The organism is Sediminitomix flava, from assembly GCF_003149185.1.
GTDB lineage: Bacteria > Bacteroidota > Bacteroidia > Cytophagales > Flammeovirgaceae > Sediminitomix > Sediminitomix flava.
Genome location: NZ_QGDO01000001.1, coordinates 576,714 through 634,384 on the forward strand (window position 1 = coordinate 576,714; position 57,671 = coordinate 634,384).

Below are 57,671 nucleotides of genomic sequence, written 5' to 3' on the forward strand. Positions count from 1 at the left end.
AGTCCATCTTATTGCGGTTTGGATAAATCTCCCAAAGATACAAAACGATTTTTTTTCATAAAGTATCACAATGTTTTTTATACAAAAAAAACCTCTTAGTCGAAACTAAGAGGTTAATATCTTTAGGTATGCTTTTTCCTAAATTAAGAACTTTGTGACAATGCTTCTGCACCACTAACGATCTCGAGAATTTCAGTAGTAATAGCAGCCTGTCTACTTTGGTTATAAAGAAGTGTAAGTTCTTTAATCAATTCCCCAGCATTATCTGTGGCTTTGTCCATCGCAGACATACGAGAACCTTGCTCAGAGGCATTAGAATCAAGAATCTTAGTGTAGAATTCGATCTTCATTGATTTAGGGATCAACTCAGAAATGATTTCTTCTTTCGAAGGTTCGAAAATGAAATCTAATTCTTTACCTGACTCTTTAGTCTCATCCTCTTTTTTTACTGCTGGCAAGAATAGGTCTGTTCTAGTTTCTTGAGTTACCACATTGATAAACTCATTATAAACTACCTCAACAGCATCGTACTTACCATCAAGGAAACCACTCATTGCATATTCAGCGACTTCCTTCGCTTTTTCGAAGCTAAGGTCCTGTAACAAGTCTCTATAAGTACTGTTTACATTTGCATTCAAACGTCTGAAAACATCATCACCTTTTGAACCAATAGTTAAAAGTTCTAAGTTTCCAGCTTCGTTTTGTGCTGAATATTTCTCAGTCATCAAGGATTTTGTAGCCTTGATCACGTTAGAATTGAAAGCTCCACAAAGACCTTTATCAGAGGTAATTAGCACAACCAACACATTCTCAACCTCTCTTTCTACAGAATAAGGGTTCCCGATAGTTACATCTGGCCCCAAAGTAGAAGAAACATTATCGATGATAGATGTCAATTTCTGCGAGTAAGGACGCATCTGCGTGATTTTCTCTTGTGCTCTACGCAATTTAGCTGCCGCTACCATTTTCATGGCCTTGGTAATCTGCTGCGTAGAGGTTACAGATCCGATCCTTTCTTTTACTTCTTTAAGACTTGCCATTAGCTCTCAAATTTAATTCTTAAGGGTTGAGTGAAAACCCAACCCTTAATGGCTATTATATAGAATAATTTTTAGCTACTTCTGTACCAACAGATTTCAAAGTTGCTTGTGCCTCATCTGTCCACTTACCTGAAGCGATTTCCTTCATTGTATCTTCAGATTTTTTCCAAAGAACATCAACGAATTCAGCAGAGAAAGCTTGCACTTTATCAACTGGAACTGGATCAAGAACACCTTTTGTAGAAGCGAAGATTACAGCTACCTGCTCTTCAACTCTCATTGGTGAGTACTGACCTTGTTTCAGCATCTCTTGGTTTTTCTGACCTCTTTCGATAGTCAATTTAGTTACAGGGTCCAAATCAGAACCAAACTTAGCAAATGCTTCCAATTCACGGAACTGAGCCAAGTCAAGTTTCAATGTACCTGCTACTTTCTTCATAGGTTTGATCTGAGCAGAACCTCCTACACGAGATACTGAGATACCTACGTTAATTGCTGGACGGATACCTGAGTCAAACAAGTTTTTCTCCAAGAAGATCTGTCCATCAGTAATCGAAATTACGTTTGTTGGGATATATGCAGAAACGTCACCCGATTGTGTTTCGATAATTGGAAGTGCAGTCAATGAACCACCACCTTTCACCATGCCTTTGATAGAGTCTGGAAGGTCATTCATGTTCTGTGCGATATCATCGTTATCGTTGATTTTCGCAGCTCTTTCCAATAGACGAGAGTGAACGTAGAAAATATCACCTGGATATGCCTCACGTCCTGGAGGACGTCTTAGAAGCAATGATACCTCACGATAAGCAACTGCTTGCTTAGAAAGGTCATCATAAATAATCAATGCATGGCCTCCCGTATCACGGATAAACTCACCAATAGCTGCACCTGCGAAAGGAGCATAATACTGCATTGGAGCTGGATCAGAAGCGTTAGCTGTTACAATAGTAGTATATGCCATTGCACCTGCTTTTTCCAAAGTAGATACAAGACCTGCTACTGTAGAAGCTTTCTGACCTACGGCTACATAGATACAGTGTACTGGCTCACCTTTATCGTAGAATTCTTTCTGGTTGATGATAGCATCAACTGCTACTGCAGTTTTACCAGTTTGACGGTCACCAATGATCAACTCACGCTGACCACGTCCGATTGGTACCATAGAGTCAATAGACTTGATACCTGTTTGAAGTGGTTGTTCTACAGGCTGACGGAACAATACACCAGGAGCTTTACGCTCCAAAGGCATTTCGTAAGTATCACCTTCAATTGGACCTTTACCATCAATTGGGTTACCAAGTGCATCCAATACACGACCAAATACGCCCTTACCTACTTGTAAAGAAGCAATACGGCCAGATCTTTTTACAGATGATCCTTCTGATACTTTAGAAGATTCACCAAAAAGTACCGCACCAACATTGTCCTCTTCAAGGTTAAGAACTAGTCCGATTAATCCACTTTCGAACTCCAAAAGTTCACCTGCTTCCGCATTTGTGAGTCCATAAATACGCGCAACACCGTCACCTACTTGAAGAACGGTTCCAACTTCTTCTAGTTCTGACTCAAACTTGAAATTGGAAAGTTGCTCTCTTAGAATCGCAGACACTTCGTCTGGTCTTACCTGAGCCATGCTAATTTATGTTTTAAGATTATTTTCAAAAATTTCTTTATACCAGTTGAGCTTTCAATTGGTTTAATTTTGATTTCACAGAGCGATCGATTTTCAAATCATCTCCGATATTCAAAACAAATCCTCCAATTAGCTCTTTATCTACTTCAGTATCCAAAAGGACCTTCTCTTTGCCAGAATACTTTGTTACCATTTGTACAAATGATGACTTCAGTGATTCATTAAGCTCAAAAGGAGTAGAAACTTTAGCAACCTGAATTTCATGCAAAGCATTGTATTCATTGATTACTGCTTCTGAGATTGACAGAAGAATAGCTTCTCTACCTTTAAAACTAACTAGCTTAAGAAAGTCAGCAGAAATTGGATCTAATGTAGCCTTAAAGAGACCTTCTAAAATCTCATTTTTCTTTTCAGAAGAAATGATAGGGTTAGACAGGACTACTCTAAGTTCACGACTTGCTAGCAAGGTATCTTTGACCTCAGTGAAATCTTGTTTTACAACTTCCAATTTCCCTTGGTCTTTCGCCATCGTAATAAGCGACTTTGCATACCTTTGAGCAGCTCTTGTATTAGCACTCATATTCCTAATGACTTAAAAGTTAAACCAAAGAATTTATAGTATGCCTTATCTTACGGCACTTACCTCTTCTACTAGCTCAGCAACAAGTTTTTCCTGAGCAGCATCTGTAGATAACTTCTCATTCAAAATCTTTTCAGCAATAGAAATTGACATTTCTGCCAATTGAGCTTTCACCTCATTCATTGCTGCTTGTCTTTCTGCTACAATTGAAGCATTAGCATTGTCTAAGATCAACTTAGCTTCAGTTTGAGCTTGCTCTTTCGCTTCTTGAACAATTTTATTAGCGTTAGCTTTTGCATCGTTCAAAATCTCTTCACGCTCAGCTCTCGCTTCCTTCTTCATATCCTCAATTGTAGACTTCAAGTCTGTAACTGAAGTACGAGCTTCCTCTGCATCTTTAAGCGCTTTATCGATCGAATCTTCACGATCTCTCAATGCAGCTGAGATTTGAGGAAAAACTTTAAGACCTAAGATGAGAAATACAATCAGGAAAGCTACCGCAGTCCAAAATATCAGACCTACTCCAGGAGTTACGATACTCATTTCTTCTCTATATATGTTTATAAAAAAAACAATTCAAGCTTTAAAGAGAACCTGAGCCTCGGCTACCCCTACAACTCAGGTTCTTGGTACGTCAATCTTTCTCTATTAAAGAGCGATCAACAAACATACTACTACTGCAAAAAGAGTAGCACCCTCAATCAAGGCTGCTGAGATAATCATTGCAGTTTGGATGTTACCTGCGATTTCTGGCTGACGAGCGATAGCTTCAACAGCGTTACCACCGATTTTACCGATACCCATACCAGCACCGATGATTGCAAGACCTGCACCGATAGCAGCACCAAATTGACCTACATTACCAGCCACTTCCATCAAAATAGATAACAACATGTGGATTAAACTTTAAAAGTTGAAAATTAATTAAAATATATAAATATGATCTTTATTCAGATTAATGATGATCTTGTACTGCATCACCTATAAATAATGCTGTTAGCAGCGTGAAAATGTAAGCTTGAAGTGCTGCTACAAAAAGTTCTAGGAAGAACAATGGAACAACGATCAAACCAACAGGAGCTGCAATAGCTGCATTTTGGAAGATGAAAATCATACATATGAATGACAAGATGATGATGTGACCTGCTGTAATGTTTGCAAATAGACGAACCATCAAGGCGAAAGGCTTAGAAAGCACACCAATAAGTTCTACTGCAGGCATCAAAGGAAGAGGAAACTTCAACCACCATGGCACACCAGGAGTATTGAAGATATGTCCCCAGTAATGCTTATTACCACTAAGGTTTACAATCAACATAGTAATAACTGCCATTGTCATTGTAAAGGCAATATTACCAGAAGTATTGGCTGCACCTGGTAGAAGTCCTAACAAGTTGTTTATCCAAATAAAGAAGAATAAACACAACAAATAAGGGAAGTACTTCATGTACTTTTTCTTACCCAAGTTAGGAATAGCAATTTCATCTCTTACGAAAATGATAATTGGCTCAACCAAAGATTGGATTCCTTTTGGAGCTTGTCCTGGACGCTTCTTGTAACCGTTTGCAACAGCACTGAAAACAATCAACATAATAATTACCGAAAGCAACATTGAAGCTGCGTTTTTAGTAATTGACAGATCGATTGGATGTGCTCCACTCAATTCTGTGATGTGTCCATGATCTAATTTATACTCACGATCATCTTTTTTGACAGTGTGTCCATGATCAAAAGCACTAGACATAAAAACATCTAAATTACCATCGGTATAAAGGATAACAGGAAGAGGTATCGACAAGTGATGTTCGTGCCCTTCTTCGTCTTCCCAGTCGGCAAAGTGCCAACTATAATCGTCAATAACGTGGTGGATAATCAGTTCACCCACATTCAATTCTTCCCCTCCGTTATCTTCTCCTGTAGCAGCAGCTTGAGCCGAGTTTAGGCCAAACCAACCGCATAAGGCGATACTAAGGATCCAAATTCTCACCGCAGAAATGTTCAAGTTCTTCATTGGAATCTTTAATCTCTATCAGATTTTTGGCGCAATTTAGAGAATAAGTTAATAATTTCAAACACAGTGAACGAGAAATAGAAAATGAAAAATGCAATCGTAAACTGCAATTTCAAATCTGGAAATTTAAAGAAGTATAAAACGATCACAATCAATGAAAAAAACATTCGAAAGATCATTACTCCCATAAAATAATTTCCCAGCTCAAAGATACCTTGCTTACCTCCAGACATTGTCACAAAGTAAGATATCAACACCAAAAACACGTTAAATCCTAACGATGTAATCACCAAATGTAAGGGCATCTCCGCTATCTCCCACTCTCCGACTAAAAAACTTCCAACCGAAAAAAGTATTGTTAAGACGAATGTCCCAATTAGAAACACTTTGTTTTGTCCTAGCATTATCTCCACCTTTTAAACTTACTACTGCTTTTATTTTTCAGTACAAACTTAAGGCTTTCTTCTTAAGGCATAAAGTAATTCGAGCGTAATTTTCACATTTTTAGTTTAGGAAATGAAATTTTTTGGACTTTTTTTATGCTAAAGAATTGAAAAAAATTCACAAGAATTTAATATTATTTGCTAATGCAGCTTAAAATCAGCTTAATATGAGCTTTTTATCTTTCTTCTATTTTTTGCGTCTTTTCCCCCAATTTTTAAGGTCTTTCACAATTTTCTTCAAATTTTCCTTCTTACCTGGATGATAAAAAATATGTTCATCAAAGGCCGGAAGTAATTTTGCATTGGTTTCATGACCGAAAATAACTTGAAAGAAAAAATGACCTTTATCACGTCGATCTCTAATTTCTAAAGACAGTTTTGGATCAAGCTGTGGCATATCTCCATCCGTCAACAATAAAACATCAGCAGATTTGTACGGTTTCTCAGCTAAAAGGTCTAAGCTTTTACGGATTGCTTTTGAAGTATCTGTTCCTCCTGCAAACGACATTTTTAAAAACTCAATCAATTCTTGTAAGGAATGCTGGAATTGGGTTAACTCTAAAGTTTGAATCTCTTTTGAGAATGAAATCAAAAAACACTTTCTATTCTCCCTCAGTGCAACTTTCAACAAGCCAAAACATAAAACTTTAGCTGTTTTTTCAGCTACACCCCACATAGAAGCACTTGTATCAACACAAATAATTATTGGACCTTTTCTATTTTCATCTCCTTCACCACTTTTTTTCTTCTTTTCGTCTTCTGTCTTTAGCTTATCTTTCCCTGTTAATTGAAAAGTTTGAAGTTTCTTTTCTGCATATTTTTGAAAAAAGATAGTCGAAGTTTTCTCCTCGCTCAACAGTGATAGTTCAATAGGAAGTACATATGACAGTTCATTACTTTCATGCACTCCAACTACTTCTTCTTTTCTTGAATAACTTATTTGGATTTTTTCTTTAACAACACCCTCCAGATCTTTATCCATCAACTCTTGTTCAGCCTTACGATACCTACCCAGAAGATCTGCTAATTCTTGTAATTCACCTTCATTTTCTAATAATTCATCGTAATGCTCCAACACTTTAAAACCAGTATCTCGCCATACACCTTTTGTCTTCCCTACAAGCTTACTGTAAGAATTTGTGAATGGATCTAGCATTTTTTCAAGCTTTAGATATTTCTCAACTTTCTTATTGAGACGCTTCATACGTTCTCTCTTCCCACCCTTATTGCTGTTTTTTTGTTTACCGAAAGTCAATTTTTTCGATAATGAAGACAGCATTCTTGAAACCTTATTTTTCTTTTGATTAGAGTTTTGAGACTTGGAAGATGACGAGCTAAAAGAAGCAGACTTTTTAATTTTAATCTGCTCCTCTAAAAACTTTATAAGGTCTAAAACCACCTCTTTCCTTAAAGCATCATGTTTTTTGAGTTGATCTTGAAGTCCTGGAGTATCCAATACTTCATGAACAATATCATAAAGCCAACTAAAATCTGAGGAATTCGATGTCTGTCGGTGAGTAATATTTTTTCCTTTAGCAACCCGTTCAAGATAAGCACATAAATTCTTTCGTTGTTTCCGACTACCCAAAGTGCCGAAAAGACGAAACATTTCGAGCTTTTCTTCTAAACGTTGGTCTATATCTTGGTCTTTACTTTCAAGCACATTATTTCAATTATCATAAAACAGAATACATAAAAACAATTACGAGCGATATGATGACTTCACCTTCTCGATCTTCAGCTTTCTTTCTAGAACAACTCTTAAAGTCTCATTCAGTGAATCGTGAAATAAATTTTGCGTCTGTTCATTCAAGAATAGACTGCCTACTACTTTCTCACTTGCTCGATAATCTGCAATTTGTTCAGCTACCTCATTTAGATAATTGAGTATTTGATTTGCCTCTTGATCGAATTCGGCCACCTTTTCTTGTGATATTTTTCGAATAACAAATCCTGTACGTTGCTGTTGTGAAGACTTCAGCTTAAACCTTCTATATGTATTATTGATACTCACCTCCACCTCATCGGCTGCGAGCTTACTGATAGAATATTTTTGAGATTGGGAAGATGCATTATAAAGGGACATGGTCGTAATTGCCCCTGATAAAATCTCAAAATCTTCTTTTAAAATGCGGTCAAAAGAACTATCGAAATTGCTAATTCGGTAATATCTCTCATCAAACAGTTCGGGTAAATACGCATTTAGCGTCTTTGCTTCTTTCGTTTCTTCCTCTACTTCTTCTTGAAACTCATCAATTTTATTTTTCAACGCATCAAGACTGAATTTTGTACTAAATCCATATTTTTGAATTGCTTCACCAACCCATCTTGCCACCAAATCCATTTGTACTGGGTTATTCCAAATACAATGCATCATCACAAAACAATCCATCAGATCAACTTCTTTCCGTCCATTTAAGAAAGCAGATGTTCGTATCAGACGAATGATTTTTCGCCATCTCCTATCAGAAACATAGATTATATCGTCATGATTAGCTTTTTGCTGAGACTCGGTATTATATGATTTGATGTACTTTCGGATGACTGAAATGACTTTACGAACTTCTTTGGGAACTTCTATTTCATCAATTAAAGCATCCCAATGTGCCAATTCTTCAACTGAAATTTGAAGATTTTGGTCTAGTTCTATATCCTCAGGAATAGTGGAAGTAATCATATCAAAGAAATGATCATCTTCTTGAATCCCATAAACATAATATCTCAATAAGAAACGATCCCACAACGCTTCGAGTCCTTCACCCCGCGCTGGAAGCTCATTGGACGCAGCAAGAAGACCTTGAAGTTTTACTTTAACTTCTTGTTCTCCATTTCTATAAAGTTTTTCATTGATGACTGTCAATAATGCATTTTGGATAGATGGCCCTGCTTTCCAGATTTCATCTAAAAATACAACAGAAGCTCCAGGCAAGTAATGATCGGTTAGTCTTTCAAACTTATCTTCCTTACTTAACTTGTGAATAGAAACAGGTCCAAATATTTCATCGGGAGTACTGAATCTATTCATTAAGTATTCAAAAGACTTTCCATCTTTGAAAGCATGCTTTAATCTCCTTGCTACCATACTTTTTGCTACACCCGGAGGGCCTAACATAAAAATACTTTCACCCGCAATTGCACTTAAAAAAGCTAACGCAATTACTTCTTCTCTTTCATAAAGACCTACACTCATTTCATTTAAGAGCTGTGAAGTCCTTACTTTTATAGAATTAAATTCGTTTGTAATCATTGTATCAATGCCAACACTTGGTCGTGTCGGGTACTTGGTTAGTAGTCTTTACGGTTACGCTGTTCTTACAGGGAAGAACTACCTTATAACAGATAGTGAGTTAGAGATGTTTAATATGAGTTATGGCATAAGCCGAATATTCCTTCTTTATTCTCCCCTACTACATATCAATATGATACAATTTTTTGATTTTTCAAAACAATTAATCGGTGGTGATTTTCCTCGAGTTCGACAAGAAATTTTGAGATAATTGAATCAAATACTGAAACTGATTCTCCACTAACATCACATCCGTCAAAAGATATTTTGTCTCTGTTTCTATTTGTCCTTCCTGAATTTCTTCAATTCGTTTATTAATCAACTCAGAATTTCTAGTAGATAATTTCTCAAGTTCTTCTATTTGAAAAGAGGTTTCATTTTCTCTAGAATGTGTTGAAATCAGATTCTTTTCTGCTTGGGTTAGAATTTTACTAATCTCTTTTCTCAAGTCTTTAAATTCTGGAAAAAGAAACTGTTGAGGTATCGTTTTACGATAGACAGCCAAAGTAGCTGTGTGTGCTGCAAATTCTTGACTGTAAATCACGAAGGAGTGAATATGTGTTTTATCTTTCTGATATCTTTTAGGCTCTGCCAACATACTTTGAAAAGAATCTACAAGGTTTGCATTTTCTATATATGCTTGCTTTCTCGCTAACTTAAAGTTGTTCTCATTATAGTCTTCACCCGTATAAATCTTCATCACCTCCATCAAATAGCTATGATTGGCTTTCAGAACGGCTTGAAGTTTCGTTTTAGAATTTTTGTATTCCCAATTTGGGAAAATCAAATAATTCGCGATCCATGCTAAAGAAGCCCCAACAAGGTTATCTACAATCCTAATCCATGCAATATCCATATCTCCTCCTTTCGAAAAAGAAAATAGAAGAATGGCATAAGGCGTAATAAACAGCACTCCAAGTCCATAATTAAAACTCAGAAGAGAAAACGTAGCTAGCGTGAAAGCAAACAGTAGTGTAAATGAAATAAATGAATTCGAGATAAATGGAAAAATCAGAAAACTGATTCCACCTCCAAAAATCGTCCCTAATGCTCTTTCAAAAACTCGTTGTTTGGTTGCGCTAAAACTTGGCTTTAGAATTACGACAATAGCCAATAAAGCCCAATACCCTTCTTGAACTCCTAAAAATCGGACAACAACAAAAGCCAAACTCACTGTTGCAGACATTCTGATTGCATGCCTGAAGTATGCAGATTCTAAACTAAGGTTATTCAGTAGTTTCTGTATAGAATAACTTGTAGGTGCGGTAAATGCTGAAAGCGTTAACTCTTTTGGCTGATCAATCTTCAGATCAACTGAAGGGTTACTGTATTTCCCTGTTCTTAGTAGTTTTCGATTAAGCCTAGAGAAGTTTCTAAGAATATTCTTAAGTGCCACTAAATGTCTGAATGGGTAATCTTCTACATGTAACTTAATGAGTTCATCTACTTCAGCTACCAATTCTTGTATTACTTCCTCCTGATCATTCGTACTTTTCCAACGCTCTCCTCTCTGAATATGATAGCCCATTTCTATCATTTGTTCTCCAATGGCATTGAAAACACCTCCAACTTTGCTCATCAAGCTTGAGGGCATTGAGTTATTCAATTCTTCATAGTCATAATGAATCACATTAGCCATCTCATACAGATCGACCACTCGCTTGAGTAGAATGACCATTGATCGACCTAAACGAGTTGTCCCCTGTAAAGCTGACCTTCTATTTAATAATAACTCTCTGACTTTATTCTGTTGCACCGAGACATTTAACTGCTGCTTAATCAGACTATCGGATAAAGAATCCGTAGCACCTACATGCCCGTAAAGTTTTGATTTCAGTTGAATATACTTTCCTGTTTCAAGATATGTAGCAGACAATTCGTTTTGAATCATCTGATAAGGTTTTACGCCCCAAAAAAGTAACGAAATAAAAGAATATCCTATTCCTCCTGCAAGTGTCCAAGAAGCAAAAAGAAAAGCCTCTAATGGTGTCCTTTCTACAGAAAATGAAAATGTAAGTGCAATCATAGTTGCTGTTCCTATCATTGCAGCTCTATTTCCATAGACTGAAATAATAGATAAGAAAAAGCATGCACAGACAATAAACAATAAAAGGGATATAAAATAGGGAGCTAAAAAGCTTCCAATGAAGGTTATCGCAAATACAAAAATATTCGCTACTAGAAGACCATTAAACTTTTCCTTGAAAGTTCCTGGAGAATCGGAAAGACCAAGACACATCGCTCCAACACCTGCTATCACCCCCGTACTGATATCTCCCAAAATAGCACCCAATATGATAGGTACAACTATCGCTATTGTCATTCTTAAACCCGACAATAGATAAGTCTTTCTCAAATATGATTTTAGATTTTTCACTTTCTCCTAATTCCTCTAGGTTATTTATGCTGTAAAACTAGTATATAAACAGTTATTATGGGAAAAATTAAAACAACAGTTCCTTATAATAAATAGAAATAAAAAAGGAAGGTTTTAAAATAACCTTCCTTTCTTTAAAAATAAAGTATGTTTTCTAAACTCTAGAATACTTCTCCAAAGTCAGCATATAAATTTCCTCCATTAGGTCCAAATCCATAATCAACACGAATGTTGGCAGGATCTTTCTTATTGATATTAAAACGAAGTCCTACACCAAAACTTGTTTCAAATCTTGAAGCAGAAATATCACCTAGTGTTTCAGCTACTTGCCCAACTCCAGCAAAAGCTACAGCACCCCATCTACCATAGATGTGTTGTCTCCACTCTGTTTGGAAAGCGATCATGTGATTATCTCTGAACTGACCGTAGTATGTTCCTCTCATCATTAGCTTTCCTCCCATCATCCCTACTTCTCTGAAAGGAGCATCTCCTGTCGTAAACTGCATAAGCGTATGCAATCCTAATACACTTTCACCATTAAAGAATGAGAAATACTTACGTCCATCAATTTTATACTGTCCATAAGTTTGAGTACTTCCGAAGTTTTCACTGTGCCAGTAAGATGATAATTCCAGATAAAAACCTTTAGATGGAGCTAAAACACTATTTCTAGTATCCCAAACCATGACTAAACCTAGACCTAAAGATGCGTTCTTTCCACTCGTATTTTCATCACCCATTCCTAGAATTCTATCGTAGTCTTCAAGAGCTTTAATCTCACTCCATACTTCTGGATCATCAAACCCGACATCCCACATGTTAAAGTATCTAGCTTGTGCACCTACAAAAAGTCCATTACCTAGACCTCTCATAAACGCTTGCTCTACATAAAACATTTTCCATTCCATTAATGCTGCAGAGTCTAATTGCGACTCTCCAAACCCATAAAACTTCTCAGGGAAATCTTTATATGAAATAAAGCCATTAAACATCCACTCTTCTCCAGGAAGAATAAAGTTGTTTTCAGCTCCAATATTCATTTGATTATTGAGCGTATAATTCCCCCACGCTCTATAAAATGATGGTCTTGTCTCTTCTCCTGCATTTGCAAACTTAAACTGTCTCAAAAACAAAGCACCAAATTCTACACTCGTTTCAGGAGTGTATGATGCATAAGGAAAAAAAGTACTTTTTGGCTCATACCCCGTTGTGTCTGTCAAAACTGTATCTGCCTCTTGAGCAAATAAGAATGATAGCGGAAGTAGAAGTAAAAAAAATAAATTAACTAGTCTTTTCATGGTCGTTTCTACATTTGTTCACCTCTTGTATCAAAGCAGTTTGTTTAAAGTCAACTCCTTTCATACGCATACATTTGACAAAAATATTAAACAAATTATAAAAAAAGTTATATTTCTGCATAAAAAAACTCCTAGAAAATCATATTCTAGGAGTTTTTTTCGAAGTTTAAATAAACTTTAAGAGAACTACTCTGCAGATGCTTCAGCAGTTTCTTCAACTTTCACTTCTTCTACGACAGTAGAATCTGCTACTGTAGAGTCAGCCACTGCGACAGCGGTAGAATCAACTACTGCAGAATCAACTGCTGCTACTTCAGCAACAGCTACTTCTTCTGTTGCCTCAGTTGTTGTTTCTTCTTTCTGTGTTTGAGCACACTGATAAAGACTTACTGTCATAAAAAATAAACACGCAATCGGGAAAAGTTGCTTTGTTCTCATGATACCTACTGAAAAAGTTAAAAGTTTGAGGGAAATTGTAATTATTCGTACTGAATTTAACTAGAATAGGACAAAAATCATAACGTTTTGTAATTTTTCTTAATTAAAATTCAATAATTCATCATTTTTTCACCTCATTTAAATCTTATAGAAATAAAAAATGGAAAATCAGGCTAAAAATTTAACCTAGATTTCAAATATCACGATTTAACCACTGATGTACCTCCTCGGCTAACTTTTCAACAGATTTATCTTTTACGAATAAACGGAAGTCTGATTTTGTATAAAAAGGCAGTCTTGCATTGTATTTTTCTTCTAAGGATTTTGAGACTGTCAAAAGGTCTTCTGCGTGACTTAACAATGGACGGGTACCTTTTTGGGATAATACTCTTTCCGCCAACTGCTCAATATCTGCATCAATAAATATTGAAATACCATTATTTTTGATAAAATCCATATTATCAAAAAAACATGGAGCTCCTCCTCCTGTTGCTATGACAGCATTGTCTACAAGATTGTCATGAAGGACTTTCTGTTCTACTTTTCTAAAATAGTCTTCACCTTCGGTCTCAAAAATCTGAGGAATTGTTCTATTTTCTACATTTTCAATCTCTGTATCTAGATCGACAAATGTGTAATTCAATTTTTCTGCTAATGCTTTACCCAAAGTAGATTTCCCACATCCTGGCATTCCTACCAAATATATCCTACGCTTACTCATCTATTCTTACTCTTGGATCTAAAAATGCATATAAAATATCTACGAATATATTTACCAATATAAATATTGTTCCAACCATAATCGTCGCCCCCATCACGATTGGTAAATCCATATTCTCAACAGCTTGAATGGTTTTATAACCGATCCCTTTCCATTTAAAAATGTACTCGATAAAAAATGCTCCTGCCATTAGAGAAGCTAACCAGCCTGTTACTGTAGTCAGTACTGGATTCAAAGCATTTCTTAAAGCATGTACAAATACGACTTTAATAAAACCAAGGCCTTTTGCTCTTGCCGTTCTTATATAATCCTGATTTAAAACTTCAAGTAAAGAGCTTCTTGTCATCTGTGTGATGATTGAAAGCGGTCTTATTCCTAAAGTAATCGCAGGTAAAATAATATTTTGAAGTTTCATCACTTTCTTTCCACTCGGAAGTGTTTCATACAATGAACCTGTCATTGACAAACCTGTAAAATCACCAAAGTAATAGCCGAAAGTAATCGAAATAATAATTGCAGAAACAAAGGTTGGAATTGAAATACCAAAGGTAGATAGAGCCACAAAGAAGTGATCCCAAAAAGAATCTTTATTGAGCGCTGATAAAACGCCGAAGATTACACCCAAAAAAGTAGAGATCAGCATGGCGGCTAGAGATAACAGAATTGTACCTGGAAGATATTCCAACAATACATCTATTACTCGTTTATTGGTTTGAAAAGACTTACCGAGATAAGGTTTTTTCAATACGACCTGTGAATCATTTACCGAGAATAACTTTTGATAGTCATACTTGTATTCATTTTGAGGCGTGTCTTCATAGACACTAATGAAAGATAAATCATTCAAGTAATTTACAAGCTGAACTGAAACAGGTTTGTCTAAGCCTAACTCTTTTCTCATCTCTTCACGCTCAGACATTGTAGTACTGTAACCTGCCATCATAGAAACAGGATCACCTGGGAGCAATTGAAAAAGTGAAAAAACGACTAGAACTATACCTATTAAGACAAAAAAGCTATGTACAAATCTTTTCGCAAGAAATCTAATCATTCTTCTGACAGTATTTACGCTAAGAAAATTAGCTAATCATGGAATTATACCAAAATTAATTCTTTATACACTGTTTCCTAAAAAATAACGCTCTTTATTACAAATAAAATGGAAGAGTAGACAATTCTACTCTCCCATTTTACGAACATCTACATATTCACCACTATCATATTTGAATAAAGATGAAAAGGCCTTATCAAAAACTTGAGCAGCTTCAGCAGGTTTTGGCATCGTAGGTGTATTTCTAGCAGCTTTCAGTCTTTTTGCACTAGGAAACTTTTCCTCATCCAATTCATCACCACACAAATAATCCTGCATTGCAGTATCTACCAAACCGGGAGCAAAAGAATTGAATTGTACTTCTGGATGTTCGGCAGCATAAAGTTTAATGAGCATATTTAAGCTTGCTTTCGATAAAGAATAGGCAGACCACCCTCGATTTCCATTTACACTTGCTCCCGATGAAATTGCTACCACTTGCTTCAAAGCCCTTTCGCTATTCAAGAGTTCATCAAGAATCAATTTATTTGCCCAAACATTCACATCCATCACATTTCGGATTTCAGAAATGGAAGTATCTACCATATCTTTTATTTCTCCGATAATCCCTGCATTCAAAACGGCCAAATCAATTTGATTAACGTTTTCTAGCAAAGATTTCAATTGAAGTGAAACACCTTCCAAATCATTCAAGTCGATTGATTTGAAATGAAAATTTGAGAAAGAAGTAAACTCATCAGGCTGTCTTCTACTCAATGCATAAACTTCAGCACCTTCTTCTAGGTAATGTTTTGTCAAACCATAACCAATACCCGAACTACAACCTGTGATAAATACAACTCTTTTATTACTCATTCTATTTTTGAAATTATAAATCTTCTAATAATTGATTGAAAGTAAATTCATCTGGAATCAGGACTTGTCTTGCTTTACTTCCTTCGTTTGGTCCCACAATACCTGCAGCTTCCAACTGATCCATGATTCGACCGGCACGGTTATACCCCAGACTCAGTTTACGTTGAATCAAAGATGTACTTCCTTGTTGAGTTAGAATAATCAATCGAGCGGCATCTTCAAAAAGAGCATCTCGTTCTCTCATATCAAGACCTGCTACTCCTCCAGAACTTTTTTGTTCTTCCTCAAACTCTGGGAGTAAATAAGCGGTATCGTATCCTTTCTGCTCGCCAATAAAATCGCATAACCCTTCTACTTCTTCCGTATCAATGAAAGCACATTGCAATCTGGTCATTTCATTTCCAGAATAATAAAGCATATCTCCCATTCCCACTAGTTGCTCTGCTCCTGGATTATCCAAGATTGTTCTCGAGTCAATTTTAGAACTTACTCTAAATGATAAACGAGCAGGGAAATTCGCTTTAATTTTACCTGTAATAACATCCACAGAAGGTCTTTGCGTGGCTACAACCAAATGAATTCCGATAGCTCGAGCTAATTGTGCTAAACGTGCAATTGGTAATTCAATGTCTTTGTCTGCCGTCATCATTAAATCTGCCAACTCATCGATGAATAGAACTATAAACGGTAAATATCTATGCCCTTTATTCGGATTCAGTCTTCTATCTTGGAATTTCTTATTGTATTCCTTAAGGTTTCTACACTTGGCATTTTTTAGTAAGTCATACCTCGAATCCATTTCACGACAAAGTGAATTCAAAACATGAATGGCTTGAGAAGTATCTGTAATAATCGCCTCTTCTGCATCAGGTAAACTCGCCAAGAACTGCTTCTCGATCTTATTAAAAATAGATAGTTCTACTTTTTTAGGATCGATCATCACAAACTTCAATTCAGAAGGATGCTTTTTATAAAGCAGCGATGCCAACAGCACATTTATACCCACAGATTTACCTTGACCTGTCGCCCCTGCCATTAAGAGGTGAGGCATTTTAGCCAAATCTGCAATATAAACTTCATTTGAAATGGTACGTCCTAGGGCTACTGGAAGACTCATATCGTTCTCCATAAACTTTGAAGTAGCCAATACCGAACGAATAGAAACCATTTTTCTATTTTTATTAGGAACTTCAATTCCAATCGTTCCTTTTCCTGGGATTGGTGCAATAATTCTAATCCCAATTGCAGCCAAACTCAAGGCGATATCATCTTCTAGGCTCTTAATCTTAGATACTTTAACTCCTCGCTCGGGAACAATTTCATACAAGGTCACTGTAGGGCCAATAACTGCAGAAATCGTATCTACCTCTATTTTGAAGTGGTGCAAAGTCTGCATGATTCGCATCTTGTTTTCCTCTAGCTCATCTTCAGATACATCAATATCTTCAATAGCAGTATCATGCAATAAATCAATATCTGGATATTTATAATGAGGTAAGTCTAAATGAGGATCGTAGTAACTTGAATCTTCAATAATCAACTGCTCGCCTTGATGTAACGAACTCACATCAGCTCGATCAACATCATCTGTATGCTGTACTGACATGGTAGATTTAGACACTACTTTTTCTTCAACCTCTTCATATTCGACCTCAAGTTCTGCGGGTTCTTCCTCTTCAACCTGTTGCTGTGGTTGAGGTATTTGAGGAACTTGAGAAGGAACCACAGCTGTAGTTTTCACTACTTCTTGCACAGGCTTCGGCTCTTCGGCCAATGGCTTAGGCTCCTCTTTTTGAAATTCAGGTTCTTCTGAAACAGGCATCAATCCATGACTCTGTATTTCTACCTTTTCAGCTTTTCGTTCAATTGTATCTGTTTTTTCTTCTTGAACTTTCGGGGTAGTTACAACTTTTTCTTCCTCAGCTTCAGGATACGGCAGTTGTTCTTTAGAAATCAAAACTTCAGGCTCTGGCAATGCCACCACTTCTGGTACAAAATCCGAAGCTTTTTCATCTTTCTCAGCAACTGTATTCTTTTCCTCAGTTGTATCTTTTCTATAATCTAATGGCTCATCTGGAACATTTGTTCGTAAAGCTTGATGATACAATGACTTCTGAGGTTCTGCCTTTTTCTCTTCTTTCTTTACAACTTCTAATTTAGGCTTGAATGGAATTACCTTTGGTTCTGGTAAAACTTCTTTCTTTTCCGTTTTTATAGGCTTTGGTTCCTCTTTTTGAACAGGCTCTTGATATGTAGTTTTTGGCTCTATTACCTCTTTTCTTACTTCTGTAGGTTTTGATTCAATTATAGGTTCTTCCTCAATCGATGTTGATACTACTTGTTGAGCAATTGTATCTTTTGGTTCATCCTCAACTATCTGTTCCTCTTCTTTTATTACTGTCTCCCAATTGTCTTCATCATCGAAAGCAGCTACAGATTCAGAATAATCATCCTCAACAAAATCGTTTTGAGGCTCAGAAAATTGATTCCCAAAATCATTCTGTTGTTCTTGAATTCCTTGATTATGAAATTGAGTATTATTATAGGTTTCTTCTTCAAACTCTTCAGAATATTCTTCGTTTGAAATTTCTTCTTTCTTTTGAAAACGCGCTAAATAAGGCTCAATCTGCTCACGTAGTTGATCCACCCACTGAAAAAGTGTTTCTAGACTTACAATATTCACGACAAAAATACAGAGCGAGACAATCAGTACGATAATCGTACCTCCTCCGAATGCATTATTTAGAGCTTCGGCACAAGCTAGACCAACTCCACCACACATAAATGCAAGTGTTGAAGGCTCATCACTACCCGCCACAATGTACCCTAGCAGAAGACTAATCCATGCCGTAAAGAAAAAAGTATAGACAAATATAGTATTGAAATCTACTAATCGTTTTTTAGAAATTAACTCGTAGCCTGTGGTAAAGAAAATAGGAACGATTAACAATGATGGTACTCCAATCAAATGATAAATAAAGAAATGGGCAATCCCTGCCCCTGCTATACCCAACCAGTTTTCTACTTTCTCTGTAGGAGAAAATATATCTTTAAACTGCATTGCTTCTACCACGCTCTGATCTGCCATTCCCGAGAAAAGATAGGAGATCAAAGACAAAAACATGAACAGTGATATTCCGATTAAGAATATCCCCAAACTCATTTGTAGTTTATAGCTCTGTAAAAAAGATTCAAACTTGAAGTCACTCTTCTTATCTTCCAATACTTCTTGTTCTTCTTCACGCGCTTCAAGTGGAGCGTTTCCTACATTCCTTGGTTGATTTTTAGCTGCTGCCCTATATGTATTCCTTCTGTAATTTGAGCCCTTTTCCATATGGAGTATTAAGGTTTTAGTTCTTTCTACCCTAAAAAATGAAAGCCTCAGATGTTAAGTAAGTGCTTTCCAAGCAGAAATATGTATTCGAGATTATTTGATTTTGTTACAGTTCTAAATTTAAAAATTTAAATATTAATCTGTACCATTTTTACATTATTCATTGAAAATACAATTTCGGTTCACTTAAGAATTCTTCAGTTTAGGGCATAAAAAAAGGTGTCTTGCCTGAATACAAAACACCTTCCTAAAACTTATAGGAATTAAATTTTAGTGACTTCCACAAGTTTTCCCCGCACCAATCACAATTGAGAAACCTTCTGCTACATAATCCATACTTGCAGTTTGTAAAGCTTCTACGACTTCCTTCTCATAATACAAATTGAAGCCTTCATAATTTTCTACATGATCGCCTTCAGAAGCTTCTTTTACCATAATCATTTGGAATGATGGATCGCCATTAACTTCGCCTGCATAAAAAATACGCATACCCGTCCATCCAAACTTATTATTTTCTAATATCTTCTTTAGCGCTTTTTGCGCAAATCCTGTAATCTCCATAACATCAAAATTTTCTCAAATCTATAAAAAGCTGAGCGAATGTTCCCTTAATAAGTGAAAACTTAAATCAACTAAAAACATTACTTTGTAAAATATTCATAATCTCTTCAATACTTTTAGCCTCAAAGATAGGTGTAGCTCTTCTGTTATCAATTTGTTCTCCTGCCAACTTTTCAGCCCAACCACCTTCTTGTGTATACGCAATTATATTTTTTCCTAACTGCCATGCAAAAGCCATTTCTGAAAGAGTCCCTGCTCCTCCACCTAAAGCAATTACGATGTCAGCGGTATTCACTACTATAAAATTACGGGCAATCCCAATCCCTGTAGGAATCACAATATCACAATACGGATTTGCATCTTCTTTATCAGAACTCGGTAAAATACCAATAGAAAAAGGAGAAATAACATTCTTCCCACCTTTACAGACAGCTTCCATCACTCCTCCTTTTCCTCCACAGACAACCATCAAATTAGCTTTCGCTAGCTCTTCTCCTAGCTGATAAGCAAACTGATACAAGACTTCAGAACAAAGATTAGCATTAGGCCCTATCACCCCTACAATTTTTGGTTTAGTCATTTTTAATTGATTAGAATCTATTGGTTTTATTAAATGAAGAAACTGAAAATTTCTGTAAGATTTTGCACTTATGGAAGAAAGCTTGTAATATAAGTGTAGTAAATACAGAAATTACTAATTCAATTATCAAAAACGATACTATTATGAAATCAATGCAACAATGGCTAGATGAATATGGAGAAAGCCATAAAAATCCGACGAATAAATTGATTCATTGGATTTGTGTACCAGCCATCTTTTTTTGTGTATTGGCACTCTTTTCTGAAATTCCATCAGATATGTTAAAGAACTTATTTCCTGCTGCATATCAACCCTACATCCACTGGGGAACAGTAGTTGTTATTTTAGGTCTCTTATTTTATTTGAGAATTTCTGTAACAATGTTTTTAGGAATGGCGGCTGTATCAAGCCTTTGTCTTTATGGAATTAAAGTCCTAAATGTATGGGGAGTTATTCCTGTTTGGCAAATTGCACTGATCGTATTTGTTGCAGCTTGGATTGGTCAATTCTACGGACATAAAGTGGAAGGAAAAAAACCTTCATTCTTCAAAGACTTGCAATTTCTGATGATTGGTCCAGCTTGGTTATTGGGCTTCATCTACAAGAAAATAGGAATAAGCTACTAAACTGAAAAGCTCAGTTTGTACGACTTACCAACACAACAAAGGAGAATTTCTGTCAAAGACTGAAATTCTCCTTCACGTATCGGGTATTGTATTATATCTCTATCTTTTCTGCCAGCTAATGTTTCCTGTTACGCCTGTTATAGGGTAACCATTCTGCAAATACATCATATTGGACTGTCTCCAAAGATAATGCGACTTGATGAAAAATCTATAATTTCTCGGTGGCTCTGCACTTCCCCAATCCGTTGACTGATGCTCCAGTATACCTTTTCCTTTCTTAATAACATTTACATCATACAGTCCCGCATTCCACGGACTCTGCGCCAATTCCCGAGATGCTTCATTCATCGCCTTTGAAGAGACACTCTCTTTATTATTAAAATCAAAATCGCTTACAGTTTCACCTGTAACTTCATTCCACTCTCTTGGAATGCCTACTTTCGGAAGCCACTTTTCATTACTATTATTTAAATTGATATTACTACTTTTGCTCAAATAGGATTTGCTTGTCTGATTTACCTTACTCGATTCACTCTTTTTATTCAGACTAATATATGATCCACGTGTTTTACCTACTTCTTGAGCTTGTGCACTTCCAATTACAAATAATACAGAAACAAATAGCCCTAAGAGATACTTCATATAGCAGATTAAGTAAATTGTTTTAGCATACTGTACCTATATTAACCAATATTGATAAAATTGAGTTCGTGCTAAAAACTATAAATCTCAGCTATGTAATTTGAAGATTTCTTTGGGCAAAAAAAGTGTTCTTAAAGGTCTATTTAAGCTATTTTTTATCCGATTTCTGGAACCATTTCGAACCTATTCCAATCACATATCCTACTACCGCACCCATTAAGAAACCTGCTACATTTCCTAACAATGAATATGCTACGTATAACCCTACTGCGCCTACACCAACTTTCCACCAGATACTTTTAGGAATCATCGGTTTCTTATCATCTACTCCTGTATATTTATTAGGCTCCATGTTTATCTTTTTTTAAATAAGAAAATTATTGAGAAAATAAGATAACTATAATGCTTAGGACATGCCAAGAACTGGGCAATAAAAAAGTCCTTAAGGTTTCCACCTCAAAGACTTCTCATATTACTTAATTGGCAAAATTTAGAATGAACCTTCTAACTGTACCAAATCTCTGAATTGCTGAACACGATCTTTGATCTCATTTTCAGTCAAGTTCTCCAAACGCTCAGTTCCGAATTTCTCAACACAGAATGACGCCATAGCAGAACCATAGATCACAGCTCTTTTCATATTCTCGAAAGAAGTATCGTCAGAGTGTGCCAAGTAGCCGATAAAACCACCTGCAAATGTATCACCTGCGCCTGTTGGATCAAACACTTCTTCCAATGGCAACGCTGGTGCAAAGAACACTTGATCATTATTGAAAAGTAAAGCACCATGCTCTCCTTTCTTGATGATCAAATATTTTGGTCCCATTGCCAAAATCTTCTTAGCCGCTTTTACCAAAGAATACTCTCCAGATAACTGACGAGCTTCTTCATCATTGATTGAAAGAACATCTACCATACCGATAGTCTCAATCAATTCTTCTAGAGCCGTATCCATCCAGAAGTTCATTGTATCCATTACAATCAACTTAGGACGTTTCTCCAAACGCTCAATGACAGATTTTTGTACTGCAGGAGTCAAGTTTCCTAACATTACGTAATCTGCACCTTGATAAGCTTCTGGGATTACAGGATCGAAATCTGCCAATACATTAAGCTCTGTAGCCAATGTATCACGAGAGTTCATGTCATTGTGATAACGTCCACTCCAGAAGAAAGACTTCTCCCCTTCTTTCACTTGTAAACCTTCTGTACGAATGTTTTTCTCATGGAACATATCAATATATTCCTTAGAAAAATCGTCACCAACTACAGCCACGATATCTACAGGTTTCACATAATAAGATGCTGCCAAAGCAATGTATGTAGCAGCTCCACCAACTATTTTATCAGTCTTGCCGAAAGGCGTCTCGATAGCATCATAAGCTACCGTTCCTACGGTTATAATACTCATATTTCAAATTTGATACTCGGGTAAATATAGTTAATTTGAAGTTTTATAGAGGAGACATTAAGATAAGTCGTCTACTTTTTCACATTAAAGATGTAAACTAAATGAATTTTTGGGAAAAACTAACACCCTATTCGGTTAAACAAGCACTTTTCACACACGATCAATTCGGAAGTCAAGTCCTTTTTCCAAAAAGTGAAGAAGAACTAAAAGATGTAGATGTTGCACTATTAGGAGTGGAGGAATATCGAGGAAGAGGTAATCAAAAAAGATTAGCCTCTCATGCTATGGAAAGAATAAGACAAAAGATTTATTCTTTGCAAAAATCTACAGCTCCCATTCAAGTAGCCGATCTCGGTAATCTTGAAATAGGAGAAGAACTCAGTGACACTTATCAATCTCTTACCACTGTTTGTGAAGAGCTTTTCAAAAGGAATATTTTTCCAATCATTATAGGAGGAAGTCAAGATCTTACTTTACCCTTGAGTAAATCCTTGATGCATTCGCTAGATGCTTCTATTAGTATCTTAGGAATAGATAATTCTCTCAATGGGAATAAGGATGATGTTCTCAATAAATCTTTTCTTAATCACATTCTTGATTGGGAAGGTGAAGAATACATCGACTACCATCATATTGGCTACCAAAGGTATATCACCCAACTCGAAATGATGGAAAAAGTGAGAGCTAGACAGGGTGAACTTCTTAGTATCGGAATGTTTAGGGATGAAAAAGAAGAAGTAGAGCCTCTGATTCGTAGTTGTGAATTTATCAGCTTCGATCTATCTGCTATCAAGAAAATGGAAGGTGGGGCTAGTCCATACAGCAATTTATTTGGTTTTAAAGCCGAAGAAGCTTGTCAACTCTGCTGGTATGCAGGCATGAGTGATAAACTTAAAATGATGGGCTTTTTTGAATATGATCAAGCCTTTGACATTAACGACACTGGGATTGATGCTCTTGCCGTCATGACATGGTACCTCATTGAAGGTCTAGCGCATCGAAAAATAGAACCTAGTTTTTCATCATCAAGACACAAGCAGTTTCTCGTTCCTGTTGACAGTTCTAGCGATCATATGCTTATCTTTTACCAAAGCATGACTTCTGGAAAATGGTGGATGGAAGTAAAAGACGAAGATGATTTATCTGAAGCAGGGAAATGTAGAAAGTCGATTGTTCCTTGTAGTCATAAAGATTATTCTATGGCAGTAAATGGCAAATTACCACCTAGATGGTTGCGTGCTGTCCAACGTTTGAAAGCATCAAAATAATTCAAAAGAGACATGATCAGTTCTTGAAAATGTCTCTTTTTCTCAAATTAGTTATTATTTAACAAACTCTTCACGACTACTTCGTAGTCGCTCTTTCAATAAATTGGTGATGCGTTTATTAATTTCAGAATTATTCGAAATATAGAAACTGTACTCTTCCATAGTAAAATGCCCTATAATTAGCCCTTTCAAATGGCTTCTGAAGGCTATATCTTTTGCAAAAGTGTTCTCTAAATATTCATTAAAAATCTTTTCTGACAAATGATAAACTACATGTTTCTTCTTTTCTAGATAATCTTGAAAAACAGCAATTAATAAGCTATGCTGCATTTTCGCGATTGGACGTAAAGTTTTATTCTGAAATTGCTCCGCTTCCGTCATGTTGCTCCGTACTACCGCTCTAGGTATTTCTGGACGGATACTTTCTCTTTGATCTAACATTAGAATTTCAATAAATAGATCGCTCACTTCCTGTATAACTCTAGAGAGACTAGAGCTGTTCTGAACTTAGCTTGTTTTTGTTTATTTAAACGAGGGTTTTTATTCAACAAAAAAAAGATCAATTGGTTTCGAAAATAAGACAAAACTGACAAAATACATCTTCTTACATCTCAACTTAAATCTTATAAAATAGTGGCACAACGTACTTTTAGCCCCCAAAAAATAAATTTTAAAGAAAGTCTATACTCACTAAAATTCATTCCCAGATTTTTTCAAGAGATTAGATCTGTCAACCCTCTTTTGTTCTACCTAAATATAACAGGACGACTCATCAGTGCTTTACTTCCTTTACTTATGCTTTGGGTTGGAAAAATCATTATTGACGAAGTCGTTTTACAGATAGATGCCATAAATAAAGACCTAAGCTTTCTATGGTGGTTAGTGGGTGCCGAATTTGGTTTAGCTGTTGCTTCAGACCTTCTGAGTAGAGGTATCAACCTAACAGACTCGCTTCTTGGCGATCAATACTCTATAGATTCCTCAGTGAAAATCATCAAGAAGACTGCCGAACTAAATCTAGATCAGCTCGAAGATGCAGACTTCTATGACAAACTCGAAAGAGCGAGAAGACAAACAGCAGGACGAGTAACACTTATGTCAAATGTACTTTCTCAAGTTCAAGACATTATCGTTGTCATTTCATTGTTAGTGGGTGTCGTTTCTTTTGAACCATGGCTGATTCTTCTCTTAGTCGTTTCTATTGCTCCTACAATAATGAATGAAATCAAGTTTAACGGAACAAGTTATTCTTTGGCGAGAAGCTGGACACAAGAAAGAAGAGAACTAGATTATCTCAGATACGCTGGCGCGAGTGATGTCACAGCCAAAGAAGTTAAACTTTTCGGACTGTCAGATTATATAGCTGACCGATTCAAGATTCTTTCCCATAAATACTTCTTGGAAAGTAAAGACCTCGCTCAAAAAAGAGCTTTGTGGGGTTCCTTTTTCAATATCATCAGTAGTGCTGCTTACTATATTGCATACGTTCTTATTGTTTTCAATACGATTGGAGGAATCTTTTCACTCGGAGACCTCACATTTCTTTCGGGCTCTTTCAACCGACTAAGAACGAAATTGCAAGGCTTTTTTACCCGATTCACATCCATCACAGACAAAGCCCTCTACCTCAATGACTATTTCGAGTTTCTTGATCTGAAATCTGAAAATGAAGAAACAGAGAAACTTCCTATGCCTAAAATGATCGAGAAGGGTTTTGAATTTAGAGGTGTAGGCTTTAAATATCCTCAATCAGAGAATTGGGTTGTTAGAAATATCAATTTTGAATTGAAAGCAGGTGAAAAACTTGCCTTTGTAGGTGAAAATGGAGCGGGGAAAACTACGCTGACAAAACTCCTACTACGATTCTACGAACCTACTGAAGGAGAAATTCTTTTAGATGGCATTCCTGTCGATCAGTTTAACCTTACCGACTACCAAACTTATTTCGGAGTCATCTTCCAAGATTTTGTAAAGTTTGAACTTACTGTAAGAGAAAATGTAGCTGTAGGTGAAATCAATCAGATCCTCAATCAATCAAAAATTGATGAAGTAGCACAAAAAAGCTTGGCAAATACCGTTGTTGAAAAACTACCAATGGGCTATGATCAACCTTTAGGTAGAAGATTCAAAAAAGGGAAAGAACTTTCGGGAGGTGAATGGCAAAAAATCGCCATGGCTAGAGCTTACATGAAAGATGCAGAAGTCCTGATTCTTGATGAACCAACATCTGCCTTAGATGCTAGAGCAGAAACAGAAACCTTCAATAGATTCATCAATCTAACAAAAGGGAAAACGGCAGTCATCATCTCTCACAGATTCAGTACCGTAAGAATTGCAGACCGAATTATGGTCTTGAAAAATGGAACGGTTGAAGAAATTGGCTCACATGATGAGTTAATGGAAAATGATGCATTATATGCAGAACTATTCAATCTACAGGCGATCGGGTATCAGTAATCAAAGTCAGATACCATACAATTCTTCATCCCCGATTATAGCTATTCATTCATAAATACCTTTGAAAAATGCTTTTCTATATTTAATTAGGGAAGCATTTTTTTAAACCAATTCAAAAGATGAAAACTAAAAACAAATTACTTTTCCTTTCAATTACCTTATTCACTTTACTCCAAAGTTGTCAGAAAAAAACAGAGGAGCACACTCAAGATGAAACAAGAGGATGGACGGTTCTTCACGAAGAAAAAGGTTTGCACTTAAGAGGATTGAGTCCTATTTCTGAAAATGTAGCATGGGCTAGCGGTGTAAACGGCTCAATCTTAAGAACCGCTGATGGTGGTAAAACTTGGGAAAAATTCAGTGTAAATGGAGCAGATTCTTTAGATTTCAGAGATATAGAAGCATTTGACGATCAGACCGCAATAGCTATAACAGCAGGTAGCCCTGCCAAAATATATAAAACTACGAATGCAGGTAAAGAATGGGCTTTAAGCTATTTAAATGAAGATAGAGCTATTTTCATGGATGCGATGGGATTTTGGGATAATCAGAATGGAATCGCATTTGGCGACCCTATGAATGGACATTTGAAAATCATAACTACTGCAGATGGTGGAAAAACATGGACAGACATTCCTTCAGAAAACATCCCTCAAGCAAATGAAATGGAAGGCGGATTTGCTGCTAGTGGTAGCTGCCTTGTCGTAGAAGGTGACAGTAATGTTTGGATAGGAACTGGTGGTGCAGAAGCTAGAGTCTACTTCTCTACAAACAGAGGAAAGACTTGGACGATCACTAATACCCCAATTCGATCTGGAATAGGTTCTTCGGGAATTTACACTTTGACAATGCAAGATCAATTGAACGGTGTAGCAATGGGAGGAGATTATACAATGCCAGATAGCACAAAAGCAATTGCAGCTTACACAAACGATGGAGGAAAAACATGGCAGAAATCAAATGACGTTCCTTCGGGCTACCGATCATGTGTTATCGCTTTGAAAGCTAAAAAAGGAACTTACCTTTCAATTAGTAAAACAGGAATGGATATTTCAACGGATAATGGTTTAAATTGGGTCAATGTCGATTCTGTAGGTTTTTATACCCTTTACCAAGCCAAAGAAGATCAAAGCCTTTGGGCATCAGGAAGCCACGGACGAATTGGAAAGTGGCATGGAAAACTTAGCAAATAAAATACTTAACCATTTTTGTAATGAACAATTTCATCAAACTTAGCCTTTTACTTCTCTTGAGCTTACAAGCATGTACAGACCTTTCTGTTAATTGCAATGATGTATCATGCGATACCCCTCCTTCTCCTTTCTATTTTGAATTGATAAATGAAGGCACTGATACTAATTTATTAAACAATGACACCATCTTTGCTCAAAGCATACAAATCATTGATTTAGCTGACAGTTCAGAAGTTGAGTTCTACATATTCAGATATACCTCCGACTCATACTTAGAAGTTCCTATTAGTTTTGACGATCGTAGTTATGACTATGAAATCAAATCAGATAGTACAACATTATTTACCTTTCAAGTAGATACCAAAAGAGTAAATATCAAATGCTGCGAAGTAACTGAGTACACAAACTTCGCCATTGGAAATGCTTCATGGGAGTTTAATAACAACGGTAGTTATCGCATTTTTGTAGATCAAGATTAATAAATAAAAAAGGTGGTTATTTTCATTGAAATAACCACCTTTTTAGCATCTAATCTATTTACTCACAAAGATTTTTTTCACTTCTCTACTCCCCCTCATCTCATCCGAAATTACGACAAGATAGACTCCTCTTTCCCATGTAGCGACCTCTTCAATCTTTATTTCGGTTTTATCTGTTTTCAAAGTATATTCTAATTCACCAATAGAATTGAATATTTCAACTCGTTGATTTCCTTCCCGATTAAACTCAATATTCAACTGGTCAATTACTGGGTTCGGATAAACTTTGATATGAGCTGCAGGTAAAAATGAATGAGTAATAACTTTTGAATAGCTATAACTTCTATCCATATTCACTATCTTCAGTCTAAAGTATTTAAAATACCCAACCTCAATTGTGTATTCTTGAATTCTCTCATGATCTCCTACACTCGATACTTTTGCTACAGATTCGTAATTAACACCATCAAAAGAACCCTCTACATCAAAATAATCTACTTGATATTCTGAAAGTGTTGTCCATCTCACATACAAATCATTTATGTTTGAAAAATCTACATGAAAACTAACAAGAAAAAGGTATAAAGTAGCATCTCCTGTGAAACCTGGTAAATCGTCACCTTCTATACCTATAATATCCCCACCTCCAGTAATTTTACCTTCAGCACTTTCTGACGGAAAAAAGTCTCCTTTAACTTCATAAGTACCATCAATTGTTACATTAGGACCTCCAGAAATATAGAAATCACCTTCTGTGGTTAAATCACCTCCCAAATTGACGTCAAGATCTCCACTTCCTGTAATAACAAGATCTTCCTTAATTGTCGCTGTCCCATCAATATTTAAAGATGCAGAACCATTTAAAAGCAAACTTCCTTCTGCTGTTAAACTACCAGTATCTGAAACATTTAATGAACCATTTTTAACATTTAAACCTCCTTTAACGGTAAGTTGACCATTCACAGTCATAGGTGCATTATCAACGGACATTGAATCGTTGACAATTAGTGTTGCATTCGACTCAATTGTAAAAGGTTGATTTTGATTTGCAAACAAACTCCCAACAGTTAGTGTCCTCCCACTTTTGATCGTAAAAAAGAAATCACTAGTTCCTCCACCAAAACTAAAATTAGCGTCAGATAAAGTCAAATCATAATCAATCACGACTCTAGCTCCATTAAATAGTACATTATCATCAGAATCAGGAAAACCTGCATTACCCCAATTTGCTATATTTTCCCAATCAGCCTGAGAGGTAATAACAATATCATAATCCCAAGTTGATGTGTAATTTTCGACCTGTCCGTAAACTAATTTAGTTACTAAGGAAAATAGTACTAAAAGAATGAGGTTTATTTTTTTTGTCATGATTATAGTAGTGGTTATAAAGAAAGTCAGCTCTTAATCTATGACCAAAAAATAAACTATTAAACTAATTGAATAGAAATAATACAAAATAGCTTAAAAGAGATACTATTCACACATCAATCCACTGAATTTAACGCTTAAAAACGAAAAAAAGAGAAACAAAAAATCTCCAAGAGATCAAATAAATATGATTCTTGGAGATTTTAAATGATTGAATTTTTCTAATATAATTACTTCAAAAGCCCTGCGCGTCTTAATAATGCCTTGGGGTCTGGCTCAGCACCTCTGAAACGTTTGTACAATGTCATAGGATGCTCGCTTCCTCCTTTGCTCAAAATATTTTCTTTGAAGCTCTCAGCAGTAGCTTTATCAAAGATTCCATTTTGTTTGAATAATTCGAAAGCATCAGCGTCAAGCACCTCTGCCCATTTGTAGCTATAGTAACCTGAAGCATATCCTCCTTGGAAAATGTGAGAAAATGCACAACTCATATTACTTCCATCTACAGATGGTAACAGCAAAGTAGAGTTCATTGACCCTTGTTCAAAAACAGCTACATCTTCTACCACACCATCTTTCAAACTATGGTAGTCCATATCCAACAATCCAAAGCTCAATTGTCTTGCAGTTTGATAACCTTCTTGGAAAGTCATACTATCCTTGATCTTCTGAACATAATCTTCAGGAATCAGCTCGCCTGTTTCGTAGTGTTTCGCAAAAAGATCAAGACATTCTTTCTCATAAGCCCAGTTTTCAAAGATTTGAGAAGGCAACTCCACAAAATCCCAATAAACTGACGTTCCGCTCAAACTCTTATAAACCGTATTGGCTAGCATTCCGTGTAAAGCATGACCAAATTCATGGAAGAGTGTTGTCACTTCATTAAAAGTAAGCAGTGAAGGCTTCGTTGTTGTTGGTTTAGTGAAGTTACATACAATTGACACATGAGGAACGCCATTTTCTTCTTCACTGTAATTGTATTGACTTTGGTAAGAGGTCATCCAAGCCCCTCCTCTTTTCCCTTCTCTCGGGAAAAAGTCTGCATAGAAAATAGCCTTCAGCTTACCATTCTCATAGACTTCATAAGCTGTCACTTCTTCATGATAGACAGGAATATCTTTATTTTCCTTGAAACTTAATCCAAATAGCTTTTCAGATACTGTGAAAACACCTTCAACTACATTCTCTAATTTGAAATATGGTCTTAGTAGGTCATCATCAATCGCAAACTTTTCTTTTTTAAGCTTTTCTTGATAGAAAGCATAATCCCAACGTGCTAGACTTTCAGTTCCATCAAGTTGTTTTGCAAAATCAGTTACTTGCTTTACATCCTCTTTCCCTGCAGGCAAACCATAATCACGAAGTTCTCCTAAGAATTCGAACACTTTATCAGGTGAACCCGCCATACGCTCTTCCAATACATAATGAGCGTAAGTTTCATAGCCTAAAATCTGAGCATGCTCATTTCTCAAACTCACCAATTCTTTAATGATGTCTTTATTATCTAACTCATCTCCTTTAAAAGCCCTTGAAGAAAAAGCCTTAAACATTTCTTCCCTCAAAGCCTTATTTGACGCATAAGTCATAAAAGGAACATAGCTTGGGTAGTCAAGCGTAAACACCCACTTCCCTTCTTTTCCTTTCTGCTGAGCGGTCATACTCGCCATTTCACGAATGCTTTCTGGAATACCATCCAAATCAGCCTCATTTTCAAGTACTAGCTCAAACTTATTTGTTTCAGCCAAAACATGCTCTCCAAAAGTTAGCGAGAGTTCAGACAGACGTTTTGAAATCTCTTTGATTCTAGCCTGTTTTTCTTCTGGAAGTTCTGCGCCATTTCTTTTGTACGAACGATAGTTCTTTTCTAAAAGCGTAAGTTGTTCTGCACTCAGATTAAGAGAAGAACGTTGCTCATAAACTGCTTTTACTTTATTGAAAAGACCTTTATCGAAAAGAATATCAGTTCTAAACTCAGACAATAATGGAGATGCATCTTTACAGATTTTCTGAATCTCATCATTGGTCTCTGCTGAATTCAAGTTGAATAAAGTAGATGTCACTCGGTCTAGGATTACCCCCGACTTATCCATTGCTAGAATGGTATTCTCAAAAGTAGGTGCTTCTGTAGATGTTGAGATTGCTTTATACTCAGCTTTAGCCAAAGCAATTCCCTCTTTTACAGCAGGTAGGAAATGTTCATTCTTGATTTGATCGAAAGGGATAGTGGAGAAAGGTGTATTTAATTGTTCTGCTAATAAAGGATTCATATATTTTTGTTCTTTCAGTTTTAATCTAAAGTTGTTTATCAAAACTAAAAGATTTTTTTTAATAGGAATTAGAATTATCAAATAATCTAATCCTTATTCTTATTTGAGGGTGCATAAGGTAAAAAAACGATAATTTCTGTTCCTTCATCAAGGCAGCTATTTACACAAATCTTCCCCTGATGTAAACTGATAAAATACTTAGTAATGGATAATCCCATACCTGTGCCTTTAATATTTGCAACATTAGAAGCTCTAAAAAATGGCTCAAATACTCTTTCCTTCTCTAAACTAGGAATTCCCACTCCACAATCTTTTATATGAATGTTGATTCCTTTCTGAGCATAACTCAATTTTATTTTCGGAAACCTTCTTCTAGGGTCAAACTTGAGTGCATTATTGATCAGATTCTTCAGACAATTTTCAATCAACTTAAAATCTACTAATACTTTTTGTGCATTACCTTCTACTTCAATTTCAATAGTTGCATCAGTAAGTCGATTCTCATTTTTATAATTAGAAAGAATATTTTGAAGGTATGCCCTAAAATCCACGTATTGGAAATACAATTCGTACTTCTCTCGTTCTATGCGATCAAAAGTAGAAATTTGCTCAAGCATTTCCGTAAGCCTGTCCATCGCCCCATGAATATTTGATAGTTGTTTCACGACTCGAAGCCCATTGGTTTCATTATTATCTTTCTTCTGCAACATATCCAATACTTCAGCAGAACTCTGAACCACGGTAATTGGAGTTCGAAATTGATGAGAGACCATGGCTATAAATTGACTTTTGAGGTTGCTCAACTCCTTCTCCTTCATTAGTGCATTTCTCAATTCTCCCTCTTTATCGTAAAACCCCTGTTTCCACCTATGATATTCATTTTTAAATAGAATAAGTATTGAAGAAACAAAAAACAATTGCATAGCCCACAGATGAATACTGATGACCATCGGCACTTCTTTCATCAATATCAAATCGGAGTAAAAAAGCTCTAAAATGACAAATAATAGAAAAGATAAAATCGTCCCAATTATCAAGTTTTTGAAATACCGTTTAGGATAGAACTGCACTAACACAACAAGTACAACTAAAGATACTGAAGGCATAATTCCTTCTATTCCTCCCAAAAGCATCCAAACTGTAAACACCGTAAAAAGTGTTAAGAAGGTAAAAATATGCACCCCAAGGGCATAGTTCTGCCTGACTTTTGAAAAAATATACCCAACCAAACAGATTAATGTATAACTAGACATTGTGAGAGCTACTATCTCAAATTCGGGCAAGCTATAAGAAACCGAGATTACAGGAAAACTCCCAATACCGATCACGAAGAAACATGCATTAAGCATCTGATGCTCTAATGCATATTCTTTAGGTGACCCTATAATTGGTAAATGGGAAAACTGTATTCTGAACATCTAGCTTAAGGAGGAGTAAGTATTTGACATTTTACAACTTATAAGATTAATTCACTAGCAATAACTTATACTTAACTATGTCCATGTAAGACTAAAAAGAAAGTTATATTTTTTTATTTTCGTAACTCAAATTCACAGACCAAGAACTTATTACTTTGAAGTAAACATATACAGCGATTAAAGATCTACTCTGACTTGAAGGAATGCTTATGTAGCTTGAAGCTGAGTCCATGTAACGTGAAGGAGCACTTATGTAACTTGAAGCTGAGTCCATGTAACGTGAAGGAACTCTTATGTAGCTTGAAGCTGAGTCCATGTAACGTGAAGGAACGCTTATGTAGCTTGAAGCTGAGTCCATGTAACGTGAAGGAACGCTTATGTAGCTTGAAGCTGAGTCCATGTAACGTGAAGGAACGCTTATGTAGCTTGAAGCTGAGTCCATGTAACGTGAAGGAACGCTTATGTAGCTTGAAGCTGAGTCCATGTAACGTGAAGGAACGCTTATGTAGCTTGAAGCTGAGTCCATGTAACGTGAAGGAACTCTTATGTAAAAACAGGAAATATTACGATATAAGAAAAATCTAGTAGTATCTTAAGTGGCAGATTGTACATACAGAATTAAGCAATCACCAAAATTTTAACTATTCAACAAATGAAATACTTTTTGACATTCACCTCTCTTTTTATCTTTTTATCATTTTGTAATGCACAAAGTCTACCTGAAGGATTTGTGTACCTAGACCAAGTCAATTCTAATATTCAAGTAGAGTTACGTTACTATTCTAAAAATAATTTTGTTGCCGACACAGTAGACGGATATACAAGTACACGCTGTATTATTAGTCTTGATGCAGCCAAAGCGTTGAGTAATATTCAACAAGAACTCGAATCAATGGGGTATGGCTTAAAGGTCTTCGATGCCTATAGACCGCAAAGAGCTGTCGATCATTTTGTTCGTTGGGCTAAGAACTTAGAAGACACTGTTAATAAACAAATCTATTATCCTGAAGTAAAGAAAGATCAGCTTTTTGAAAAAGGATTTATTGCAACAAAATCAGGGCATTCTAGAGGCAGTACCGTCGATCTAACTTTAGTCTATTTTGATGAAGATAAAAAAGTACAAGAATTAGATATGGGCACAAGGTGGGATTACTTTGGTGCAAAATCTTGGGGAGAATCTCAAGGTGTAAACAAAGAGCAGAGAGCCAATCGGATATTCTTAAGAGACATCATGACTAAACATGGTTTTAAACCACTAAAAGAAGAATGGTGGCATTTCACCCTTAGAGACGAACCATTCAAATCAAAGTATTTTAATTTTGAAGTGAAATAAAGTAAAAAGTCCTAGAGTCTGTACCGACTCTAGGACTTTTTCATTAAGGGATTAATAAAATCTTACCTTTACTCTGCCTAGACTCAAGATAGGCATGCGCCTTACTTCCTTCTGACAGACTAAATTTCTTATCAATATTGACTTTAATCTCACCCTTTTCTACCATTTCAAAAAGTGCGGCAGACCTTTTCAATCGCTCTTCTTTAGATACCAAGTAAGACCAAAGATCTCCACCTGTTAGAGTTTTGGAAGTATCCATAAGCATTCTCGGGTCAATATGAACAGGATCACCTCCCGCCATTCCAAAGAAAACAACCGTTCCTGTATCTCTTGTCGCGGCAAAAGAATCCATAATAGTTGCACCTACCGATTCATAAGCCACATGAACACCTGCCGTAGTCACTTCTTTTACTTTTCCTACCCAATCTTCTCCGTAAAGAAAAACGAAATCAGCTCCAGCATTTAAAGCGGCCTCTTTCTTTTCTTCCTTAGAAGTCAATCCGATCACTTTAGCACCTCTTGCCTTTGCTATTTGTGTAAGATATTGCCCTACTCCTCCTGCGGCTGCATGAATTAAAACCCATTCCCCTTCAGACACTTTATAGCTATCGTGCGTCAAGTATTGAGCTGTTAAACCTTGCAACATGAGTGCAGCTGCTTCATCAAATGAAATTTTATCAGATAATGGAATTGCTTTTTCAACAGACACAGTTACTAATTCGGCATTTGCATAAGGAACATCCGCGAAAGCCACTCTGTCACCTTCTTTAAAGTCTGTCACCTTACTGCCGACTTGCTTTACAACTCCAGCTCCTTCATACCCACAGATGAAGGGTGGGTTTCCTTCTAAATGATAATTCCCTTTTCTACGGTAAACATCGGCGTAATTAAGACCGATTGACTTCATTTCTAAAAGAATTTCATTTTCACCAAGGGTCGGTTCTGGGATATCAGAATAATATAATACATCGGCTTCACCGAATTTGTCAAAACAAAGTGCTTTCATCTCAAAGAATTTGTTGAATGATTAAAGAACAGCTTTGTTCTAACGGCTATTAATTGATATTGTTCCCAAAAAATAAAAAAGCACCAAGAATAGTCTTGATGCTTTTACCAAATCCATGAGTAATTGTTATAAGCTTACATTTTCTGGTTCACACAAACGTGTTATAAACTTCTCATCTTTGCGGATATACTGCGTCGGACAATTCAGACGTCCTGCTTTTATTTTATTATACTTATCCACTAAAGAATTAATCTTCATTTCTTTGTCCTTCTTCGCTTCGCTAATTCCAGTTTTCAACATCTTCACGAAGTAAACAATATCTTCACATTGCCCTTTACCAAGTAGACGTATTTGACGTTGAATACTATTAACCAACTGATTAAATAAGTCAAAGTCTCGCATACAGCAATACTGAAGTGCCAATACTGTTTTTATTTCCAATAAAGCTTCTGGGTACTTTTTCAAGCTCAACTCATTCAATAAGTTGTTGATCCAGCGTGCAGCTTCATCAAACTTATCGGCATAATAACAGCAGATAGCTCTGTAAGTCACATAACTGATGTAGTTTGGAATATCTTCTACATCTGGGCTATAATCTAAGAATAGGTGTTTATTCTCTTCATACAGTTCTTTTTCTGTACCTGTTCTTAGATGACGCTCAACTTTTGTCTTCAAGTACTGAGAAGGGAAGGTAAATAAGTTACAGTAAGACATCAGTGCCGAAGACTGCTCATTTACTTCATCAAAATACTTCTCTACATTTCTATACACTTTGAAGTGGTTGTAATACTCTAACTTCAAGAATGAGAAGACTAAGTTCAGGTGATAATAAAGAGGGTCTTGTTGATATTCTTGGAAGATTCCATCTATACGATCAAAGATATCCTCGATTGGAGCTTCATCATCAGTACTAAATGGGTCATCCTCCTTCACAAAAAGACGATGGAATATGTTTACACAACTCTTATAAACATACGGTCTATGCGAATCATATAAACTACATAAATTATTCAGCTCATTATTAAGCAGCTCCAGACTGAGTCGATCATTCTCATTTCCTGTAAGTGCAAATTCGCTAAACTTCTTAAAGTAATCAGCTACAATATCTTCAATTTTATCAATAGCAAGCATATAAGAAACATGCTTGTTATACAACTGAGAATATTGATAATGATCTGGAGAATTTAAATGTAAACGCTTGAGTGTTTTATAAACTATCGTCAATTCATTTGAAAGATCGTAGTCCAATAACTCTTTCTCCAATTTTTTCAATGTAGCAATCGAAATGGTTTTCTTTCTAGAAAAGATCATTTCAGGGATATTCGCTACTTTTTTAAGCAAATCCGTCCGAGGACTTTCCATTTGCTCCAATAAATACTCTTCGATTTTCTGATTCAAACGTGAACGTAAAGTATAATATGCATTAGTATTTACGCTCAGTTCTTCCATGATAGTAATATCTGCCACGCTATTGCCTCTCATTGAACGTAACAGATAGGCTGATTTTTCAGCATTACTCTCCAAAAGTGATTCATAGATCGCATTGAAGTCATTATCGGAAAGTTGCTGAATAATGTGTTTAAGTTTTGCCATTAGCGAATCAAATTATTTTGGGTTAGTGCTTTTAAGCTAACTATAGGGTTACATCAATCTTTACTATATGAGAGCTTAGTGCATTGATTTGCGATAAGGAGTAGCAGACGTAATCCTTCAAACGAAACATCAATGTCTTGAACAGAGAGGGCTATCGATTACTACTAAGAAGAAAAAAACTTTTATTCTTTATAGTCATCACAATGTTATGGGTTTATTCCTCTCATCGTGGAACTAAAATATTTTTTCTAATTCCTTATGTTGAAAATAGAGAATAATTTTTGGAGCAACACAAAAAAAAACCCTCTAGGGCTTATAAAGGGGCTTTAATACAGAAGATTCTTAAATTCTTAAAATGTTTTAAAAAAGCTTTTAAGCTTCAAATCGCTAAGACCAAGTATTAATCCAATTTTTAAGTATTTCGAGACCATAAGCCGTAAGTACAGCTTCAGGGTGAAATTGAAGCCCACAGATTGGTAATTTTCCATGTTCCAAAGCCATTACTGTTTGATCTTGAGTTTGAGCAGTAATTTTCAATGTTGAGGGCATGTCTACTAAACACAATGAGTGATACCTTACCACATCAAATTTTTGAGGTAAACCTTTAAAAAGAATTGAAGTGCTATCTGCCGATATTTCTGAGATTTTACCATGCATTGGTTTCTCTCCTTTCACAAGCTTTGCCCCAAAGTATTCTCCAATAGCTTGATGCCCCAAACAAATACCAAGAATTGGCAGCTTATTTTCATAAAACTCTAAAACCTGTAATAAGTTTCCAGCTTTTTTAGGTGTTTCTGGACCAGGAGAAAGAACTATTGCATCATATTTATATTGTATGATTTCTTCAATAGGAGTTGTGTTTCTAAAAACCTTGCACTCCACTCCCAACTGCCCAAAATAATCTACAAGGTTGTATGTAAATGAATCGAAATTATCTAACAATAGAATCATCGTCTCCTTGACTAGTTAAAATCAGCTATCCTAATTTTTGTATCAAATAAAAGAACCCACCTTTTAGTCTATGAGAAATAAAACATAAAAGGTGGGTTGAATACTTATGTGTATGTTAACCTAACAACTGTTTCACTAAATCTGAAACTTTCTTGTTATCAGCTTTACCTGCTAATTTTTTTGATGCTAGCCCCATTACTTTACCCATATCTTTCATAGATGAAGCACCAGTCTCTTCAATAATTGCTTTAATTTCAGCCGCTACTTCTTCCTCAGACATTTGTTTTGGCAAAAACTCTTCAATTACTTCTAGTTCTTTCAACTCAACTGCCGCTAAGTCTTCACGCCCAGACTCTTGGTAAGTTGTAGCTGTATCTTTACGTTGCTTTGCCATTTTTACCAAAAGCTTCATTTCTTGCTCTTCAGTAATCTCCCCTACTACGCCACCAGCTGTCTCCAATTTCTGGATTTCTGCTTTTATTTGTTTCAAGGCACTTAGTACGTCCTTTTGTTTTGCCTTCATGGCAGTTTTCATTCCTTCTTGAACTTTCGCTTTTAAGCTCATTATTATAGGGGTTTGAGGTTGAAAAATCTTCAATTCTAGTGTACAAAAGCTATTTCCTTTCACAAACAAAACATTGCTCAACTTTTCGCGACATTATATTTGTTTTACTTTTGTTCTAGAATAAACAATATCCATTGTTCGAATTAGCACAAATATACCGAAAATGGATTTGAAACTGAATTGAAATTAGCGTAGAAATGACGAGATTAAGTGTAAATATCAATAAAGTTGCAACTATCCGTAATGCACGTGGCGGAGACAATCCGAATTTGGTACAAGTAGCCAAAGATTGTGAGCGTTTTGGAGCCGAAGGAATCACCATTCACCCAAGACCTGACGAGCGCCATATCAGATATCAAGATGTTTACGACCTTAAAAAGGTAGTTACCACAGAATTTAATATAGAAGGGAATCCGCAAGATCGTTTTATGGATTTGGTACTCGAAGTTGTTCCTGAACAAGCGACACTTGTACCAGATGCTGAACATGCGATTACTTCAAATGCAGGATGGGACACCATCGTACATAAAGATTTTCTGACAGATGTGATCAAGGCATTGAAAGAAAAAGGGATTCGTTCTTCTATTTTTGTTGATCCAGACCCTAAAATGGTTGAAGGTGCTGCACTTATTGGTGCCGACAGAGTAGAGTTATACACTGAACCTTATGCTACCAATTATCATAACGATAAAGAGGCTGCCATTAAAGATTACATTTTAGCTGGGGAAAAAGCCATTGAACTCGGACTTGGTCTAAATGCAGGACATGACCTTGACTTGAAAAACCTCCGTTATTTTGGAGAAGAAATCAAAGGTCTTGATGAAGTTTCTATTGGTCACGCTCTAATTTGTGATGCACTTTATTACGGATTAGAAAATACCATCCAACTTTACAAGAGACAATTGTCTTAGTAAAAATAAAGCCTACACCAAAATGGCGTAGGCTTTTTCAATTGCGTGTTTAGTATTAGTTAGTTCAAACATTTACATGTTTTACAGCGTAGGTATAAGAAGGGTAATCATTCCCCTTCACTTTGTTATTTTGCCAGTTAAGCGCCTGTAAATTAGTCAACTCATCATCCCCACCAATTACAGTAGGCTTAATGTGATCAATTTCCCAACCCCATTCAGACTTTTCATTGCCATACTCAGTGTAGCGGATAATTCCACCACAAACATCTCTTCTGTACTCATTTGGGCTATAGCCTAAAATAGGTTTCGCTTTTTTCCAAACAGCATCAATTTGATCTTGACGCCAGTCTTGTCCATTTGTGTTGCGGTTTCTCATGGTTAAGTTGAAATTCTAAGTTATTGAATCGCAGTAAAAGATCTAGTGTTGTTTAAAAATGTCCTGTTTTAGTTGAATCACGAATAATAAACGTAATTTTTACACTTTGCGCAAATAAATAAAATGTATCCCTTTTCTCATAGGATTAACATAGATTTTTTTGCTTCAAAACATGATTTCATTGAATTTTTAGAACACTTTTGAAGAGCTGCATTTAGAATTATATTTTACAATTTGGGTTTATTGCAAATCAGGAAATTAATAAAGTCAGATAACTAGACGATTAATTTGTTAAAATCTCATAATTATCAAATTATATAACTTTGAGTTTTAGTTCCTTTTGATATCTAGAATTTGAGTCAAAGCTTAAAAATTTTCAACAATATTAATCAACTACATTTAATGATTTTCATCAGCAGTGAGTAGTCTCAGTTTAAATTATCACCTCTGAAACAGACATAAAAAAAGCAATGAGTATAAACCCATTGCCTAATTCCCTAATAAAAGGTATATCAATTATGATGTGAAAATTCAGAACAATTATCTTCCGATTTCTACAATCTCATATTTCATTTCTCCTCTTGGAGTTTTCACTGCTGCAAAATCACCAACTTCTTTCCCTAACAAACCTTGTCCCATAGGAGAATCGATAGAAATTCTATTTTGTTTCAAATCAGCTTCTTGAGCAGCTACAATCTGATAAGTAACTTTCATTCCGTTAGGAGCTTTAATTGTCACTTTAGAAAGGATTGCTACTTTTGATAAATCCAATTTAGACTCATCTATAATTCTAGCATTTGCAACTAAGTTTTCTAAATGTGCAATTTTTGCCTCTAGGTGTCCTTGAGCATCTTTAGCTGCATCATATTCAGCATTCTCACTCAAATCTCCTTTATCTGTAGCTTCCGCAATTTGTTTAGCGATATCTTGACGTCCTTTTGTCTTTAGCTCCAATAATTCGTTTCTAAGGTTTTCTAAACCTTCTGGAGTATAATATGTAAACTTTGACATTGTATATAAATTTCTTTTGTATTGATCTGTAGTAAAATAAAACGCCCTACAATTTCTGTCTGAAGTGTAAGGCTTGCTAGAAAAGAAAAAACGATTTTCTCAAATCGTTTGGTATCAATTCCGATAAATGAAAATTCAGATTTTCTCTCAATGACTCAAAAAAGTCATAATTTTAAAGGTAATAAAGAATGTAATTAATATCAAGAACTATTTTCAGCTTATTTTTTACTCTAACATTAATTACGAAGGTCTTTAGGAGGATATTTTTTCCAGCCCGAATACCAATCAAAAAACTCTAATCCTTCAAAGCGTTTTTTGTAATCATAGAAGGAAGGAACATCATAACAATAGCCATGATAGTGGTATAAAAATCCATTCATCTTGGCATATTCAATTTCTAATAAGAGCGTATACGTTCCTAAACTATATTGCGCATATTCCAATCTATACATTGCATAAATACTAGAACAGCTTCTTTCAGCCACATCCATAATACTACAGGCAACCAGTATGTCTCCATCATAGACACATACCTCCTTCGTAAGACAGGGAATCATAGCGGGATCTTTACGACTAATAAACTCGTAAATAGACTGAGGTACACTCTCTTTAAATTTATGTTTATGCTCTTCAAAAAGTTCTAACTTCTCATCATCAATTTCTAAATCTCTGATTACTATAGTAAAGTCTTTTGCCTTCTTTATAATTTTCCGTTGTTTCTTATTAAAATCAAACTTTCTCAAGTTGATTCTTAGAGGTAATACTCGACAAACTTTGCCCTCATAAATACTCAGATTATATCGAAAGAATCTTTCCCCAAAATGCCTCCACCCCAATGAGAGTAGTTGATCCATAATACTTGGAGACACTTTTTCATTCACAAATTCATCTAAAATTAGCTTTGTTGTCATAAAAGCAATACCTATTCGTTTCGTTTTACCTAATTAGAAAAGAAGTGTATCAATAATAATTTGTTGTAATCTTTAAAATACAATTTTCATTCATTTCACCTACCTAAAAAAATGCAAAGTCTACAAAAAACGTTGTGAAAGAATTAAGATGTTAAATTATTTCTTCTAATTATTTAACTTTACATTTCTTAAACTTATTTCTCATTTCTATAAACAAGTATCTGAACAAAGAGTTATTCATAGACTAAAAGTATTTGAAAAGTTACAATAAATACTCCCAGATACTTAGCAATTGCTATACGACCGTTCAATAATATGAAAGAAGAAAGGAACTCATATTTTAAAAATATAAAGGATTCCGTAAGTACAACGGTACACGGTGCCAAACTGACTTTAGGACACTTCAAAAAAGCGATTACTACAGATAGACGAACTCCAGAATCTGTAAGTGCTCCAGGTTACTTTGAGAAAGAAGGAATTGAAACGCTTTATTATCCTGAAGAAAAGGTTCCTGTTCCCGTAAACGGAAGGTACCAACTTCATAATGAAATTGAAGACTGTATTGTCTGTGATAAATGTGCGAAAGTATGTCCTGTGAATTGTATTGAAATCGAATCGATTAAATCTTCAGAGGTGATTGGACACACATCAGACGGTACTGCGAAAAGATTATATCCTGCAAAGTTTAATATAGATTTAGCCAAATGTTGTTATTGTGGGCTATGTACAACTGTTTGTCCGACAGAATGTCTTACAATGACAAATGATTTTGACTTCAGTGAGTTCAACTTAGAAGATCTTGACTTTAAGTTCTCTAAAATGACAGAAGAAGAGGTCCAAGACAAACGTCTAGCCTACGAAGCTCAACAAGAAGCAAAAAAGCAATCGAGCATGAAGGCTGAAACTACTTCATCAGAAACAGCTTCGAAACCAAAACCTAAGTTTAGACCAAGAGCTAGAGTGAGTGCTAAAAGTGACTCATAGTTCATGAATTGTATGATAAAATTATGGAAGAGCTATTTTTTTATTTTTTCGGAGGACTAACAATCATTTCTGCAACATTGATTTTACTGAGTAAAAATGTAATTCATAGTGCATTCTACTTACTAAACTCATTATTGGGTGTTGCTGCTATTTTTGTTTTTGCGCTAGCTGATTTTCTAGCAATTGCACAAGTAATGGTCTATATAGGGGGTATTCTTGTACTTATGCTATTTGGTATTATGTACACAAGGAATGCGAATGATAACCAAAGAGGGCATCATTACTTGATGGGAGGTATAAGTAGTTTAATTCTTTTTGGGTTAATATTTTTCTTAACACAAAATGTAGAGCTACAAGCCCAACCATCAGTGGCTCTGAAGTACCAAACTTTTGAAGTTATAGGAATCAAGCTGATGACACATCATATTTTAGCTTTTGAAACCATAGCAATTTTCTTATTAATAGTACTTATCGGAGCAACTTATATTGCAGCCCGAGAAGAAAAATAAAAGATGAAGTGTTGGGCTTTTAGTTTCTTAATATGACAAGCCAACGGAAAGCCCAACACCAACTTACCTGAACACTTCTCCACCCCATCCCTTCATAAAAAACACTCAATTCTTTCTTTTTAAATGCACGCTTAACTGAAAGCTTTGCATCATACTTCGTCATATAAGACTTAGAAAAGAAGTGGGTAAGAAAAGCGATTGAGTAATAGGCGAACCAATGCCTATGTATATCATTTATAACAACGCCAAATGTAGCACCAGACTGCCATTTCTTAATCAAGCTTTCTAATTCAATTGAGTTAAAATGATGGAGAAATAATGTCGATATAATAATATCACAATTCATTGAATTCTTCTCAAATACGTTTTTAACAGAAAATTCAATATCATGACCTAAACTCTTGCTTTTAGCATATGCTATTACATGCGGATTTGCATCAATACCGACTAATTTCAATCTTTCAAACTCTCCTCTGAAAGATTCATCAATTAATCTCAACATTTCACCACTACCGCAGCCCATATCAACAATTACAATTTCATCATTCTTATTTCTTCCATGAAGAAGCTTCCTAACACCTCGTAACGTCGGATTATTTCCTCCTAGCCACTTATTGATAACATCTAACTCCGCAAGCGTTTGTCTTAACCCATCATCATTAATTGATAAGTCGTCCATGATTTCTTCTTCTTGAGCTCTTTCTAAAAATGACATAGTAACTGTTTGTTCAAAAATTAGAGAATTCATCTAATGTAAAAAATCACATTAGACATTAAGAATATACCAATAAAAATATTGTTGATTTAGAAATCTTTCTAAAATTTGAGTAAAAATCGGATAATCAAGCAGTAACCAATTTCAATAATCCAATTAATAATAGCATTTTATTTAGATATATCAGTTTATCTTTTATTTCGATAAAATTACTTGAGTATGGATTTTTTTATTTTTTCAGAGGAACGTATTTTTAAAAATCAATTAATATAACTTAACCTTTTTAACTACACGTTGAAATTATAGTTATGAACCAATTTCATACTAAGATTAAGCTAAAGACTATCATTTTTTCTCTACTCTTATCATTCTTAAGTAGTTCTCTGTTTGCTGCCGAAATGGTAGTTACAGGGATTTATCAGGGAACCAACTTATACATCGAAAATCCTCAGGATGAATCGGGTATATTTTGTATCACAGAGTTGTTAATCAATGATGAATTAGTGGAGTCTATTCCTAAAAAAACAGCCTTCGAATTAGACCTAAGTCATTTAGAAGAAGGTAAACCCATTACTATTAAAATCTTTCATCACACCCATTGTCAACCTAGATTACTCAACCCAAATGCAATTCAGAAAAAGGGATTTTTCGAATTTGTAAAAATTGATGCAGACCAAGATTTCTTATCATGGGAAACAACTGGTGAGTCTCTAAATGGTGTTTTCTATCTTCTGAAGTTCGAACACAACGAGTGGAAAAACCTTAAAGTCCTTCCAGGAAAAGAAAGTGATAGAAATAACCTTTATCAAGCAGAGGCCTCACATCACTCTGGTGTAAACCGTTACAAAATCAAATACCTTGAAAACTCTGGTAAAATCCACTTCTCTAATGAAATGGTTTTTGAAGCTGAGAACGAAAAAGTTACATTTTACCCGAAAAGAGTTAATGAAGAATTAAACTTCTCTCACCCTGTAAAGTTTCGTATTCTTGACAAACACGGGAAAGAAATTTCAAAAGGAAACGGAATCAAAGTGGATTGTAAAAATCTAAATAGTGGAATGTATTACGTTTGCTTTGATAACCAAACAGAAAAATTCTTCAAGAAGTAACAAGATTTCAGTTAGATTTTTCCAATCACAAAAAACTCTCATCTAAATATAATTAGATGAGAGTTTTTTTTATATCAGCGCCATTTTACCGAATTGAAGCAGGTAATAAATCTGAAAATCTTTCTTCAAGCTCAAGCATTCCATGATAAGCAGTGAGTTGACTTTTTCCAATTTGCTCAAGTCTAATAAAACTCTTCCGATCATCATCCCAATAAATCCAAACCTTACACTTCTCCGATTTTGTGATTGAATTTTCAGCTTTAAAATAAAGACCTTGAAGACCTGGTTCTCTATAATATTGTTTTCCTTTGAATGGTAATATATTTGGAGGTACTTTATCTTCTTCCAATTTCTTCAATATGTCGGCATCAATTTTAAATAGATTTTCTGGTTTTGCAAACGCTACCTGCAGGTGTTCTCCTATTCTTTTCCAATACACAAACGCTGTCTCGATACCTGACATAACACTCAAACATCTTTCAGACTCGGCATTTTCATAATCAAATTGAGCTTCTGAAATGATCGCCCATGTCTTGAGATCGAAGTCAAAAAGATCTTTCGTCTTTAATTGATCAATAGTGATTCTTGATGGATCAAAGTCATGATCTCTCCGAATATTTCTAGGATTAAATGCTGAGGTATACACAGAAGAAGTCGATCTTTCACCTTTTTTCAAATGATAGTTATGCTTGACAAGTAATTCTGTTAGGGTCTTACGTGCTATTCGTTTATTTTCTTTCCTTACCAAAAAAGGTAAAATAGGTAATGCAATCAACCATCCTATACCAAATCCACCAAATAAAGTAAGCCAAAAAACTAACTGAATAACCCAATTATTCAAATACCCAAAACTTCCTCCAACAAGTACATGGAAAAAGTACACCCCAAAAATTGTCTTTCTTCTTTGCTGATAAAGAACTCTAAACTCTTTCTGAATCCCCTCAGGCAACTTTAAAATTGTTTTAACAATACTTTGAGGTAAATCTTCGAGCTCTTGATATAACTGGATGTTTGATTCATTCATAAAAAGTACATTGATTTAAGTAGGTATTTTTAATTATTACTCCCTGCTTTGGTAAAACGTTTCAACTCCTAATGCTTTTTCTGTATATTTCCTTTCAAAAATACCTTAATCTCCCCGATTCAACGGTTTTGTTAAGCATAAAAATCAACCATGACAAATCAAAATTATAACATTCTTTGGGCTGACGATGAAATTGATTTATTGAAGCCTCATATTTTATTCTTAGAGCAAAAAGGTTGTTCTATTACTCCTGTTAATTCGGGAGGCGATGCCGTTGATTTATGTCAATCTACATTTTTTGATCTAATTTTTCTAGATGAAAATATGCCTGGAATGACCGGGCTTGAAACATTAGAAGCCATCAAGCAATTCAGACCAAACACTCCTGTAGTTATGATCACTAAGAGTGAAGAGGAATACATCATGGAGGAAGCTATTGGGGCTAAAATTGCAGATTATTTAATCAAACCAATTAATCCTAGCCAAATTCTATTGTCTATTAAAAAACTTCTTGACACAAAAAGAATCGTCACTCAAAAGACAAATTTAAGCTATCAACAAGAATTTCAAAGCATTAGCAGTGCTATTGGCGATGAACTAGATCATGAAGATTGGGCTGATTTATATAAAAAACTAATTCATTGGGATTTAGAAATTAATCAGACTGAACACAAAAGCATGGGCGATGTAATGCAAATGCAAAAAACAGAAGCAAATGTAAACTTCACCAAATTCATTAAAGCTAATTATTTAGATTGGATTACTGGTGATAATGAAGAGAAACCTATCTTTTCTGATCAATTAATTAAGGAAAAAGTTATCCCACATCTTTCGGATGAAAGGCCTTTATTCTTTTTCTTAATTGATAACCTCCGTTTGGATCAATGGAAAGAATTAGAACCTCTTATTTCAGAGTACTTTACTTTTGAAGAGGACACTACTTACTTCTCTATTCTTCCAACTACAACATCATATGCCAGAAATGCCATATTCGCAGGAATGTCACCATTAGACATTAGTCAAAAATTGCCAGAATATTGGGTGTCTGATAATGAAGAAGAGGGGAAAAACAACTATGAATCTGAATTGCTAGGGCTACAACTCAAAAAATACAGACCACAAACAAAGTATTCTTACAATAAAATTATTCATACTCAGCAGAGTAAACAGGTTTTGGAAAGCCTTCCAAACTTGATGAATAACGACTTAAATGCAATTGTCATCAATTTTGTAGACATGCTATCTCATGCCCGTACAGATCTGCAAATGATGAAAACGTTAGCTCCTGATGAAGCGGCATATCGTAGTCTTACAAAATCGTGGTTTTTGCATTCAATTTGGTTTGAAATGCTTAAGTTTTTAGCCAATAAAGATGTTGAAGTGATCATTACTACAGATCATGGAACGGTTCGTGTTCAGAAACCACAGAAAATTGTTGGCGATAGAAATACAAATACTAACCTTAGATATAAGCAGGGAAAAAGTCTGAATTACGATCGTAAACATGTGTTTGGAGTAGCAGACCCTGAAGAAATTGGTCTACCGAAGCAAGAAGTCTCTTCTTCATATGCTTTTGCGTCTGAAGATCAATTCTTCGCTTACCCAAACAACTATAATCATTATGTGAAGTACTACAAAGATACATTCCAACATGGCGGTATTTCTCTAGAAGAAATGATAATCCCTTTTGTTAGAATGAAACCAAAGAATTAATACCACAAAAAAAGAGTCATCCTAAAATGCTATTTAGGATGACTCTTTTGTATATGCTTTCTTCAAGAATTCTACTTGAATGAATTCTTAATCTTCTCGAAGAATCCTTCTTCTTTTTTCCCTTGCTTGTGAGGGTCAAAGTTTGGAGAATCCTTTAAGCCTTCAAGAATATCTCGTTCCTCTGAAGAAACCTTTGTAGGAGTATAAACATTCACATGAATCAATTGATCACCGTGCCCATATCCATTGATTTCTTTGATTCCTTTTCCTCTCAAACGAAGAACTTTACCACTTTGCGTACCTGGTTCAATTGGAACTTTTACTTTTCCATTGATAGTTGGAACCTCTACTGAAGTACCTAATACAGCATCAACAAAGCTGATATGAAGATCGTAATGAACATTTACTCCATCACGAATTAGTTCTTTCTCCTCAACTTCTTTGATCACAATTAGTAGATCACCAGCAACACCACCACGTTTCGGCATGTTACCTTTACCACTCATTGTCAGTTGCATTCCTTCAGTTACACCTGCAGGAATTTTAATATTTAGAACTTCTTCTTTGTAGACACGTCCGTCTCCGTTACAAGTCTCACATTTAGATTCTACGATTTGACCTTCTCCTTCACAAGTAGGACATGTTTGCGTAGAAACCATCTGACCTAGCATGGTATTGACAACTTTTCTAGTTTGTCCTGTACCATTACAAGTATGACAAGTTTTTAGTGAAGAACCATCTTTTGCTCCATTACCATTACAAGTAGGACAGGTAACGTATCTTTTAATCTTAACTTTTTTCTCAACACCATTGGCAATTTCTTCCAATGTTAGCTTTAGAGTGATTCTAAGGTCTGAACCTTTACGAACACGACGACCGCCTTGACCACGACCGCCACCTCCGAAGAAATCACCGAATCCACCTCCGAATCCGCCGCCACCAAAGATGTCTCCGAAATGAGAGAAGATATCATCCATGTTCATACCACCAGCACCAAAATCGCCATCTACACCTTGGTGTCCAAACTGGTCGTAACGTTGTTTTTTATCAGCGTTACTCAACACTTCATAAGCTTCAGCAGCTTCTTTAAATTTCTCTTCCGCCTCTTTGTCACCAGGGTTTTTATCTGGGTGGTATTTGATTGCAATTTTTCTGTAAGCCTTCTTAATTTCGCTTTCAGAAGCATCACGACTCAAACCTAATACCTCGTAATAATCTCTCTTAGCCATTTATCTGTTGATTATGAATATCTTTTTGGGAGTTGAAAAGTAATATGTTAGCCCTATGCTCCAACAACTACTTTTGCATATCTAATTACCTTATCATTTAGAGTGTAACCTTTCTCGATTACATCCACAACTTTACCTTTAAGATCGTCTGATGGTGCAGGAATCTGTGTAATAGCTTCGTGGATATCCATATCGAAGTCTTTTCCTGTACTATCTTCTATTTCTTTAAGACCTTTACCCTCTAATTGTTTGGCAAGTTTTGATTTGATAAGGTCTAAACCTTCCATAATCTTCTCGCCTTCCTCGGTTTCAGTCTTCGTATTTTTTTGAGCTCTTTCGAAGTCATCCAAAATAGTAAGCACATCCTTGATCAATTCTTCATTAGCGTTTTTGATCAAGTCTAATTTTTCTTTGGATGTTCTACGTCTATAGTTTTCAAATTCTGAATAAAGACGTAGATATTTATCTTTCATCTCACCTAATTCTTGCTGCACTTTTCCCAATTCCTCTTCGTTTGATGATACTTCCGCAGTTTCTTGCTCCTCAACATTATCGGTATCTTGATCTTCAGCTGTAGTTTCCTCTACTTGATTTTCTACCGTATCTTCTTGATTAATTTCCTGTTCTGGATTCAAGTTTTCGTTCTTATCTTCTGCCATTGGTTCGTATCGATTTAATTACTTACTATGCTCATGGCATAACAAAATTATTGCCAAGCACTTTATTATGTCATCATGACATCAATGCTCGGCAATAAATTTCAAATACTAAGACATAATTGCATTTTTTATGACACATTTACAGTTGTTCCAATTCAGAAACTGCCAAGTATGCCATTAGGCCTGCTCCTATTTCTAGGGCTGACTCGTCTATATCAAAAGTAGGTGTATGAACTCCTGAAACAATCCCTTTTTCTTCATTCCTTGTACCTAATCTATAGAAACAAGCATCCATCTCTTGTGAAAAGAATGAAAAATCTTCCGCAGCTAACCACAAATCCAAATCCACAACATTTTCTTCGCCCATATAATCTATAGCGGCTTCTTTTGCTCTTGCACTCATAGCTGGCTCATTAATCAAACACGGGTATCCTTTCATGATATTTATTTCAACTTCACCACCCATGCTTTCTGCAATACCCTCTGCCATTTTTTTAATTTTGACATGAGCATCACCTCTCCACTCCTCATTCATTGTACGGAAAGTACCTTCTACTTTTACCTCATTAGGGATAACATTTGTAGCTCCTTCTGCAATGACTTTTCCAAAAGAAAGCACTGAAGGAATTTTTGGGCTACAGTTTCTACTAATGATTTGTTGTAATGCAACAATAATGTGAGAAGTAATCAATACAGGGTCAATATTCATTTCTGGGATTGCACCATGACCTCCTTTACCTTTCACAGTCATATAAATTTCATCTGCACTAGCCATGTACATCCCTTGTCTAAATCCTACTTTTCCTACAGGAATAAGAGGCATGACATGCTGTCCGAAGATTTTTTGTGGTGCTGGATTTTGCAGAACACCATCTTTGATCATCAATGAAGCTCCACCTGGCAATTTTTCTTCTCCTGGTTGGAAGATCAATTTTACAGTTCCTTCAAACTCATCTTTAACTTGATTGAGAATATATGCAGCACCTAAAAGAGAAGAAGTATGAGCATCATGCCCACAAGCATGCATCACGCCTTCATTTTTTGATTTGTAAGAAACATCATTTGCCTCATGAATTGGAAGTGCATCCATATCAGCTCTTAGTGCAATTACTTTTTTATCAGGGTTTTTCCCTTTAATCAATCCTACGACTCCTGTATCTGCAACTCCTTCTTGCGTTTCGATGCCATAAGCTTTTAATTCTTCAGCTACGAATTTTGCTGTTTGTGTTTCTTTAAAAGAAAGTTCTGGATTCGCATGCAGATGTCTTCTGATATCGATTACTTTATCCAACCTTTCTTTTGCTATATCTCTAATTTTATCTCTCAAGCTCATAATTATTCTTGTTTTTATGATGAAAACAATCTCATATGAAAGTTAAAAAAATACTTACTTCTCTATGAATTCAAGTTCTCCCTCTTCCTCAGTCAAATTCATTTTTCGGTAGAAACACGAAGTTCGTGCAGTCCCTTTTTTACTTTTGGTATGACATGCACCACGTCCTTCTTTCTCTACGATATAAATTATTGCATCTTGATCACAATCCACTCGGATCTCTACAACTTTCAATGTATCTCCCGAAGTTAATCCCTTCGTCCATAGCTCATTTCGCGAAGTACTCCAAAATGTTGCATATTTTGAACGAAGAGTTTCCTCAAAAGCTTCCTTGTTAGCATAACCCAACATTAGAATTTCTTTTGACTTCACTTCCTGCACAACAACAGGCAATAGTCCATTTCTCTTTTCGAACTGTAAACTAAGAATATCTCCTTCTTCTAGTTTATTCATTTTGTTAGAATATTTACAGATACTTAAAAAATGATGTATAATAAAGCCCTTTCCAAAAAGAAAGGGCTGCTATTTTTTTTATTGTTGAACTGTTTCAGACTCGAAGAAATCAACCTGATTTCTTACAATATCATCCATAGTCTCTCTTTTCCTTATCAATCTTGCCTCTCCTTTGTAAATAAGAACCTCTGCAGCTCTGAGTCTTGAGTTGTAGTTATTACTCATCATAAAGCCATAAGCCCCTGCATTTTTTATCGCAAGGATATCTCCTTCATGAACTTCATTCAACTTTCGATTATGACCAAAAGTATCTGTCTCACAAATATATCCTACTACATCATAGATACGTTCCTTACCCTTAGGGTTACTGATGTTTACAATATGGTGATAAGCATCGTACATCATTGGACGAATTAAATGATTTTGTCCAGCATCTACACCTACAAAAACAGCTGCTAAACCATGTTTGATCACATTGGTTTCTACAAGCAGTAAACCTGATTCACTCACCAAGTATTTACCAGGTTCGAACCAAAGCTCAAGTTCTCTACCATAAGATTTACAGAAGCTTTTGAAAGCATCCCCTAACACTTTACCAACTTCCTCAATATTTGTGGTAACGTCACCTTCTTTGTAAGCAACTTTAAATCCACTACCCAGATCGATAAATTCAAGATCATCAAAACCTTCAGTTGCTTCAAATAATACATTTGCAGCTTGTAAGAATACTTGGCTATCCAAGATATCTGACCCTGAGTGCATATGTAAACCGACAACTTTGATATTATGATTCTCTACCACTTTTCTAACATGTGGCATTTGGAAAACCGAAATCCCAAACTTTGAACCGATATGACCTACTGAAATTTTTGAATTTCCTCCAGCCATAATATGAGGATTCACTCTGATACAACAAGGAACTGATGAGCCATAATGATTTCCAAATTGCTCCAAAATGGAAATATTATCAATATTGATCATAACTCCTAACTCAACCGCTTCTTGAATTTCTTCAAAAGAAACACAGTTAGGTGTAAATATAATTTGATCTGGAGTAAAACCAGCTAATAACGCAAGTTGAACTTCTTGGATGGAAACCGTATCAATATCTGAGCCTAGCTTTTTGAAAAGCTTTAAAACACTAAGGTTTGTCAACGATTTACAAGCGTATTTCACCTTAAGATTGATTCCATCAAACGCATTCTTCAATCGATTATATTGTTGCTCCATTTTATCTCCGTCATAAAGATAAAGTGGGCTACCATGTGTTTTTACAATATCAAGTACATTTAGTCCTTGGATTTCATACTGACCGTTCTGCGCGTTCAACTCCATTTTATTCTGATCTATTTATAATTCAATAATTGAGTTTTCTAAAAATTTTGTATCCAAATTTATATCATTTTTCATAAAACGAATAAATAAGGGTGAAAAATTATCAAATTTATAAAAAAGCTGTTACAAGCCATTTTACATATAACACAAAGTGTTATTTATATAACTTTACGTAATTATCTTCACAACTAGATCCCTCAAACAGATCTAGGTAAAATGAAAATGCAAACAGAAATAATGCTATTATGGCACAATTTTTTCGATATACGACGTTTCATCTATATAACTATTTTTATAAATAATTATATTTGAGCAATTTCAGATAAAGCCAATTTGAATTAACTGGACATGAACTTATTTCACAAGATTGTACTAAAAACTACCACACCATTTTTACCTAAGGGCTTAAATAATACGCACCCAAATTATTACAGTTTAATTACTGCTGTATTAATGGGTATCATTGGAACTATTTTAAATGGTCTTGGTGTATTAAACTACTACTTCCAACTTCACCTTGAATTAACATCATATTTCCTACTAGCATTAACTTTAGGGAATATTGCAGCAATTGCTTGTATTAAATATAATCTACCTAAATTTTTAACAGTTAATTTAGCATGTTCTATAGCGTTCTTCTCAGCTATAGGTATGACATTAGAAACAGGAGGCACAACTTCTCCTAATGTATTACTATTAGCTGCAGTCCCAGGATATGGTTTTTTATTAGGCGGAAGAAAATCAACAATCTTTTGGTTTATTTCTATAATTACTTTTTTCGGTATTTTTGATAATATCATTACATCACTCAACATTGAATTAAAAACGGTAATTTTAGATCCTGAAGAAAATCAATTACTCTTCATTAATAACTTCTTAGGTATCATAGTTTGGTTAATTGTTACACTTTTTATTTTCAATCAAGGAAACTTACTTGATAAAAAAGAAATACAAAAACAGTCTGATCAAATTGAAAATCAATATGAGGAGCTGATGGAATCTTCTGAAGAAGTAAACGCAGCAAACCAACAACTGAATCATCAGAATAATCAAATTATTTCTAGTATAAACTACGCTCAGCGTATTCAAAGTGCACTTTTGCCTAATGAGGAGAAAATGAAAGTCTATTTACCAGAAACTTTCATTATCTATAAACCAAAAGATATTGTAAGTGGAGACTTTTACTGGTTTAACCATATTGATGGCAACTCAATTTTAATTACTGCTGACTGTACAGGGCATGGTGTTCCTGGAGCCTTTATGTCAATCATTGGCTACCAATTATTACAAGAAATTGTTTTAATGCGTAAAATTATAGCTCCAGACAAAATCTTAAAGACTCTACGTTACCGTCTTCCTATGCTATTAAAACAAGATTCAAACGAGAATCAAGATGGTATGGATATAAGCGTAACAGTAATCAATCATCAAGATAATACTGTTCATTTCTCAGGAGCTAAATCAAACTTGGCTTACTTGAAAGATGGAAAAGCTCACCTACTTAAAGGAGATTCAATTACAATTGGTGGACATTCTATTCAACGAAAAGTCAAAAATAACTTCAAAATTCACGAGCTAAGCCTTAATGAAATAGATTCAATGTATCTATTCACAGATGGTTTCCAAGATCAATTTGGAGGGAATGAGAACAAGAAATTCTTAAGAAAGAATATTTTAAAAGCTCTTGAGGAAGTCGCGCCATTAAATATGGAAGAACAAAAGACTGAGTTATTGAAAAAATTAATCAGTTGGAAAGGAAATAGAAATCAAACAGATGATATATTATTCATAGGTATCCCATCTGATAAGGTCGCTCAGTTTACTACAAAGCATAAAACAACAATGGTGAAAGAACCAGAAGATCTTGTAACAATATTATAAGCTTTATGAAATGACTTCATAATGAAAGTTCAAAAGTTATTCTTTTGAACTTTTTTTTATTCTCTAAAATGAAACTCCATTCTCTTCAGATTTTTTACTTTTGTTTTAAATAAACATTGAAATATGAAAATTAGAGTAGGACAAGGATACGACGTACACACTTTAGCTGAAGGAGAATCTTTATGGTTAGGTGGAATTAAGCTTGAACACACTCATGGCCTAGTAGGTCATTCTGATGCAGACGTACTAATACATGCGATTTGTGATGCTATTTTGGGAGCAGCAAATATGAGAGATATTGGTTACCACTTTGCTGATACAGATCCCGAATTTAAGGGCATTGACAGTAAGATATTGTTAAAAGATGTAATGAAGTTAATTCGTGAGGAAGGATACGAAGTTAGTAATGTAGATAGCACGATTGTAGCTCAACGTCCAAAAATAAATCCACATATCCCTGCTATGAAAACATGCCTTTCAAAAGTTATGGGCTTAGACGAAAACGATATTTCGATAAAAGCTACTACATCTGAAAAAATGGGTTTTGTAGGCCGTGAAGAAGGTATGGCAGTACACTCTGTTGCACTGCTTATAAAAAAATAATCAATTTGTACGGCTTCATCCTCTTGATACACTCAGGAGGATTTTTTTATATCTTTTGAAGAATTTCATTCCCCACTTCCTTCACTCTCAAGCTCCCCCATATCATCTGATTTCTGATACTAGAAATTGCAGTTTGTCTTGAAAAATCATTTTTATTGATTAACTCAGACAAAGTGTACATACAGTTGATTTTAACTGTATCTTCTGAAATTGAAGAACACAACCAAAAACAAAGCAGCTCAACAATAAATAGTTTTTCTTTAACAGAGAAGTTTAGATTTTTTAGAAGTGATGCCCACAATTCTTTTTGGATTTGAGTATTAACTCTTGGTAAACGACGAATTAGTTCTTCTTTTAATTCATAATCTAAATCTTTTTCATCACTCCAATAATTAGAAAGATACTTAGCACAATCTCTCAATTGGCTCTCATCTTGAACCGTAAATAAAATACGAACACAATCAACCTCTTCAGGTCTTTCCTCTTCTATTCCCTGATTGATCTCCTCATTCAAACTTTCTTGGATTTCACTTTTTTGTTCCTTTAGCATCATTATGTAGTTGCAAGATTTGGGGAAAAGGCAAAAGAATACAGATGTTTTTAAAAAAAATTACTGTAAACGCTTTTAAAATAACACATGAAATTTATGAATTTTTTTGATTAAAAAAAACCATATAATGCAACTATTTATTCCTATGGTTCAATTCAACTATATTTTATCCAATCCAAACCCCTAAAAAGCACAAATAAAGTGTACTAAATACATGATTATCAATACATTAATTCAGAATGGATTTCTTTTATTTTCTACCTAAGTCACTATATTTGTACATATTAATATCTAATTAAACTCTTTAACATCAGAGTTCAGTCTAATCATCTACCACTTTATAACATGCAAAAAGAATCGAATCAACTCATCGAGCAAGCTTGTGTAGAAGCTCTAGAAAAATTCAAAAAAACCAAGAAGAATGATTATACGCCAATCATCGAAAAAATAGAATTCCTACTTGGTAGCTATCGCTATGACAGAAACCCTGTTGGCTTATATGAGGTAGCAGAAGAGTCATTAAGTGAATTCAAGAAAATGAGACAAAAAAATGCTAGATCAGTAGCAAAAAAGTTAGTTGAAAATTTAAATAAAGCAATCTCAACTAGAGAAGCTTTAAACTAGACTTTAATGTTTTGAGTGGGCTTTAGCCCCTCAAAACATTAAATAAATACACGCCTAAAAAACCGCTTACGAAACCGAAAAAAGCCCCATACCAAACTTGTTTAAGGGTATGTACTTTCAAAAGTAACCTCGAACTCATTACGAAGCCTGAAATAATCAGTAATACCATCATTAAGTAAAAACTGTGGTAACTTTTTAAACCATAACAAACTATTTCTGCTAAGAAAATACCTAAGAGTCCTGTTATAGAGGTTGAATGTGCACTGATTTTGAAAAATACATTCGAGAAATTAAGGACTAAAAGAACCAAACTAATACCAGCAAAACTTGCAGACACCATTCCCCCTACTTTCATTACCTCAGAGAACGAATAGAGTAAGCCTAAATTAATAAAAAGCATCATTAAGTAAGGTAACCTCCGTTCTTCCCGAGCAGGCATTTGTAAGCTCTTCACAATACCAACTTTGTACATAAACCATATCCAAAGCAGTGGTAAACATATACTGAAAACAAAAATAAACCCCAAGATGAACCACATCCCTTTTTCATTGATCAGCAATGCGAAATCATAGAAATAGAATAGCATAGCCGTCATCCATAAGGGCATGAATATAGGATGAAGAATATAGGAGAGTAATTTTGCTAATTTATTTTGCATACTACATAAAAGAAAAAGACTGAACTGAGTATCAAAACCACTCAGTTCAGTCTTTGGTTTGAAAATAATCTCAACTAAACTATAACTTTTTTCTCAATCTTGCCACAGGCATACCCATTTGTTCTCGGTATTTTGCAACAGTCCTTCTTGCAATGTTATAGCCTCTAATTTTAAGTAATTTTTCTATCTTCTCATCAGAAAGAGGCTTACGCTTATCCTCATCATCTATGATGTTCTTAATAACGTGTTTCACCTCCTTACTACTCACTTCTTCTCCCGTATCAGTAGAAATACT

Annotated in this window: 56 protein-coding genes (2 of these 56 cut by a window edge); 14 read left to right on the forward strand and 42 right to left on the reverse strand. The window is 35.3% G+C overall.

Going from position 1 to position 57,671, the window contains the following annotated elements; translation table 11 throughout:
• The 18 genes from BC781_RS02180 to BC781_RS02270 form a co-directional block, all read right to left on the reverse strand.
• A protein-coding gene (locus tag BC781_RS02180) for an NUDIX domain-containing protein (RefSeq protein WP_109616562.1) crosses the window boundary here: on the reverse strand, nt 1–7 show its 5' end (the start). 488 nt of this gene lie to the left of the window's left edge; the window shows 7 of its 495 coding nt (coding positions 1–7); its start codon is at nt 5–7; its stop codon lies off the left edge, out of view.
• Between the two features lie 136 nt (nt 8–143).
• Nucleotides 144–1,040 carry an ATP synthase F1 subunit gamma gene (atpG, locus tag BC781_RS02185; protein ID WP_109615610.1) on the reverse strand — a complete coding sequence of 299 codons (897 nt, stop codon included), beginning with the start codon at nt 1,038–1,040 and terminating at the stop codon, nt 144–146.
• Nucleotides 1,041–1,095: 55 nt separating this feature from the next.
• Nucleotides 1,096–2,676: a F0F1 ATP synthase subunit alpha gene (atpA, locus tag BC781_RS02190; RefSeq protein ID WP_109615611.1), complete on the reverse strand. Its 1,581-nt coding sequence runs from the start codon at nt 2,674–2,676 to the stop codon at nt 1,096–1,098.
• A gap of 37 nt (nt 2,677–2,713) precedes the next feature.
• Nucleotides 2,714–3,256 (reverse strand): ATP synthase F1 subunit delta, encoded by a 543-nt coding sequence (gene atpH / locus BC781_RS02195; RefSeq protein ID WP_109615612.1) that lies wholly within the window; start codon nt 3,254–3,256, stop codon nt 2,714–2,716.
• 45 nt (nt 3,257–3,301) lie between these two features.
• Nucleotides 3,302–3,799, reverse strand: coding sequence for a F0F1 ATP synthase subunit B (gene atpF, locus BC781_RS02200; RefSeq protein ID WP_109615613.1), 498 nt, complete (start codon nt 3,797–3,799; stop codon nt 3,302–3,304).
• 105 nt (nt 3,800–3,904) lie between these two features.
• Nucleotides 3,905–4,150, reverse strand: coding sequence for an ATP synthase F0 subunit C (gene atpE / locus BC781_RS02205; protein ID WP_109615614.1), 246 nt, complete (start codon nt 4,148–4,150; stop codon nt 3,905–3,907).
• Between the two features lie 61 nt (nt 4,151–4,211).
• Entirely contained in the window at nt 4,212–5,267 is a 1,056-nt protein-coding gene (gene atpB, locus BC781_RS02210; RefSeq protein WP_109615615.1) for a F0F1 ATP synthase subunit A, read from the reverse strand.
• Between the two features lie 630 nt (nt 5,268–5,897).
• Complete coding sequence (locus tag BC781_RS02220; protein ID WP_109615617.1) at nt 5,898–7,373, reverse strand: VWA domain-containing protein; 1,476 nt, start codon at nt 7,371–7,373, stop codon at nt 5,898–5,900.
• Nucleotides 7,374–7,412: 39 nt separating this feature from the next.
• Nucleotides 7,413–8,957, reverse strand: a complete 1,545-nt coding sequence (locus BC781_RS02225; protein WP_109615618.1) for an AAA family ATPase — start codon at nt 8,955–8,957, stop codon at nt 7,413–7,415.
• A gap of 202 nt (nt 8,958–9,159) precedes the next feature.
• Nucleotides 9,160–11,319: an FUSC family protein gene (locus tag BC781_RS02230; RefSeq protein ID WP_109615619.1), complete on the reverse strand. Its 2,160-nt coding sequence runs from the start codon at nt 11,317–11,319 to the stop codon at nt 9,160–9,162.
• Nucleotides 11,320–11,534: 215 nt separating this feature from the next.
• Nucleotides 11,535–12,671 (reverse strand): BamA/TamA family outer membrane protein, encoded by a 1,137-nt coding sequence (locus BC781_RS02235; RefSeq protein ID WP_109615620.1) that lies wholly within the window; start codon nt 12,669–12,671, stop codon nt 11,535–11,537.
• Between the two features lie 186 nt (nt 12,672–12,857).
• The gene (locus tag BC781_RS02240; RefSeq protein WP_146201606.1) at nt 12,858–13,109 is read right to left on the reverse strand and encodes a hypothetical protein; all 252 of its coding nucleotides are present in this window, start codon (nt 13,107–13,109) and stop codon (nt 12,858–12,860) included.
• 193 nt (nt 13,110–13,302) lie between these two features.
• On the reverse strand, nt 13,303–13,830 hold the full coding sequence (locus BC781_RS02245; protein ID WP_109615622.1) for a shikimate kinase: 528 nt from the start codon (nt 13,828–13,830) through the stop codon (nt 13,303–13,305).
• Nucleotides 13,823–14,881 carry an ABC transporter permease gene (locus tag BC781_RS02250; protein ID WP_109615623.1) on the reverse strand — a complete coding sequence of 353 codons (1,059 nt, stop codon included), beginning with the start codon at nt 14,879–14,881 and terminating at the stop codon, nt 13,823–13,825. Before BC781_RS02250 ends, BC781_RS02245 begins: the two co-directional genes overlap by 8 nt.
• 126 nt (nt 14,882–15,007) lie before the next feature.
• On the reverse strand, nt 15,008–15,736 hold the full coding sequence (locus tag BC781_RS02255) for an SDR family NAD(P)-dependent oxidoreductase (RefSeq protein WP_109615624.1): 729 nt from the start codon (nt 15,734–15,736) through the stop codon (nt 15,008–15,010).
• A 13-nt stretch (nt 15,737–15,749) separates the two neighbouring features.
• Nucleotides 15,750–19,070 (reverse strand): DNA translocase FtsK 4TM domain-containing protein, encoded by a 3,321-nt coding sequence (locus tag BC781_RS02260; RefSeq protein WP_109615625.1) that lies wholly within the window; start codon nt 19,068–19,070, stop codon nt 15,750–15,752.
• Between the two features lie 270 nt (nt 19,071–19,340).
• The gene (locus tag BC781_RS02265; protein WP_109615626.1) at nt 19,341–19,631 is read right to left on the reverse strand and encodes an iron-sulfur cluster biosynthesis family protein; all 291 of its coding nucleotides are present in this window, start codon (nt 19,629–19,631) and stop codon (nt 19,341–19,343) included.
• 67 nt (nt 19,632–19,698) lie between these two features.
• The gene (locus BC781_RS02270; protein ID WP_109615627.1) at nt 19,699–20,211 is read right to left on the reverse strand and encodes a TIGR00725 family protein; all 513 of its coding nucleotides are present in this window, start codon (nt 20,209–20,211) and stop codon (nt 19,699–19,701) included.
• A gap of 143 nt (nt 20,212–20,354) precedes the next feature.
• On the opposite strand from BC781_RS02270, the gene BC781_RS02275 reads away from it, so the two are divergent.
• A complete protein-coding gene (locus BC781_RS02275) occupies nt 20,355–20,837 on the forward strand; it encodes an Mpo1 family 2-hydroxy fatty acid dioxygenase (RefSeq protein ID WP_109616563.1) in 483 nt (160 codons plus the stop codon).
• A gap of 99 nt (nt 20,838–20,936) precedes the next feature.
• Here BC781_RS02275 and BC781_RS02280 read toward each other — a convergent pair whose 3' ends face one another.
• The 3 genes from BC781_RS02280 to BC781_RS02290 all read right to left on the reverse strand — a co-directional run bounded on the left by BC781_RS02280 (nt 20,937) and on the right by BC781_RS02290 (nt 22,890).
• Nucleotides 20,937–21,479: a hypothetical protein gene (locus BC781_RS02280; RefSeq protein WP_109615628.1), complete on the reverse strand. Its 543-nt coding sequence runs from the start codon at nt 21,477–21,479 to the stop codon at nt 20,937–20,939.
• 148 nt (nt 21,480–21,627) lie between these two features.
• Nucleotides 21,628–21,831 (reverse strand): hypothetical protein, encoded by a 204-nt coding sequence (locus tag BC781_RS02285; protein WP_109615629.1) that lies wholly within the window; start codon nt 21,829–21,831, stop codon nt 21,628–21,630.
• Between the two features lie 138 nt (nt 21,832–21,969).
• Nucleotides 21,970–22,890, reverse strand: a complete 921-nt coding sequence (locus BC781_RS02290; protein WP_109615630.1) for a PfkB family carbohydrate kinase — start codon at nt 22,888–22,890, stop codon at nt 21,970–21,972.
• 101 nt (nt 22,891–22,991) lie between these two features.
• Here BC781_RS02290 and BC781_RS02295 point away from each other — a divergent pair, with 101 nt between their 5' ends.
• Entirely contained in the window at nt 22,992–24,158 is a 1,167-nt protein-coding gene (locus BC781_RS02295; RefSeq protein WP_109615631.1) for an arginase family protein, read from the forward strand.
• A 54-nt stretch (nt 24,159–24,212) separates the two neighbouring features.
• Here the strand turns inward: BC781_RS02295 and BC781_RS02300 are convergent, their stop codons facing one another.
• Nucleotides 24,213–24,626, reverse strand: a complete 414-nt coding sequence (locus tag BC781_RS02300; RefSeq protein ID WP_211323660.1) for a glyoxalase — start codon at nt 24,624–24,626, stop codon at nt 24,213–24,215.
• Nucleotides 24,627–24,953: 327 nt separating this feature from the next.
• Here BC781_RS02300 and BC781_RS02305 point away from each other — a divergent pair, with 327 nt between their 5' ends.
• The 3 genes from BC781_RS02305 (at nt 24,954) to BC781_RS02315 (ending at nt 28,287) form a co-directional block, all read left to right on the forward strand.
• The gene (locus tag BC781_RS02305; RefSeq protein WP_245935564.1) at nt 24,954–26,615 is read left to right on the forward strand and encodes an ABC transporter ATP-binding protein; all 1,662 of its coding nucleotides are present in this window, start codon (nt 24,954–24,956) and stop codon (nt 26,613–26,615) included.
• Nucleotides 26,616–26,734: 119 nt separating this feature from the next.
• Nucleotides 26,735–27,808: a WD40/YVTN/BNR-like repeat-containing protein gene (locus BC781_RS02310; RefSeq protein WP_109615633.1), complete on the forward strand. Its 1,074-nt coding sequence runs from the start codon at nt 26,735–26,737 to the stop codon at nt 27,806–27,808.
• 20 nt (nt 27,809–27,828) lie between these two features.
• The gene (locus tag BC781_RS02315; protein ID WP_109615634.1) at nt 27,829–28,287 is read left to right on the forward strand and encodes a hypothetical protein; all 459 of its coding nucleotides are present in this window, start codon (nt 27,829–27,831) and stop codon (nt 28,285–28,287) included.
• A 54-nt stretch (nt 28,288–28,341) separates the two neighbouring features.
• On the opposite strand, the gene BC781_RS02320 is transcribed toward BC781_RS02315, so the two are convergent.
• The 3 genes from BC781_RS02320 to BC781_RS02330 form a co-directional block, all read right to left on the reverse strand.
• On the reverse strand, nt 28,342–29,655 hold the full coding sequence (locus BC781_RS02320; RefSeq protein WP_109615635.1) for a T9SS type A sorting domain-containing protein: 1,314 nt from the start codon (nt 29,653–29,655) through the stop codon (nt 28,342–28,344).
• Nucleotides 29,656–29,885: 230 nt separating this feature from the next.
• Nucleotides 29,886–31,922, reverse strand: coding sequence for a M3 family metallopeptidase (locus tag BC781_RS02325; RefSeq protein ID WP_109615636.1), 2,037 nt, complete (start codon nt 31,920–31,922; stop codon nt 29,886–29,888).
• Nucleotides 31,923–32,008: 86 nt separating this feature from the next.
• Nucleotides 32,009–33,340: a sensor histidine kinase gene (locus BC781_RS02330; protein ID WP_109615637.1), complete on the reverse strand. Its 1,332-nt coding sequence runs from the start codon at nt 33,338–33,340 to the stop codon at nt 32,009–32,011.
• Nucleotides 33,341–33,992: 652 nt separating this feature from the next.
• Between BC781_RS02330 and BC781_RS02340 the strand changes: the two genes are divergently transcribed.
• Nucleotides 33,993–34,673 (forward strand): M15 family metallopeptidase, encoded by a 681-nt coding sequence (locus tag BC781_RS02340; protein WP_109615639.1) that lies wholly within the window; start codon nt 33,993–33,995, stop codon nt 34,671–34,673.
• Between the two features lie 43 nt (nt 34,674–34,716).
• Here the strand turns inward: BC781_RS02340 and BC781_RS02345 are convergent, their stop codons facing one another.
• The 4 genes from BC781_RS02345 to BC781_RS02360 form a co-directional block, all read right to left on the reverse strand.
• Nucleotides 34,717–35,679: a quinone oxidoreductase family protein gene (locus BC781_RS02345; RefSeq protein WP_109615640.1), complete on the reverse strand. Its 963-nt coding sequence runs from the start codon at nt 35,677–35,679 to the stop codon at nt 34,717–34,719.
• A gap of 126 nt (nt 35,680–35,805) precedes the next feature.
• Nucleotides 35,806–37,272 carry a hypothetical protein gene (locus BC781_RS02350; protein WP_109615641.1) on the reverse strand — a complete coding sequence of 489 codons (1,467 nt, stop codon included), beginning with the start codon at nt 37,270–37,272 and terminating at the stop codon, nt 35,806–35,808.
• 387 nt (nt 37,273–37,659) lie between these two features.
• Nucleotides 37,660–38,223, reverse strand: coding sequence for an anthranilate synthase component II (locus BC781_RS02355; RefSeq protein WP_109615642.1), 564 nt, complete (start codon nt 38,221–38,223; stop codon nt 37,660–37,662).
• Between the two features lie 115 nt (nt 38,224–38,338).
• The gene (locus tag BC781_RS02360) at nt 38,339–38,788 is read right to left on the reverse strand and encodes a GatB/YqeY domain-containing protein (RefSeq protein WP_109616565.1); all 450 of its coding nucleotides are present in this window, start codon (nt 38,786–38,788) and stop codon (nt 38,339–38,341) included.
• A 197-nt stretch (nt 38,789–38,985) separates the two neighbouring features.
• Between BC781_RS02360 and BC781_RS02365 the strand changes: the two genes are divergently transcribed.
• Nucleotides 38,986–39,699: a pyridoxine 5'-phosphate synthase gene (locus BC781_RS02365; protein ID WP_109615643.1), complete on the forward strand. Its 714-nt coding sequence runs from the start codon at nt 38,986–38,988 to the stop codon at nt 39,697–39,699.
• 64 nt (nt 39,700–39,763) lie between these two features.
• Here BC781_RS02365 and BC781_RS02370 read toward each other — a convergent pair whose 3' ends face one another.
• The 3 genes from BC781_RS02370 to BC781_RS02380 form a co-directional block, all read right to left on the reverse strand.
• Nucleotides 39,764–40,075, reverse strand: coding sequence for an HNH endonuclease signature motif containing protein (locus BC781_RS02370; RefSeq protein WP_109615644.1), 312 nt, complete (start codon nt 40,073–40,075; stop codon nt 39,764–39,766).
• 540 nt (nt 40,076–40,615) lie between these two features.
• Nucleotides 40,616–41,086, reverse strand: coding sequence for a transcription elongation factor GreA (greA, locus tag BC781_RS02375; protein WP_109615645.1), 471 nt, complete (start codon nt 41,084–41,086; stop codon nt 40,616–40,618).
• Nucleotides 41,087–41,322: 236 nt separating this feature from the next.
• Nucleotides 41,323–41,997: a GNAT family protein gene (locus BC781_RS02380; RefSeq protein ID WP_109615646.1), complete on the reverse strand. Its 675-nt coding sequence runs from the start codon at nt 41,995–41,997 to the stop codon at nt 41,323–41,325.
• Between the two features lie 315 nt (nt 41,998–42,312).
• Here BC781_RS02380 and BC781_RS02385 point away from each other — a divergent pair, with 315 nt between their 5' ends.
• Both BC781_RS02385 and BC781_RS02390 read left to right on the forward strand, forming a co-directional pair.
• Nucleotides 42,313–42,981, forward strand: a complete 669-nt coding sequence (locus BC781_RS02385) for a 4Fe-4S binding protein (protein WP_109615647.1) — start codon at nt 42,313–42,315, stop codon at nt 42,979–42,981.
• Nucleotides 42,982–43,004: 23 nt separating this feature from the next.
• Nucleotides 43,005–43,490: an NADH-quinone oxidoreductase subunit J family protein gene (locus BC781_RS02390; protein WP_109615648.1), complete on the forward strand. Its 486-nt coding sequence runs from the start codon at nt 43,005–43,007 to the stop codon at nt 43,488–43,490.
• Nucleotides 43,491–43,509: 19 nt separating this feature from the next.
• Here BC781_RS02390 and BC781_RS02395 read toward each other — a convergent pair whose 3' ends face one another.
• A complete protein-coding gene (locus BC781_RS02395; protein ID WP_158281375.1) occupies nt 43,510–44,205 on the reverse strand; it encodes a methyltransferase domain-containing protein in 696 nt (231 codons plus the stop codon).
• A 308-nt stretch (nt 44,206–44,513) separates the two neighbouring features.
• Here BC781_RS02395 and BC781_RS02400 point away from each other — a divergent pair, with 308 nt between their 5' ends.
• Nucleotides 44,514–45,314 (forward strand): T9SS type A sorting domain-containing protein, encoded by an 801-nt coding sequence (locus BC781_RS02400; protein ID WP_109615650.1) that lies wholly within the window; start codon nt 44,514–44,516, stop codon nt 45,312–45,314.
• Between the two features lie 85 nt (nt 45,315–45,399).
• Here the strand turns inward: BC781_RS02400 and BC781_RS02405 are convergent, their stop codons facing one another.
• Nucleotides 45,400–46,338, reverse strand: a complete 939-nt coding sequence (locus BC781_RS02405) for a DUF4178 domain-containing protein (RefSeq protein WP_109615651.1) — start codon at nt 46,336–46,338, stop codon at nt 45,400–45,402.
• A gap of 150 nt (nt 46,339–46,488) precedes the next feature.
• Between BC781_RS02405 and porX the strand changes: the two genes are divergently transcribed.
• Nucleotides 46,489–48,051, forward strand: a complete 1,563-nt coding sequence (gene porX, locus BC781_RS02410) for a T9SS response regulator signal transducer PorX (protein WP_109615652.1) — start codon at nt 46,489–46,491, stop codon at nt 48,049–48,051.
• Between the two features lie 71 nt (nt 48,052–48,122).
• Here porX and dnaJ read toward each other — a convergent pair whose 3' ends face one another.
• The 5 genes from dnaJ to lysA form a co-directional block, all read right to left on the reverse strand.
• Entirely contained in the window at nt 48,123–49,280 is a 1,158-nt protein-coding gene (dnaJ, locus tag BC781_RS02415; protein WP_109615653.1) for a molecular chaperone DnaJ, read from the reverse strand.
• Nucleotides 49,281–49,333: 53 nt separating this feature from the next.
• Nucleotides 49,334–49,939, reverse strand: coding sequence for a nucleotide exchange factor GrpE (locus BC781_RS02420; RefSeq protein WP_109615654.1), 606 nt, complete (start codon nt 49,937–49,939; stop codon nt 49,334–49,336).
• A gap of 139 nt (nt 49,940–50,078) precedes the next feature.
• Nucleotides 50,079–51,272 (reverse strand): M20 metallopeptidase family protein, encoded by a 1,194-nt coding sequence (locus BC781_RS02425; RefSeq protein ID WP_109615655.1) that lies wholly within the window; start codon nt 51,270–51,272, stop codon nt 50,079–50,081.
• A gap of 54 nt (nt 51,273–51,326) precedes the next feature.
• Nucleotides 51,327–51,725 carry a phosphoribosyl-AMP cyclohydrolase gene (hisI, locus tag BC781_RS02430; RefSeq protein ID WP_109615656.1) on the reverse strand — a complete coding sequence of 133 codons (399 nt, stop codon included), beginning with the start codon at nt 51,723–51,725 and terminating at the stop codon, nt 51,327–51,329.
• Between the two features lie 78 nt (nt 51,726–51,803).
• Nucleotides 51,804–53,054 carry a diaminopimelate decarboxylase gene (gene lysA, locus BC781_RS02435; RefSeq protein ID WP_109616566.1) on the reverse strand — a complete coding sequence of 417 codons (1,251 nt, stop codon included), beginning with the start codon at nt 53,052–53,054 and terminating at the stop codon, nt 51,804–51,806.
• A 354-nt stretch (nt 53,055–53,408) separates the two neighbouring features.
• On the opposite strand from lysA, the gene BC781_RS02440 reads away from it, so the two are divergent.
• Nucleotides 53,409–54,941, forward strand: a complete 1,533-nt coding sequence (locus tag BC781_RS02440) for a PP2C family protein-serine/threonine phosphatase (protein WP_109615657.1) — start codon at nt 53,409–53,411, stop codon at nt 54,939–54,941.
• 123 nt (nt 54,942–55,064) lie between these two features.
• On the forward strand, nt 55,065–55,544 hold the full coding sequence (ispF, locus tag BC781_RS02445; RefSeq protein ID WP_109615658.1) for a 2-C-methyl-D-erythritol 2,4-cyclodiphosphate synthase: 480 nt from the start codon (nt 55,065–55,067) through the stop codon (nt 55,542–55,544).
• Between the two features lie 46 nt (nt 55,545–55,590).
• Here ispF and BC781_RS02450 read toward each other — a convergent pair whose 3' ends face one another.
• The gene (locus BC781_RS02450; RefSeq protein ID WP_146201608.1) at nt 55,591–56,097 is read right to left on the reverse strand and encodes a hypothetical protein; all 507 of its coding nucleotides are present in this window, start codon (nt 56,095–56,097) and stop codon (nt 55,591–55,593) included.
• A 342-nt stretch (nt 56,098–56,439) separates the two neighbouring features.
• On the opposite strand from BC781_RS02450, the gene BC781_RS02455 reads away from it, so the two are divergent.
• Nucleotides 56,440–56,718, forward strand: coding sequence for a hypothetical protein (locus tag BC781_RS02455; RefSeq protein WP_109615660.1), 279 nt, complete (start codon nt 56,440–56,442; stop codon nt 56,716–56,718).
• Between the two features lie 22 nt (nt 56,719–56,740).
• Here BC781_RS02455 and BC781_RS02460 read toward each other — a convergent pair whose 3' ends face one another.
• Together BC781_RS02460 and rpoN are read right to left on the reverse strand one after the other, a co-directional pair.
• Nucleotides 56,741–57,376 (reverse strand): phosphatase PAP2 family protein, encoded by a 636-nt coding sequence (locus tag BC781_RS02460; protein ID WP_109615661.1) that lies wholly within the window; start codon nt 57,374–57,376, stop codon nt 56,741–56,743.
• A 79-nt stretch (nt 57,377–57,455) separates the two neighbouring features.
• A protein-coding gene (rpoN, locus tag BC781_RS02465; protein ID WP_109615662.1) for an RNA polymerase factor sigma-54 crosses the window boundary here: on the reverse strand, nt 57,456–57,671 show its final stretch. Its footprint extends 1,251 nt past the window's final position; 216 of the gene's 1,467 nt are visible here — the last part of the coding sequence; the start codon falls outside the window, past its right edge — the gene reads right to left on this strand; its stop codon occupies nt 57,456–57,458.

Coding starts and splice junctions, on each gene's coding strand:
- atpG (WP_109615610.1), bottom strand. CDS start 1,040: ATGGCAAGTCTTAAAGAAGTAAAAGAAAGGATCGGATCTGTAACCTCT.
- atpA (WP_109615611.1), bottom strand. CDS start 2,676: ATGGCTCAGGTAAGACCAGACGAAGTGTCTGCGATTCTAAGAGAGCAA.
- atpH (WP_109615612.1), bottom strand. CDS start 3,256: ATGAGTGCTAATACAAGAGCTGCTCAAAGGTATGCAAAGTCGCTTATT.
- atpF (WP_109615613.1), bottom strand. CDS start 3,799: ATGAGTATCGTAACTCCTGGAGTAGGTCTGATATTTTGGACTGCGGTA.
- atpE (WP_109615614.1), bottom strand. CDS start 4,150: ATGTTGTTATCTATTTTGATGGAAGTGGCTGGTAATGTAGGTCAATTT.
- atpB (WP_109615615.1), bottom strand. CDS start 5,267: ATGAAGAACTTGAACATTTCTGCGGTGAGAATTTGGATCCTTAGTATC.
- BC781_RS02225 (WP_109615618.1), bottom strand. CDS start 8,957: ATGATTACAAACGAATTTAATTCTATAAAAGTAAGGACTTCACAGCTC.
- BC781_RS02230 (WP_109615619.1), bottom strand. CDS start 11,319: ATGACAATAGCGATAGTTGTACCTATCATATTGGGTGCTATTTTGGGA.
- BC781_RS02235 (WP_109615620.1), bottom strand. CDS start 12,671: ATGAAAAGACTAGTTAATTTATTTTTTTTACTTCTACTTCCGCTATCA.
- BC781_RS02240 (WP_146201606.1), bottom strand. CDS start 13,109: ATGAGAACAAAGCAACTTTTCCCGATTGCGTGTTTATTTTTTATGACA.
- BC781_RS02245 (WP_109615622.1), bottom strand. CDS start 13,830: ATGAGTAAGCGTAGGATATATTTGGTAGGAATGCCAGGATGTGGGAAA.
- BC781_RS02250 (WP_109615623.1), bottom strand. CDS start 14,881: ATGATTAGATTTCTTGCGAAAAGATTTGTACATAGCTTTTTTGTCTTA.
- BC781_RS02255 (WP_109615624.1), bottom strand. CDS start 15,736: ATGAGTAATAAAAGAGTTGTATTTATCACAGGTTGTAGTTCGGGTATT.
- BC781_RS02260 (WP_109615625.1), bottom strand. CDS start 19,070: ATGGAAAAGGGCTCAAATTACAGAAGGAATACATATAGGGCAGCAGCT.
- BC781_RS02265 (WP_109615626.1), bottom strand. CDS start 19,631: ATGGAGATTACAGGATTTGCGCAAAAAGCGCTAAAGAAGATATTAGAA.
- BC781_RS02270 (WP_109615627.1), bottom strand. CDS start 20,211: ATGACTAAACCAAAAATTGTAGGGGTGATAGGGCCTAATGCTAATCTT.
- BC781_RS02275 (WP_109616563.1), top strand. CDS start 20,355: ATGAAATCAATGCAACAATGGCTAGATGAATATGGAGAAAGCCATAAA.
- BC781_RS02280 (WP_109615628.1), bottom strand. CDS start 21,479: ATGAAGTATCTCTTAGGGCTATTTGTTTCTGTATTATTTGTAATTGGA.
- BC781_RS02285 (WP_109615629.1), bottom strand. CDS start 21,831: ATGGAGCCTAATAAATATACAGGAGTAGATGATAAGAAACCGATGATT.
- BC781_RS02290 (WP_109615630.1), bottom strand. CDS start 22,890: ATGAGTATTATAACCGTAGGAACGGTAGCTTATGATGCTATCGAGACG.
- BC781_RS02295 (WP_109615631.1), top strand. CDS start 22,992: ATGAATTTTTGGGAAAAACTAACACCCTATTCGGTTAAACAAGCACTT.
- BC781_RS02305 (WP_245935564.1), top strand. CDS start 24,954: ATGCTTTGGGTTGGAAAAATCATTATTGACGAAGTCGTTTTACAGATA.
- BC781_RS02310 (WP_109615633.1), top strand. CDS start 26,735: ATGAAAACTAAAAACAAATTACTTTTCCTTTCAATTACCTTATTCACT.
- BC781_RS02315 (WP_109615634.1), top strand. CDS start 27,829: ATGAACAATTTCATCAAACTTAGCCTTTTACTTCTCTTGAGCTTACAA.
- BC781_RS02320 (WP_109615635.1), bottom strand. CDS start 29,655: ATGACAAAAAAAATAAACCTCATTCTTTTAGTACTATTTTCCTTAGTA.
- BC781_RS02325 (WP_109615636.1), bottom strand. CDS start 31,922: ATGAATCCTTTATTAGCAGAACAATTAAATACACCTTTCTCCACTATC.
- BC781_RS02330 (WP_109615637.1), bottom strand. CDS start 33,340: ATGTTCAGAATACAGTTTTCCCATTTACCAATTATAGGGTCACCTAAA.
- BC781_RS02340 (WP_109615639.1), top strand. CDS start 33,993: ATGAAATACTTTTTGACATTCACCTCTCTTTTTATCTTTTTATCATTT.
- BC781_RS02345 (WP_109615640.1), bottom strand. CDS start 35,679: ATGAAAGCACTTTGTTTTGACAAATTCGGTGAAGCCGATGTATTATAT.
- BC781_RS02350 (WP_109615641.1), bottom strand. CDS start 37,272: ATGGCAAAACTTAAACACATTATTCAGCAACTTTCCGATAATGACTTC.
- BC781_RS02355 (WP_109615642.1), bottom strand. CDS start 38,223: ATGATTCTATTGTTAGATAATTTCGATTCATTTACATACAACCTTGTA.
- BC781_RS02360 (WP_109616565.1), bottom strand. CDS start 38,788: ATGAGCTTAAAAGCGAAAGTTCAAGAAGGAATGAAAACTGCCATGAAG.
- BC781_RS02365 (WP_109615643.1), top strand. CDS start 38,986: ATGACGAGATTAAGTGTAAATATCAATAAAGTTGCAACTATCCGTAAT.
- BC781_RS02370 (WP_109615644.1), bottom strand. CDS start 40,075: ATGAGAAACCGCAACACAAATGGACAAGACTGGCGTCAAGATCAAATT.
- greA (WP_109615645.1), bottom strand. CDS start 41,086: ATGTCAAAGTTTACATATTATACTCCAGAAGGTTTAGAAAACCTTAGA.
- BC781_RS02380 (WP_109615646.1), bottom strand. CDS start 41,997: ATGACAACAAAGCTAATTTTAGATGAATTTGTGAATGAAAAAGTGTCT.
- BC781_RS02385 (WP_109615647.1), top strand. CDS start 42,313: ATGAAAGAAGAAAGGAACTCATATTTTAAAAATATAAAGGATTCCGTA.
- BC781_RS02390 (WP_109615648.1), top strand. CDS start 43,005: ATGGAAGAGCTATTTTTTTATTTTTTCGGAGGACTAACAATCATTTCT.
- BC781_RS02395 (WP_158281375.1), bottom strand. CDS start 44,205: ATGTCATTTTTAGAAAGAGCTCAAGAAGAAGAAATCATGGACGACTTA.
- BC781_RS02400 (WP_109615650.1), top strand. CDS start 44,514: ATGAACCAATTTCATACTAAGATTAAGCTAAAGACTATCATTTTTTCT.
- BC781_RS02405 (WP_109615651.1), bottom strand. CDS start 46,338: ATGAATGAATCAAACATCCAGTTATATCAAGAGCTCGAAGATTTACCT.
- porX (WP_109615652.1), top strand. CDS start 46,489: ATGACAAATCAAAATTATAACATTCTTTGGGCTGACGATGAAATTGAT.
- dnaJ (WP_109615653.1), bottom strand. CDS start 49,280: ATGGCTAAGAGAGATTATTACGAGGTATTAGGTTTGAGTCGTGATGCT.
- BC781_RS02420 (WP_109615654.1), bottom strand. CDS start 49,939: ATGGCAGAAGATAAGAACGAAAACTTGAATCCAGAACAGGAAATTAAT.
- BC781_RS02425 (WP_109615655.1), bottom strand. CDS start 51,272: ATGAGCTTGAGAGATAAAATTAGAGATATAGCAAAAGAAAGGTTGGAT.
- hisI (WP_109615656.1), bottom strand. CDS start 51,725: ATGAATAAACTAGAAGAAGGAGATATTCTTAGTTTACAGTTCGAAAAG.
- BC781_RS02440 (WP_109615657.1), top strand. CDS start 53,409: ATGAACTTATTTCACAAGATTGTACTAAAAACTACCACACCATTTTTA.
- ispF (WP_109615658.1), top strand. CDS start 55,065: ATGAAAATTAGAGTAGGACAAGGATACGACGTACACACTTTAGCTGAA.
- BC781_RS02450 (WP_146201608.1), bottom strand. CDS start 56,097: ATGATGCTAAAGGAACAAAAAAGTGAAATCCAAGAAAGTTTGAATGAG.
- BC781_RS02455 (WP_109615660.1), top strand. CDS start 56,440: ATGCAAAAAGAATCGAATCAACTCATCGAGCAAGCTTGTGTAGAAGCT.
- BC781_RS02460 (WP_109615661.1), bottom strand. CDS start 57,376: ATGCAAAATAAATTAGCAAAATTACTCTCCTATATTCTTCATCCTATA.